The 57,671-nt window shown below is 52.7% G+C and carries 56 protein-coding genes and 1 tRNA gene (2 of these 57 cut by a window edge); 21 read left to right on the plus strand and 36 right to left on the minus strand.

The annotated features are described in order from the left end of the window. From MWU63_RS10175 to mbfA, 6 genes are all read right to left on the minus strand, one after another. Positions 1-479 carry the start of a DMT family transporter gene (locus MWU63_RS10175; protein ID WP_281414268.1) on the minus strand. The gene continues 490 nt to the left of window position 1, outside the view, so only the first 479 of its 969 coding nucleotides appear in the window; it begins with the start codon at positions 477-479; its stop codon lies beyond the left edge, outside the window. Positions 480-565: 86 nt separating this feature from the next. After that, on the minus strand, positions 566-1,018 hold the full coding sequence (locus MWU63_RS10180; protein ID WP_213887075.1) for a YaiI/YqxD family protein: 453 nt from the start codon (positions 1,016-1,018) through the stop codon (positions 566-568). Continuing rightward, complete coding sequence (gene sthA, locus MWU63_RS10185; protein WP_213887074.1) at positions 1,015-2,448, minus strand: Si-specific NAD(P)(+) transhydrogenase; 1,434 nt, start codon at positions 2,446-2,448, stop codon at positions 1,015-1,017. The genes MWU63_RS10180 and sthA overlap by 4 nt, the downstream gene beginning before the upstream one ends. A gap of 3 nt (positions 2,449-2,451) precedes the next feature. Beyond that, entirely contained in the window at positions 2,452-3,285 is an 834-nt protein-coding gene (gene fghA, locus MWU63_RS10190) for an S-formylglutathione hydrolase (protein ID WP_213887073.1), read from the minus strand. Between the two features lie 158 nt (positions 3,286-3,443). Next, on the minus strand, positions 3,444-4,370 hold the full coding sequence (locus MWU63_RS10195) for an AEC family transporter (protein ID WP_213887072.1): 927 nt from the start codon (positions 4,368-4,370) through the stop codon (positions 3,444-3,446). A 58-nt stretch (positions 4,371-4,428) separates the two neighbouring features. After that, positions 4,429-5,406, minus strand: coding sequence for an iron exporter MbfA (gene mbfA, locus MWU63_RS10200; RefSeq protein WP_213887071.1), 978 nt, complete (start codon positions 5,404-5,406; stop codon positions 4,429-4,431). A gap of 146 nt (positions 5,407-5,552) precedes the next feature. Between mbfA and MWU63_RS10205 the strand changes: the two genes are divergently transcribed. Together MWU63_RS10205 and MWU63_RS10210 are read left to right on the plus strand one after the other, a co-directional pair. Next, positions 5,553-5,729 (plus strand): hypothetical protein, encoded by a 177-nt coding sequence (locus tag MWU63_RS10205; RefSeq protein WP_213887070.1) that lies wholly within the window; start codon positions 5,553-5,555, stop codon positions 5,727-5,729. Positions 5,730-5,839: 110 nt separating this feature from the next. Continuing rightward, entirely contained in the window at positions 5,840-6,469 is a 630-nt protein-coding gene (locus tag MWU63_RS10210) for a TetR/AcrR family transcriptional regulator (protein WP_213887069.1), read from the plus strand. 53 nt (positions 6,470-6,522) lie between these two features. Here MWU63_RS10210 and MWU63_RS10215 read toward each other — a convergent pair whose 3' ends face one another. Beyond that, a complete protein-coding gene (locus MWU63_RS10215; protein ID WP_213887068.1) occupies positions 6,523-7,635 on the minus strand; it encodes an S-(hydroxymethyl)glutathione dehydrogenase/class III alcohol dehydrogenase in 1,113 nt (370 codons plus the stop codon). Between the two features lie 456 nt (positions 7,636-8,091). Between MWU63_RS10215 and MWU63_RS10220 the strand changes: the two genes are divergently transcribed. Then, positions 8,092-8,439 carry a DUF2794 domain-containing protein gene (locus MWU63_RS10220; RefSeq protein ID WP_213887067.1) on the plus strand — a complete coding sequence of 116 codons (348 nt, stop codon included), beginning with the start codon at positions 8,092-8,094 and terminating at the stop codon, positions 8,437-8,439. Between the two features lies 1 nt (position 8,440). Here the strand turns inward: MWU63_RS10220 and MWU63_RS10225 are convergent, their stop codons facing one another. The 3 genes from MWU63_RS10225 to MWU63_RS10235 all read right to left on the minus strand — a co-directional run bounded on the left by MWU63_RS10225 (position 8,441) and on the right by MWU63_RS10235 (position 11,112). Next, positions 8,441-9,265, minus strand: a complete 825-nt coding sequence (locus MWU63_RS10225) for a C40 family peptidase (RefSeq protein WP_247077774.1) — start codon at positions 9,263-9,265, stop codon at positions 8,441-8,443. Continuing rightward, positions 9,266-10,651, minus strand: coding sequence for a leucyl aminopeptidase family protein (locus MWU63_RS10230; RefSeq protein ID WP_213887065.1), 1,386 nt, complete (start codon positions 10,649-10,651; stop codon positions 9,266-9,268). Between the two features lie 80 nt (positions 10,652-10,731). Beyond that, on the minus strand, positions 10,732-11,112 hold the full coding sequence (locus tag MWU63_RS10235) for a hypothetical protein (protein ID WP_247077776.1): 381 nt from the start codon (positions 11,110-11,112) through the stop codon (positions 10,732-10,734). Between the two features lie 148 nt (positions 11,113-11,260). Here MWU63_RS10235 and MWU63_RS10240 point away from each other — a divergent pair, with 148 nt between their 5' ends. Then, positions 11,261-11,911, plus strand: a complete 651-nt coding sequence (locus tag MWU63_RS10240) for a carbonic anhydrase (protein ID WP_213887063.1) — start codon at positions 11,261-11,263, stop codon at positions 11,909-11,911. Positions 11,912-11,931: 20 nt separating this feature from the next. Further along, entirely contained in the window at positions 11,932-13,227 is a 1,296-nt protein-coding gene (locus MWU63_RS10245) for an FAD-binding oxidoreductase (protein ID WP_247077778.1), read from the plus strand. Positions 13,228-13,298: 71 nt separating this feature from the next. Here the strand turns inward: MWU63_RS10245 and MWU63_RS10250 are convergent, their stop codons facing one another. The 3 genes from MWU63_RS10250 to MWU63_RS10260 all read right to left on the minus strand — a co-directional run bounded on the left by MWU63_RS10250 (position 13,299) and on the right by MWU63_RS10260 (position 17,007). Further along, the gene (locus MWU63_RS10250; RefSeq protein ID WP_247077780.1) at positions 13,299-14,474 is read right to left on the minus strand and encodes an acyl-CoA dehydrogenase family protein; all 1,176 of its coding nucleotides are present in this window, start codon (positions 14,472-14,474) and stop codon (positions 13,299-13,301) included. 126 nt (positions 14,475-14,600) lie between these two features. Next, entirely contained in the window at positions 14,601-15,125 is a 525-nt protein-coding gene (locus tag MWU63_RS10255) for a hypothetical protein (RefSeq protein ID WP_247077783.1), read from the minus strand. Positions 15,126-15,984: 859 nt separating this feature from the next. Next, on the minus strand, positions 15,985-17,007 hold the full coding sequence (locus tag MWU63_RS10260) for an aspartate-semialdehyde dehydrogenase (protein WP_213887059.1): 1,023 nt from the start codon (positions 17,005-17,007) through the stop codon (positions 15,985-15,987). 479 nt (positions 17,008-17,486) lie between these two features. Between MWU63_RS10260 and MWU63_RS10265 the strand changes: the two genes are divergently transcribed. Continuing rightward, positions 17,487-18,800 (plus strand): DEAD/DEAH box helicase, encoded by a 1,314-nt coding sequence (locus tag MWU63_RS10265; RefSeq protein WP_213887058.1) that lies wholly within the window; start codon positions 17,487-17,489, stop codon positions 18,798-18,800. A 217-nt stretch (positions 18,801-19,017) separates the two neighbouring features. On the opposite strand, the gene MWU63_RS10270 is transcribed toward MWU63_RS10265, so the two are convergent. Further along, positions 19,018-19,866: a universal stress protein gene (locus MWU63_RS10270; protein WP_348646229.1), complete on the minus strand. Its 849-nt coding sequence runs from the start codon at positions 19,864-19,866 to the stop codon at positions 19,018-19,020. A gap of 11 nt (positions 19,867-19,877) precedes the next feature. Further along, positions 19,878-21,353, minus strand: a complete 1,476-nt coding sequence (locus tag MWU63_RS10275) for a SulP family inorganic anion transporter (protein WP_247077827.1) — start codon at positions 21,351-21,353, stop codon at positions 19,878-19,880. Between the two features lie 265 nt (positions 21,354-21,618). On the opposite strand from MWU63_RS10275, the gene MWU63_RS10280 reads away from it, so the two are divergent. Continuing rightward, entirely contained in the window at positions 21,619-22,503 is an 885-nt protein-coding gene (locus tag MWU63_RS10280) for an SDR family oxidoreductase (protein ID WP_213887055.1), read from the plus strand. Between the two features lie 69 nt (positions 22,504-22,572). On the opposite strand, the gene dxs is transcribed toward MWU63_RS10280, so the two are convergent. From dxs to MWU63_RS10300, 4 genes are read right to left on the minus strand one after another with little or no spacing between them, the layout of a single operon-like run. After that, positions 22,573-24,501: a 1-deoxy-D-xylulose-5-phosphate synthase gene (dxs, locus tag MWU63_RS10285; RefSeq protein ID WP_247077793.1), complete on the minus strand. Its 1,929-nt coding sequence runs from the start codon at positions 24,499-24,501 to the stop codon at positions 22,573-22,575. Between the two features lie 37 nt (positions 24,502-24,538). Further along, entirely contained in the window at positions 24,539-25,405 is an 867-nt protein-coding gene (locus MWU63_RS10290) for a polyprenyl synthetase family protein (protein WP_213887053.1), read from the minus strand. Further along, the gene (locus MWU63_RS10295; protein ID WP_213887052.1) at positions 25,405-25,647 is read right to left on the minus strand and encodes an exodeoxyribonuclease VII small subunit; all 243 of its coding nucleotides are present in this window, start codon (positions 25,645-25,647) and stop codon (positions 25,405-25,407) included. Before MWU63_RS10295 ends, MWU63_RS10290 begins: the two co-directional genes overlap by 1 nt. Next, positions 25,644-26,579: a histone deacetylase family protein gene (locus MWU63_RS10300; RefSeq protein ID WP_213887051.1), complete on the minus strand. Its 936-nt coding sequence runs from the start codon at positions 26,577-26,579 to the stop codon at positions 25,644-25,646. Before MWU63_RS10300 ends, MWU63_RS10295 begins: the two co-directional genes overlap by 4 nt. Positions 26,580-26,639: 60 nt before the next feature. On the opposite strand from MWU63_RS10300, the gene MWU63_RS10305 reads away from it, so the two are divergent. Then, positions 26,640-27,242, plus strand: coding sequence for a hypothetical protein (locus MWU63_RS10305; protein WP_213887050.1), 603 nt, complete (start codon positions 26,640-26,642; stop codon positions 27,240-27,242). Here the strand turns inward: MWU63_RS10305 and MWU63_RS10310 are convergent. Continuing rightward, positions 27,239-27,943 (minus strand): response regulator, encoded by a 705-nt coding sequence (locus MWU63_RS10310; RefSeq protein WP_213887049.1) that lies wholly within the window; start codon positions 27,941-27,943, stop codon positions 27,239-27,241. The two genes, MWU63_RS10305 and MWU63_RS10310, sit on opposite strands and share 4 nt — an antisense overlap. Further along, positions 27,940-28,452, minus strand: a complete 513-nt coding sequence (locus tag MWU63_RS10315; RefSeq protein WP_246531550.1) for a MarR family transcriptional regulator — start codon at positions 28,450-28,452, stop codon at positions 27,940-27,942. The genes MWU63_RS10310 and MWU63_RS10315 overlap by 4 nt, the downstream gene beginning before the upstream one ends. A 185-nt stretch (positions 28,453-28,637) precedes the next feature. Here MWU63_RS10315 and MWU63_RS10320 point away from each other — a divergent pair, with 185 nt between their 5' ends. Beyond that, the gene (locus MWU63_RS10320; protein ID WP_247077795.1) at positions 28,638-29,507 is read left to right on the plus strand and encodes a branched-chain amino acid aminotransferase; all 870 of its coding nucleotides are present in this window, start codon (positions 28,638-28,640) and stop codon (positions 29,505-29,507) included. Positions 29,508-29,710: 203 nt separating this feature from the next. Continuing rightward, positions 29,711-30,145 carry a hypothetical protein gene (locus MWU63_RS10325; protein WP_213887047.1) on the plus strand — a complete coding sequence of 145 codons (435 nt, stop codon included), beginning with the start codon at positions 29,711-29,713 and terminating at the stop codon, positions 30,143-30,145. Position 30,146: 1 nt separating this feature from the next. On the opposite strand, the gene MWU63_RS10330 is transcribed toward MWU63_RS10325, so the two are convergent. The 6 genes from MWU63_RS10330 to MWU63_RS10355 form a co-directional block, all read right to left on the minus strand. Beyond that, complete coding sequence (locus MWU63_RS10330; RefSeq protein WP_213887046.1) at positions 30,147-30,347, minus strand: hypothetical protein; 201 nt, start codon at positions 30,345-30,347, stop codon at positions 30,147-30,149. A 58-nt stretch (positions 30,348-30,405) separates the two neighbouring features. Then, complete coding sequence (locus tag MWU63_RS10335; protein WP_213887045.1) at positions 30,406-31,329, minus strand: DMT family transporter; 924 nt, start codon at positions 31,327-31,329, stop codon at positions 30,406-30,408. After that, on the minus strand, positions 31,326-32,378 hold the full coding sequence (gene queG / locus MWU63_RS10340; protein WP_213887044.1) for a tRNA epoxyqueuosine(34) reductase QueG: 1,053 nt from the start codon (positions 32,376-32,378) through the stop codon (positions 31,326-31,328). Before queG ends, MWU63_RS10335 begins: the two co-directional genes overlap by 4 nt. Beyond that, entirely contained in the window at positions 32,375-33,040 is a 666-nt protein-coding gene (locus MWU63_RS10345; protein WP_213887737.1) for a glutathione S-transferase family protein, read from the minus strand. Before MWU63_RS10345 ends, queG begins: the two co-directional genes overlap by 4 nt. A gap of 52 nt (positions 33,041-33,092) precedes the next feature. Then, positions 33,093-33,725, minus strand: coding sequence for a monofunctional biosynthetic peptidoglycan transglycosylase (gene mtgA / locus MWU63_RS10350; protein WP_213887043.1), 633 nt, complete (start codon positions 33,723-33,725; stop codon positions 33,093-33,095). A gap of 229 nt (positions 33,726-33,954) precedes the next feature. Beyond that, entirely contained in the window at positions 33,955-34,575 is a 621-nt protein-coding gene (locus MWU63_RS10355) for an arylesterase (protein ID WP_246531583.1), read from the minus strand. Between the two features lie 79 nt (positions 34,576-34,654). Here MWU63_RS10355 and MWU63_RS10360 point away from each other — a divergent pair, with 79 nt between their 5' ends. From MWU63_RS10360 to MWU63_RS10370, 3 genes are all read left to right on the plus strand, one after another. Further along, positions 34,655-35,350 (plus strand): ABC transporter ATP-binding protein, encoded by a 696-nt coding sequence (locus tag MWU63_RS10360; RefSeq protein WP_247077797.1) that lies wholly within the window; start codon positions 34,655-34,657, stop codon positions 35,348-35,350. Continuing rightward, positions 35,347-37,881, plus strand: coding sequence for an FtsX-like permease family protein (locus tag MWU63_RS10365; protein ID WP_247077799.1), 2,535 nt, complete (start codon positions 35,347-35,349; stop codon positions 37,879-37,881). Before MWU63_RS10360 ends, MWU63_RS10365 begins: the two co-directional genes overlap by 4 nt. A 107-nt stretch (positions 37,882-37,988) precedes the next feature. Next, entirely contained in the window at positions 37,989-39,602 is a 1,614-nt protein-coding gene (locus MWU63_RS10370) for an AMP-binding protein (RefSeq protein WP_247077801.1), read from the plus strand. Here the strand turns inward: MWU63_RS10370 and speB are convergent, their stop codons facing one another. Next, the gene (gene speB / locus MWU63_RS10375; protein WP_213887039.1) at positions 39,603-40,547 is read right to left on the minus strand and encodes an agmatinase; all 945 of its coding nucleotides are present in this window, start codon (positions 40,545-40,547) and stop codon (positions 39,603-39,605) included. Positions 40,548-40,707: 160 nt separating this feature from the next. Here speB and MWU63_RS10380 point away from each other — a divergent pair, with 160 nt between their 5' ends. Next, positions 40,708-41,169 (plus strand): GNAT family N-acetyltransferase, encoded by a 462-nt coding sequence (locus MWU63_RS10380; protein WP_213887038.1) that lies wholly within the window; start codon positions 40,708-40,710, stop codon positions 41,167-41,169. A gap of 115 nt (positions 41,170-41,284) precedes the next feature. Here MWU63_RS10380 and MWU63_RS10385 read toward each other — a convergent pair whose 3' ends face one another. The 4 genes from MWU63_RS10385 to MWU63_RS10400 all read right to left on the minus strand — a co-directional run bounded on the left by MWU63_RS10385 (position 41,285) and on the right by MWU63_RS10400 (position 48,539). Then, a complete protein-coding gene (locus tag MWU63_RS10385) occupies positions 41,285-41,884 on the minus strand; it encodes a nitroreductase family protein (protein WP_247077803.1) in 600 nt (199 codons plus the stop codon). A 256-nt stretch (positions 41,885-42,140) separates the two neighbouring features. Beyond that, positions 42,141-46,676 (minus strand): glutamate synthase large subunit, encoded by a 4,536-nt coding sequence (gltB, locus tag MWU63_RS10390; protein WP_213887036.1) that lies wholly within the window; start codon positions 46,674-46,676, stop codon positions 42,141-42,143. Further along, complete coding sequence (locus tag MWU63_RS10395; RefSeq protein ID WP_213887035.1) at positions 46,673-47,098, minus strand: GFA family protein; 426 nt, start codon at positions 47,096-47,098, stop codon at positions 46,673-46,675. The genes gltB and MWU63_RS10395 overlap by 4 nt, the downstream gene beginning before the upstream one ends. A gap of 7 nt (positions 47,099-47,105) precedes the next feature. Continuing rightward, a complete protein-coding gene (locus MWU63_RS10400) occupies positions 47,106-48,539 on the minus strand; it encodes an NAD(P)-dependent oxidoreductase (protein ID WP_247077805.1) in 1,434 nt (477 codons plus the stop codon). 245 nt (positions 48,540-48,784) lie between these two features. Between MWU63_RS10400 and MWU63_RS10405 the strand changes: the two genes are divergently transcribed. After that, positions 48,785-49,588 carry an undecaprenyl-diphosphate phosphatase gene (locus tag MWU63_RS10405; RefSeq protein WP_213887033.1) on the plus strand — a complete coding sequence of 268 codons (804 nt, stop codon included), beginning with the start codon at positions 48,785-48,787 and terminating at the stop codon, positions 49,586-49,588. Here MWU63_RS10405 and MWU63_RS10410 read toward each other — a convergent pair. Continuing rightward, a complete protein-coding gene (locus tag MWU63_RS10410; protein WP_213887032.1) occupies positions 49,585-50,568 on the minus strand; it encodes a complex I NDUFA9 subunit family protein in 984 nt (327 codons plus the stop codon). The two genes, MWU63_RS10405 and MWU63_RS10410, sit on opposite strands and share 4 nt — an antisense overlap. Positions 50,569-50,710: 142 nt before the next feature. Between MWU63_RS10410 and MWU63_RS10415 the strand changes: the two genes are divergently transcribed. Then, positions 50,711-50,796: transfer RNA gene (locus MWU63_RS10415), tRNA-Leu, on the plus strand. A gap of 91 nt (positions 50,797-50,887) precedes the next feature. Here MWU63_RS10415 and MWU63_RS10420 read toward each other — a convergent pair. After that, on the minus strand, positions 50,888-51,442 hold the full coding sequence (locus MWU63_RS10420) for a PIN domain-containing protein (protein ID WP_213889474.1): 555 nt from the start codon (positions 51,440-51,442) through the stop codon (positions 50,888-50,890). Continuing rightward, on the minus strand, positions 51,439-51,909 hold the full coding sequence (locus tag MWU63_RS10425; RefSeq protein WP_246531716.1) for a helix-turn-helix domain-containing protein: 471 nt from the start codon (positions 51,907-51,909) through the stop codon (positions 51,439-51,441). The genes MWU63_RS10420 and MWU63_RS10425 overlap by 4 nt, the downstream gene beginning before the upstream one ends. Before the next feature lie 458 nt (positions 51,910-52,367). On the opposite strand from MWU63_RS10425, the gene MWU63_RS10430 reads away from it, so the two are divergent. After that, a complete protein-coding gene (locus MWU63_RS10430; protein ID WP_246531717.1) occupies positions 52,368-53,405 on the plus strand; it encodes an acetamidase/formamidase family protein in 1,038 nt (345 codons plus the stop codon). Here MWU63_RS10430 and MWU63_RS10435 read toward each other — a convergent pair whose 3' ends face one another. Next, entirely contained in the window at positions 53,406-53,594 is a 189-nt protein-coding gene (locus MWU63_RS10435) for a hypothetical protein (RefSeq protein ID WP_213889475.1), read from the minus strand. A gap of 338 nt (positions 53,595-53,932) precedes the next feature. Here MWU63_RS10435 and MWU63_RS10440 point away from each other — a divergent pair, with 338 nt between their 5' ends. The 4 genes from MWU63_RS10440 to MWU63_RS10455 form a co-directional block, all read left to right on the plus strand. Next, the gene (locus tag MWU63_RS10440) at positions 53,933-55,528 is read left to right on the plus strand and encodes an ABC transporter substrate-binding protein (RefSeq protein ID WP_213889480.1); all 1,596 of its coding nucleotides are present in this window, start codon (positions 53,933-53,935) and stop codon (positions 55,526-55,528) included. 81 nt (positions 55,529-55,609) lie between these two features. After that, the gene (locus MWU63_RS10445; protein ID WP_213889485.1) at positions 55,610-56,596 is read left to right on the plus strand and encodes an ABC transporter permease; all 987 of its coding nucleotides are present in this window, start codon (positions 55,610-55,612) and stop codon (positions 56,594-56,596) included. A 3-nt stretch (positions 56,597-56,599) separates the two neighbouring features. Further along, the gene (locus MWU63_RS10450) at positions 56,600-57,430 is read left to right on the plus strand and encodes an ABC transporter permease (protein ID WP_213889486.1); all 831 of its coding nucleotides are present in this window, start codon (positions 56,600-56,602) and stop codon (positions 57,428-57,430) included. Then, positions 57,427-57,671: the start of an ABC transporter ATP-binding protein gene (locus MWU63_RS10455; RefSeq protein WP_213889487.1), read on the plus strand. 1,393 nt of this gene lie beyond the right edge of the window; the window shows 245 of its 1,638 coding nt (coding positions 1-245); it begins with the start codon at positions 57,427-57,429; its stop codon lies off the right edge, out of view. Before MWU63_RS10450 ends, MWU63_RS10455 begins: the two co-directional genes overlap by 4 nt.

Here is a 57,671-nt window from a genome sequence, read left to right on the forward strand (position 1 = left end):
AACGGCAATAAAAGCGCCAACCTGAAGCTTTCGCCACCCGGGCGAAACATCACCAGCACACCGAGCATACCGACAATAACCGCTCCCCAGCGAAACAGCCCGACCTTTTCCTTCAAAACCAACACCGACAAGGTTGTGATGATCATCGGGCTAATAAAAAAGACAGCGACTGCATCGGCCAACGGCAATACTGAAAGGCCCAGGAAGAAGGTCATATTCGCAAAAACAACGCAGAGTCCGCGGATAATGTGCAGCCCCAACCGCCGTGTCTTAATAAGGTGATACCCACCTTCCAGCGGCATAATTACAGCCAGCAAAACAGCCATACCGACAAAAGAGCGGATCAGTACAATCTGGTGCAGGGCATAATCACCACTCAGAAACTTGATCGTCACGTCATTGACTGAAAAACACATCACAGCGAAGAGCGCCCAAATAGCACCCAAAGATGTTTTTTGCTGAGTTGTTGCGAAAGTCAAAACGGCTCCTATACAACTTGATTGACCCAAAACCCGCCAGGCTGCTGTTCCGTCCGCGACATAGCTGTCGCTAAATCGCGGGTGGGCTATGCCTGAAGTGCTACCCGGACTTCACGCTCCAACGCATCCAGAAACCGCGACCTGTCAGCCTTCGAAAAAGGTCGACCGCCTCCTTGGCGAAACGGGTCCGCCGCGCGCAGATCTGTCATCAAGTCACGCGTTGCTAGCTGATTGCCGATATTCGCCTCGGTCAGCGCTTCACCATTGTGACGCAAGACGCGCGCGCCAGATGCAACGCATTTCGCCGCCAGGGGAATATCGCCTGTCACGACCACATCACCGCGCCCAGCGCGCTCTGCGATCCACATATCGGCTACATCAGGACCATCCGGTACGATCACCGTTTCAACTAACGGATTTGGAGACGGCCGGATACCGCCATTTGAAACGACATACATCGTAAGCTTGTGACGGGTAGCGACACGTTCTGCCTCGGCCTTCACAGGGCAGGCGTCTGCATCAACGTAAATCGCGCTCACTCTGCTGCTTTCTGTGGCTTGGGTTTTACCCGGTACTCTTCGGGTATCGGCATTCTGTTAAACGCATCAAGCCCGGCGATTTTGTAAGCTTCTGCCAATGTCGGGTAGTTGAATGTATTCTGCACGAAATAATCCACGGTGCCTTTCAGGTTCAAAACTGCTTGGGCGATGTGAATAAGTTCCGTCGCACCTTCCCCCATAATCTGAACACCAAGCAGACGGCGCGTTTTAAGCGACACCAGCATTTTCAGCATTCCATGATCAAGCCCCATGATTTGACCGCGCGATGTTTCGCGAAAGCGTGCGGTGCCAACCTCGTAAGGAATGCCACGTTGCTGCGCCTCTTCCTCGGACATGCCGCAGGTGGAAATTTCAGGAACGGAATAGATGCCGTAGGGGAACCACGGGCTTTCCTTGAGCGTTGGCGTATCAAGGGCGTGACATGCGGCAACGCGGCCTTGTTGTAATGCCGTCGACGCAAGACTTGGGTGACCAATCACATCACCGGCTGCGTAGATATGTGGCACCTTTGTCTGATAGCTTTTCCGATCCACTTCCAAGCGACCTCGATGATCAGTCTCTAACCCGGCGGCTTTCAGATTGAGTTCACCCGTAGCCCCGAGACGCCCGGCGGCAAATAGCAACATTTCAGCGCGGACATGCCGACCGTTGTCGAGCGAGATTTCAACGAACTCACCCTTATCCTCGACCTTCTCGATCTCAGAGCCAAGGCGCAGATCCAAACCGTTTTCGCGCACCTGGTGGGTAAACTCGCCAATCAGAGTTTTATCGATGAAATCGAGGAATGTTTCACGCGGCTCAACCAATGTGACCCGCACATCAAGGGCTGCGAACATCGTGGCGTATTCCACCCCAATAACACCGGCCCCAACAACAATCAGGCTTCGGGGAATTTGTGACAGTTCAAGAAACTCATCACTGTCCAGAATATTGGTGCCGTTAAACGGCACATACTCGGGTCGATAGGGGCGCGTCCCTGTCGAAATCAGAAATCTGTCAGCAGTAAGCCGGCTAACTTCGCCAGTTTCGTTCGTAATCTCGATGTCATGTTCGCCGACAAAACGTGCCACACCTTCGACCGTTGTTACATGATTACGGGCAAACTGATGTTCCAGAACATCGACTTCATGGTCCAAAGTCATGTGCATACGGGCCTTCAGGTCGCCCGCATTGATCTGGTCTTTCACCCGGTAGGAACGGCCATAAAAACTGCGTTCGCGCCAGCCTGACAGGTTCAACACCGTTTCGCGGAGCGTTTTTGATGGAATCGTCCCTGTATGAACAGATACGCCGCCCATTCGCCCGCTGCGTTCAACCACCAAAACGTTGCGCTTAAGCTTTCCAGCCTGAATAGCGGCGGCGCGACCCGCAGGGCCGCTTCCGATAACGATCAGATCATAATGGCTCATGATTTACCCCGCATAGAGAGCTTCTGCATGGAAATTCACGTGGTCTTCCATGAAGGTGGAAATGAAGAAATAGCTGTGGTCATACCCTTTTTGCATCCGAACAATTGCTTCTTGCCGACGTGTCGCGATTGCGTCTGCCAAAGCCTCCGGCTTTAACAGGTCAAGAAACTGATCCTCTGTTCCCTGATCAATCAGAACCGGACCGGGAAAACCTTTTTCGCGCATCAGCAGGCTTGCATCATTGGCTGCCCATTTGCCTTCGTCCGAGCCAAGATACGCCGTTAACTGGTTGCGGCCCCAATCAGATTTGGTCGGATTGGCAATTGGTGAAAAGGCTGAAACAGAACGAAAACGTTCTGGTAAATTCATCGCAATCGTCAATGCACCATGGCCACCCATCGAGTGGCCAGTGATGCTTTGGCGCGCTTCATCGATCGCAAAGTTTTCAAACAAGAGTGCGGGAAGCTCTTCTGTCACATAATCCCACATCTGAAAATGTGGTGCCCATGGTGCCTCTGTCGCGTTCACATAGAAACCCGCGCCTTGGCCCAGATCAAAGGCATCGTCATCAGCAACACCGTCACCACGAGGGGATGTGTCTGGAAAAACCAAAGCAATGCCCTGCTCAGCCGCCCAGGCTTGCGCTCCTGCTTTGACCATCGCATTTTCGTGGGTGCAGGTTAGCCCGGACAAATACCAAAGAACCGGAACCGGGCCAAATTCCACCTCTTCCGGCAGGAACAACCCGTACGTCATTTCACAACCGCACACTGCTGATGTGTGGCTATAGACACCCTGTGTGCCACCAAAGCATTTGTTTTCAGAGATGGTTTCCATTGGATCGCCCCTTTTTATCGCGTTGCCCTCTACTAACAGGACGTGCGTATGAGACAAACCTAAACTGTATTTACATTCTTTGGGACCGATACAATCGACAGATCACTTACGCCAACCGACAAATCGAACTTCGATCTTTTATGAAACCTTCGGCGTGTTTATCCTTGCAAGACCGCAATGACCAAGCTCACAGTTAACACGCTGATCGCTGTAGAGATCAGGATCGAGGCTGATACCCGTTGCGGTGCAACACCATAGTGTTGTGCCAGAATGTAGACGTTTCCAGCCACAGGTAACGCGGCCGCCGAAATCATAACGTATGCAGAGAACTGATCGACGTCAAAAACCATCAACGCAAAGAACGCGACGGCAATGGGGTGAAGCACCAATTTTCCAAAACTCAACCAACTGGCAACCGACAGGCGTTCTGCAGATTTACCAGCAAGCGACGCGCCAATCGCAAACAAAGCGCCAGGCGTTGCAGCAGCGCCCAAAATTGACAAGAATTCGTCTACAGGCGCAGGGATTGGTAATGATAATCCCGAACAAATCAAACCAAGGCTTATCGACACAATCATTGGGTTCTTGAGCAGCCCAAGGCCCACAGTTCGCAGCATTCCAAACGACATGCGCCCATCGCGGCCGCCTGTTATGAGGATGACAATAAGGCTGGAAAAGACGATCAGATCAATCGCAAGTATCAGTAAGACTGACCCTGCCGCAGCTTCACCCAATAAAACAACCAGCATCGGCACGCCCAGAAAACCTACGTTCCCGATCACTGAACATTGGGCCTCTATCGCGGCTTCCTCGATGCCAATTCCGCGAAACAAGGCAACTGCGGTGAACAAAAAATAGACCGTGAAACATCCTGCCAAATACGCGTATGCAAATTGCGTATCAAAAACTTCGGAGATTGGCAGACTGGCCGCAAAGCGAAAAAGCATGGCCGACAGAGCAAAATAAAACACAAATTTAGTTAGATAAGCGGCTGCTTCTTCCGTGAAGAACCGCGTTCTGCACGCCCAGTACCCAAGACCGATCAGCGCAAAAAATGGAAGTGTCTTAAAGAAAATCTGGATCATGGTTCGCGCCGCCTTGTCCGAGGCCTATCGCGTACGCGTATCTGTGGCAATGGTCGGTTTAACCACCCCCAATTAACGCCCCCGCTGCAAAGACCAAAGCACCCCCGAGAACCACCTGAAATGTCGCGCGCAAAAACGGTGTTTCCATGAATTTGTTCTGGATCCAGGCGATCGCCCACAACTCAATAAACACCACGATCAAAGCAATAATCGTTGCGGTCCAAAAATCCGGTATCAGATAAGGTAGCGCATGTCCCAGACCGCCAATCGTGGTCATGACCCCGGCTGCTATTCCACGTTTTAACGGTGATCCACGCCCTGACAGTTCTCCATCATCCGAGGCTGCTTCGGTGAAGCCCATCGAAATACCGGCACCAACTGACGCGGCAAGGCCAACCAGAAATGTTGTGTGTGTATCATGGGTCGCAAAGGCCACGGCGAAAATCGGCGCCAGGGTCGAAACGGACCCGTCCATCAAACCGGCAAGCCCGGGCTGAACCCAGGTCAGTATGAATTGGCGGTGCGCTGCGCGATCTTCGTCAGATTTTGCATCCTCTGTCAGATGCTCGTCTTGCAACGATTGGGCAGAGTGTTCGTGGCTTGCTTCTGCCGCCGCCAGATCACTCAGCAACTTGCGCGTTGTTGCGTCTGTCATCCTGCCCGCAGCCTTCGTGTAGAATTCTGCGGCGTCGTGTTCCATACGGGCAGCTTCGTCCCGCATTCTTTCAAGGCCAAGGTTCTCGACAAGCCAGACAGGTCTGCGCGCATAAAAGCCAGAAACATGTTCGCGGCGGATCAGCGGTATGACGTCACCAAATCGTTCCTGATGAAGTTCTATGAGCCTTCGGTGATGTTCCTGCTCTTCAACAGCCATGCCGTCAAATACTGCAGACGAAGCAGGGTAATCCGCCCTTAGGCGCTCTGCATACGTTCGATAAATCCGAGCGTCATCTTCTTCTGATGAAATGGCAAGAGCGATAATTTCCTGCTCGGTCAAATCTGAAAAGCGACGGCGCTGGCTAAATCCGGGGATCATAACTTTTTCCTTTTAGAATTGTTCTAAAGTATCAATCCACCCGCCAAATTCAAGGCAAATCACCGCGAATTTTCGAAGTATGCACTTGAATTCTAAACTAATCAGTTTAGATAAAGTGAACTAATCGGTTTAGAAAGTGATCAGCAATGTCCATACTCAAAACGTCCGCCTTTATCCTTGCAGTTACAATCGCTGCCATACCTGCCAGCGCAGGAAACTTGAGCGTAGAATTCCCTACTCTGACCTACCCAGAATCTGATGGTGCGGATCAGGGTACTTTTCAACCAACCGAAGTCACAAAGCCCGACACCAAAGACAAATAACCAAAGATATGCCTGCTTCAGTAGCGATATGGTTTGATTGGGTGTTTTTGTCACCTTGTTGGAATTGAACTGATCAGTTTATACTTGTCCGTGATCCTAGGGGAAAACATATGAACGCGGACGTTGGCACCATTCGAAAAGGTCGAAAATTCGATCAGGTGATTGAAGGCGCGCGCAATGTTTTTTTAAGAGACGGCTTTGAAGGCGCAAGCGTTGACGACATTGCACGCGAAGCTGGCGTTTCAAAGGCTACGCTCTACAGTTACTTTCCTGACAAGCGCATCCTGTTTCTGGAAATTTGCAAAGAACAATGCTTGAAGCAGGCAGATGCCGCGTTTGATCTGGAAAAATGCGACAAACCCATTGATGAGCTGCTGACGGTTGCCGCATCTATTCTTGTTAATTTTCTCATCAGCCCATTCTCTCAAAGCATTCACAGGTTGGCTGTCGGTGAATCTGACCGCTTTCCTGAACTCGCTCGGGCATTCTATAAATCCGGTCCGGAACTTGGGCGCGAAAGGCTGAAAATTCTGTTCGCCGCCGGTGTTCGCCGCGGCGAATTGAATATAGATGACCTTGATCTCGCCGCAGATCAGTTTGCGGCTCTCTGCAAAACTGATATCTGGGTACGCGTCAGTTTCCACGTAACCTCTGTACCAACCCAAGCCGAAATCGACAAAATCATCGCCGGCACCGTGGACATGTTCATGGCGCGATATGGTTCTCAAAACGCTCGATAACGAACCGCGCGCTCCAAAACAGGAACACGCTGCTCGTTAAAATCTTTGGGTCCCTAGAACTCCACCACAGCCCTGATCGATTTGCCTTCGTGCATCAAGTCGAAGCCTTTGTTGATGTCCTCCAGTGGCAGCACATGGGTAATCATCGGGTCGATCTCGATCTTTCCGGCCATATACCAATCAACAATTTTTGGCACATCGGTACGACCGCGCGCGCCGCCAAAGGCTGTACCGCGCCAACTCCGGCCGGTGACAAGCTGGAAAGGTCGGGTCGAAATCTCTGCTCCGGCGGGTGCAACGCCAATGATTATGCTTTCACCCCAGCCCTTGTGCGCAGATTCAAGCGCCGCCCGCATCACACCAACGTTTCCTGTTGCGTCAAACGTATAGTCCGCGCCACCGCCAGTCAGTTCAACCAGATGCGCGACCAGATCGCCCTCAACCTCAGTTGGGTTCACGAAGTCCGTCATGCCGAAACGTGTTGCCATTTCAACTTTGGTTGGGTTCAGGTCAACGCCAACAATCTGATCAGCGCCTGCCAACCGCAGCCCCTGAATCACGTTGAGACCGATACCCCCCAGGCCAAAAACGATCCCCCTGGACCCAATTTCTACTTTTGCTGTATTGATCACCGCACCAATGCCCGTGGTGACCCCGCAACCAATGTAGCAAATCTTGTCAAATGGCGCGTCTTTGCGGACTTTTGCCAATGCGATTTCCGGCAGAACCGTATGATTTGAGAAGGTTGAACACCCCATGTAGTGCAAGATCGGCGTCCCATCGAGCATTGAAAACCGGCTTGTTCCATCCGGCATCAGGCCTTGACCCTGTGTGCTGCGGATCGACTGGCACAGGTTGGTTTTCGGGTTAAGGCAATATTCGCATTCGCGACATTCCGGGGTATAGAGCGGGATCACGTGATCGCCGGGTTTCAGGCTGCTCACACCAGCCCCAACTTCCAGAACCACACCTGCACCCTCGTGCCCCAAAATCGCCGGGAAAAGCCCCTCCGGATCAGCCCCTGAAAGGGTAAACTCGTCGGTATGGCAAATTCCGGTTGCCTTGATTTCAACCAAAACCTCGCCCGCCTTCGGGCCTTCAAGGTTCACTTCCATAATCTCAAGCGGTTTTCCCGCCTCTAAGGCAACGGCTGCACGGGTGCGCATGGTCACTCCTCCCTTTTTAAAACTCGGAGTCACTTTGATCGAATCCATGAAACTTATCAACTCAAAGACGACGCCAATCTGGGCTGTCACGACCCATCGTTAAAAGTGACCAACAATCCAATGCCACGAATCGCAGTACGGCCCTATGATTTAACCATTGCCAACAATGCGCTCCGCCATAACTGCGTTGTCGTTTTCGGACCAGGTTTTAAGGAAGACTGCAAAAGACAAAGCCCCCACCACAGAGGTGAGGGCTTTGGTTGATCTTGCCCCGGTGCCACAGGCTGGGTGGGGGCTGTTAATCCATGACACCGAGGCTAGCGTTGGTCGCTACAAGGCAAATTGAACAGGTAATCAGGGCTGTATAATAGCTGTGGCAAGGCTCTTTCCTGATCTTTTTTAGGCAAACTCGGGGCAGCGCTTGATTTTGTCCGAAACACAGGCCAGTCTTACAATATGACAATTCAGTCACCGACGCCTTTTCCGCAAAGCAACGGGATTCCGGATCAGATCAGTTTTGACCGGAAAGAGCTCGGGGATATTCTGGCGCTTTATGGGCGTATGGTCGCTGCCGGTGAGTGGCGCGATTATGGCATTTCCTGTCTGCGGGATGTCGCTGTTTTTTCTGTCTTCCGCCGCACCGCAGAGCATCCGCTTTACCGAATAGAAAAGCGCCCTAAAATGCGCCTGCGACAAGGGCAATATTCCGTTATCGCAATGGACGGGCAAATCCTAAAGCGTGGGGCTGATCTGAAAAAGGTGTTGCGCATTCTGGAGCGCAAACTCATCCGGCCAATCGATTAAATCACAATCGCTTGAAAGCCGTAACATCACCAAATTCTTTAGCTGAAATACGACTGATCGCTTCGGTCAGAGGCTCAACCGCCACAACCATGTGATGCGCGTTTGCGTGAAGCAAAATCTCGCCGTCCAGCATCAATCCAACATGTCCTTTCCAGAACACCAGATCACCTCGTTCAAGGGGTGTTTCTTTGGGCAATTCTTTTCCAAGCTGCGCCTCTTGCTGGTCACTGTCGCGTGGGCAGGGAATACCACAGGCAAGGCAAGCCGCCTGCAGCAGCCCTGAACAGTCTATTCCGGTGCCGCTGTTGCCCCCCCAGAGATAAGGCGTTCCAAGGAACATTTCGGCAACGGACACCATATCTTGCAATCCTTCGCCGATTTCCAGCAAATGCTGCAACGGCAGAAATTGCCCGTCTCCGATTTCGACAAAATTTTCCGCCTGTGATCTGGCACAGACTTCGCAGCCAAACGACAGTGTTCCTGTTTCCGGGCTCTTGAAATTGGCAGTTGAATAAATATGCGTTGACCGGCTCGCGATCCAATGAGTCATACTTTGCGCCGGGCCAATTGCCAGGCTATCGACATACCCGACGTACCCGTCGCGTGCTGCCTGAACAAACGCATATCCGGCACGGTCCTCATAGGCGGTGACCCTTTCCCCCATCAGCAACTGGCGATCCCGTTTACCACCCGGCGCGCGCAAAAGGTTTGCTTCGGACGCCGTCACCTGACGCGCCGCCCCTTTCAGATATTGCTCTGCCTCAACTTTCCCCTTCAGATGCAAAGCGGCAACGCGTTCGTTCGCTGGTATCAAACGTCGGTCCATCTAAATCTCCAAAATCGATGGCAGCGCCTCTAGAATAGCGCGAGTTGCTTGTCCTACACCACCCTTGGGCCGGGCAGGGGCAGCGGTCGGTTGCCATCCATAAATATCAAAATGTGCGTATTTTGGCGAGTTTTCGACAAAACGACGCAAAAACAGGGCCGCAGTGATCGCCCCCGCAAATCCACCTTTTGGGGCGTTATCAAGGTCGGCTATGCCCGGTTCGATCAGGTTTTCGTAAGGCGACCAGAAGGGCATTCGCCAGACCGGGTCACAAACTTGCGCAGCCGCTGCTTCGAGCGCTCCGACGAACCCAGAATCATCTGCGAAATACGGGGCCAAATCTGGTCCAACGGCGACACGGGCCGCACCCGTTAATGTCGCCATCGAAATCAGACAATCGGGCTTCTCTTCATCTGCCAGAGCCAAAGCATCCGCCAAAACCAGCCGACCTTCGGCGTCGGTGTTGTTTATTTCAACGGTTAATCCTTTGCGCGATGTCAAAATATCTTGCGGGCGAAATGCATTGCCTGAAACACTGTTTTCGACAGCAGGCACCAAGACACGCAATCGCAAACGCAGGCCCAGTGACATAATCATATGGGCCAGCCCAAGGGCGGCGGCGGCCCCACCCATGTCCTTTTTCATAAGCCCGATTGATGAACTCGGCTTCAAATTTAATCCGCCTGTATCAAAACAGACACCTTTACCCACCAACGTGAGCATCGGCCCCGCCGTACCCCAACGCATGTCAAGCAACCGCGGTGTCCGATCTGACGCGCGTCCAACCGCATGAATCATTGGGAAATTATGTTTGAGTAAATCATCACCACTTATTATCGCAGCCGATGCGCTGTGCTGGTCCGCCAACGCCAAAAAGACGGACTCAAGCTCGTCCGGCCCCATGTCAGATGCTGGTGTATTGATTAAGTCACGCGTCAGCGCCTCTCCTTCAGCGATAACTTCCAAGCGTGCCGCATCAACACCTTTGGGTGCTTTGAGGCGTGCTTTTTGCGGTTTTTGCTTTCGGTACCGGTCAAACCGGTAACTGGCCAATAACCAGCCAAGGGCTGCTTCTTCGAGGGCGGGCCCTATAAGTCCGCTTGCAATATGATACGTTCCCTTTGGCAACGCTCTGGCTGCACGCGCAATATGAAACCGGCCACGCGCACGGCTTTTAGCAGTACCATAGCCAACAACGGCCATCTGAGGATTTCCACTTGCGCCCGGGACAAGTTGCGATTCACCAGCTTCCGCCTCGAATCCGGTCCGGCCCAGCCATGAGGCAACCTCTTCAGGCTGGCTTGCCAACCAACCCTTAAAAGCGTCTTTTTTAACGACGTGCACCGGGATCGACGAGGTATCCCCATTTGCAAATTTCAGCGGCATCCCGTGACCTTTTCACTGCTTTGTCTGCCCGTCACCCTATCGGTTTGCTTGGAACCAGCAAAGGGGCAATAAGCGGCGCATCAAACAGATAAATCTCGTTCGTCCCAAACCTTCAAAAGAGACATCTCTCCGATGCGGATAAGCCGCGCAACAGTGGCTGACAATGCTGTATCCGTTTCAATTTTCAGGCAATAGTCCACATCCAGTGCGACACGCGCCAAACTCGTTAGGCCAACCCGCGTCGCTATCTCCGCCACCTGTTCTGAACTAAGTTGTAATAGATCGTACTGTTTATTTGAGGCCGCGCGTTTAATCTCTGAAATTTTAATTGCAAGGTCCTCGACAGCCCAGCAAATAAATTCCTCTGCCGCTGTCTCACCCAAATTTAGGAAAAGCTCCGTCAGTCGATCAGGATTGATCCTGACTGTTTCTTCATGTCTGAGTACGGTTACAATCTCCATAAGCTCACCCCGCTTCTGAACGCCCCCACAGCATGGCGATATTCTACTCTCGACCCTTCGAAAAGGTTGAGGCCAAACACAGAATTCGCTCGAATTTCGTACAAATTTCGCATAGATACGCTGGAGGTATATAAGAGGGGCACACGCAATGGATCATGCAAAACCGCTGCCAGCCTATCTGGTGCAACGTTACCAGGGCTGGAAGGCGACCAGCTATGCGGAAAACAAAGTCTGGTACAGGCGGCTTGCGACAGAGGGCCAGCGACCTCGGGCCATGGTTGTCTCATGCTGCGATTCCCGCGTTCACGTGACCTCGATTTTCGGGGCAGAACAGGGTGAATTTTTCATCCATCGCAACATTGCAAATCTCGTCCCACCCTATGCACCGGATGGCGATCATCACGGCACATCCGCAGCGGTTGAATACGCCGTAACAGTGTTGAAAGTTGCCCATATTATCGTATTGGGTCACTCTAATTGTGGCGGAGTTCACGGATGCCATGAAATGTGCTCTGGTAAGGCACCCGATCTTGATGAAGAATCCAGCTTCATTGGGCGTTGGATGGATATTTTGCGCCCCGGCTTCGAACGTGTTCGCCATATAGAAAGCGAACCAGATCGTGAACGTGCACTGGAAAAAGAAGCCGTATTAATCTCGTTAGAGAACCTCATAACTTTTCCGTTCGTTCGCGATGCCGTGAAAGAAGAAGAATTAAGCATTCATGGCCTTTGGAATGACATTGCGGAAGGTGGTCTTGAAGCCTACGATCCGAAACAGGCAAAATTTGTTCCTGTCTGATCGACCGGAGGAGTCACGCGTTGGCAAACTATCTGACCCGACCCTATTGGTGGGATGCTGCTGAACCGCATTTATCTGTCGCGGCAAGCTCGCCTGATAACCTGCCCAAGCATGTAGAAACCCTGATCGTTGGCGCTGGCTACAGCGGCCTTTCTGCGGCCCTGACATTGGCGCGCTCTGGCCGCGAAGTTTTGGTCGTTGACGCCGGAATGCCCGCTTACGGCTGTTCGTCGCGCAACGGTGGGCTGATTGGCCCGTCCTTTCACAAATTGGGTCTGTCCGGTTTGAAATCTGCTTTCGGGCAAGAAAAAGCCACCGCGATTCTGCGAGAATCGATGGATTGCCTGAACTACCTGAAAAACTTCCTTGTCGAAGAAAAGATCGACTGCGGCTTGCATTTGACTGGACGTTTCCGGGGCGTCGTTAAACCGGAAGGCTATGAAAGCGTGGCCCGCGAGTCGGAAGACCTGGCTAGTGCGACAGGCATGCAGTTTGAAATGATACCACGCGCGGCCCAACACGCAGAAATTGGCAGTGATCATTATCATGGTGGCGTTGTTTATCTAGATGACGGTCATCTGCACCCCGGTCTTTATGCGAGAGCACTGGTCGAAAGGGTTCTTGTAGCTGGCGCACAAATCATTGCGCCCGCCCGTGTAACCGGGGTGACAAGGAATGGCGCCAAACTGACCGTACGTATTGGCGAAACGGAAGTTACAGCCGGGCAGGTTCTGGTCGCAACAAACGGATATTCCGGGCCAGAAATGCCCTTTTTCCACCACCGCGTCATTCCCATCCGTTCTGCCATCATCGCGACGGAACAATTGCCAGCCGGATTGATGTCAGAACTTTCGCCGAAGAACCGCGGGTTTGGGGAAAGCTCGCGCCTTGTACTTTACTACCGACCGTCGCCCGATGGTACGCGGATGATCTTTGGCGGTCGGGCCTTTGATCTTGCGGATCGACCTGATCGCTATGTACCTGACCTCAGACGAATGATGCACCGTATTTTTCCGCAGTTATCTGACACTCAGGTCACCCATGCATGGTCAGGTACTGTGGCCTATACTTTTGATCACGCACCGCACCTTGGGGTGCATGATGGCGTACACTATGTCATGGGCTACTGCGGTTCCGGCGTCGGCCGCGCTAGCTATTTTGGCCGGAAAGTTGCATTACAAATGCTGGGAGATCCGGAAGGACGCACCGAACTCGACGATCTGTCCTTTGAGTCAAAGCCCTTTTACAATGGAACACCGTGGTTCCTGCCCGCTTTTCTGCGCTGGAATTCAATGATGGACCGGTTTGGGCTTTAATTAGGTGATGCGCAAAGAAATGGCCCCTGACCGTTAGAATGGGTCAGAGGCCATCTCGTTTTAAATTGTGTTTAGCTTTCGCCAAAACCTTTCGGGATGACAGGTGTTTTTAACTGGGCCGCACGTTTTTTCAGGCTTCGCCCGATCACAACGCGGCTGATTTCGGTTGTTCCGTCGACAATACGAAGCATTTGGGAAAGCCGGGATAGTCTGTCCATCCCGTAGGGCTTCAGCAACCCCATACCACCCAGCACCTGGGTACATGTGTTCGCAGCTTTCACCGCTGCATCTGGCACGAACCGTTTGGCGTGGGCCGCCATAAGCGGACCTTCTGGTGTTCCAAGCGCATTGGCTGCAGCGCGGTACAAAAGCCGGGACGCTTCAAGCTCTGTTGCGACATCGCCAAGCATCCACTGTATGCCATCCAGATCGATGTTCTTACCGCCGAACATCTTCCTGTTCGCAGAATAGGCCAATGAAGTGTCGAGAGCAGATTGCATCAGTCCGCAGCATCCGGACGCGATTGAAACACGCGCAATATCAATTGCCATAAGTGACCCTTGCAGGCCCTGACCCACCGGCAAGATAATGTTGCCTTCGCTGACGACGACATCTTTCAGGTACATCTCTGCCATTGGCAAAAAGTTGTATGAGGGCGTTTCGTATAAGGGTCCAAAACTCACGCCTTCGGCATCCGCTGGAATTGCGATCATGGCCATGTCCTGATGGCCGGGCTTGTCAGTTGTTTTGACGACGGTAAAGTAAATATCCGCCTCACCCGCCAAACTAACCCAGGCCTTTGCACCGCTGATTGTCCACGTGCCGTCGCCATTTATGAAAGCTCGAGAGTACATATTGGTTGCGTCCGAACCAGACTGCGGCTCGGTCAGCGAAAAGTTTGCGAGTTTGCGGCCCGAGGTTAAATCTCTGGCCCAGGCGTTTTTGAAAACCTCTGTACCGTAACCACAAGCAGCGAATGTACAAATATTATGCATCGAGAGCGCAAAGGCATAGGCACCGTCGCCACGCCCCAACTCTTCGTAAATACGAATACCTTCACCAAGCGGCAGTCCCTGACCTCCGAATTCTTCGGGTGCATAGAGCCCTGTTAAACCGAGGTCTCCAGCCTTGTCTGACGAAGACCGGGGCCACAAGCCAACCTCGTTCCATTTGTCCACATTTGGAAGTACTTCTTCGTCGCAATGCGTGCGAGCAGCTTCGAGTAAACTGTCAATCCTATTTGTCATTCCGCTGATCCAATGCTGTCTTCAATTGTCAGCCAATCAAATGTCTTACATTTCGGTCAGGTGCAATATCCAGTTTCCGGAAAGCGACTTGTTTGGGAAAATTTAGCCAAGGGAATGGTTGCCTTTTCAGTAGCCCCAAGCGCGCATTTGCCTGAAAACAAGCATCAGAATCAGAACAAGGAAAAACAATCCAGACACGTCACCAACCAGATATCCCAAAAAATCAATGGTAAGCGTCCCAAGCACAAGGTTGGCCAGAAGAGCGTTAAGCAAAGACGCGAAAATACCCACAACCATCACACATTGCCAGCAAGGTGGATTTTCTTCCCGTGCGCTTGCATCAAATTTTGCGAACTTCAACAGGCTGAACGCCAAAGGCGCAACGACTATGCCGATGAAAAATACCCCAAAAAAATTAAAATCCCAGATCGGTTGTTCAAATAGCAAATTTTGTGAAACGAAAGCTCCGGGTGCAATCGCAACTACGGAACGCCACCCAAGAAGCCATGCCGCCAATACTCGGACGCCATGAGGCAAATACAAAAGGTTTGCGAGACTATCAAACTCTGGAATGATCTTTAACTGAAGCGGGTAAAAGAGATAGTGCGTCAGAAAAAAAGCCAATATATAAGCGATTGATACCGCTAACATTTCCAAAAACCAAAGATTGTTTTTCAGACATTTAAAATGCGGCAAATCGCTTCCTTATTCTGATGGCAGATCTACAACATACTTGCCCGTCTTCGTCCCCGCAGCATGATGCAAGTACCCAAGTTTAACGAGCGTTTTTAGCGCCCTGAAATACGTTGGTTTCGCGACACCGTTAATCAAAGGGTGCTCCTGTAAGTCATCACTGCGAACGATTCTGTCTTGTTCTGAAAGCTCACTAGCGGCGTAATAAACATCTCGCTCAGTAGACGACAGTTCTACCAGGCCTAATGATTCTTCCATGCTGTGTAACAACCGCCGAAGCTGCGCAATCTTACTTGTTTCAATCACTATGATATTCTTCTCAGTTTCAAATCGTTTGGTTAGTCGCGTTTCATACCCAGTTTAGGAGCAAATACCTAAAAGTACATTTGTACTTATGAGTTATAAGTTAACAATTAGTTTACACTTCTAGGCAAAGACGAATTCTTGCAGATTCCTTCAATTTATGAGCGAGTTTACGAAAGGTTAATAATATCATATTGACATTATTTGAGAACTTGCGACAATCGTTCTGTTAGTCCGGGTGATTGCTGTGAGTGGCAACATCCGAAAATAAATTTTTGGCGGGTGCATCAAGTTTGTATCGATGTGCCCGCTTTTACGAACAAATCAGTTCGCTTATCTGCTTCGTTGCTCCCAGTTAAAACTCAGCGTTAGGCGCAGCACAAACGGCCCGATTCTGACCGATTGCTCGAGATCGCGTCACGCCGACAACAACTCACCAACAAAACTTTTAGCACTAACGTCACGAAAAAAGGGCGGCCAATGCCGCCCTCAAAGATCTCTTCACGATCTGGAACTAGCCTTTTTTCAAAATTTCCCGGCCATACAGTTCTGCAATCTGCACGGCGTTCAGCGCCGCGCCCTTGCGCAAATTATCACTGACACACCACAGGTTGATCCCGTTGTCGATCGTGCTGTCCTGCCGAATACGACTGATAAACGTTGCGTAGTCACCCACACACTCAACCGGGGTCACGTAACCACCGCTTTCTCGTTTATCGATCACCATAACGCCGGGTGCTTCACGCAAAATATCACGCGCTTCGTCTTCATCCAGATGCTCTTCAAACTCGATGTTGATCGCTTCGGAATGGCCGACAAAAACGGGCACCCGCACGCAGGTTGCAGTTACTTTGATTGACTTATCGACAATCTTCTTGGTTTCGGCGACCATTTTCCATTCTTCCTTGGTAGAGCCATCCTCAAGGAAAACATCGATATGCGGAATAACGTTGAACGCGATCTGTTTTGGATAGACGCTTGGCGCAACTTCCTGGCCCGGAACATACATACCTTTGGTCTGGTTCCAAAGTTCATCAATAGCGTCTTTCCCAGACCCGGAAACAGACTGATATGTTGATACAACAACCCGCTTGATCCGCGCACGATCATGCAGCGGTTTCAAAGCCACAACCATCTGCGCAGTTGAACAGTTGGGATTAGCGATGATCATCTTTTTGGCATAACCTTTGATCGCTTCGGGGTTAACCTCGGGTACAATCAACGGCACAGCGGGATCATAGCGATAAAGCGACGAGTTATCGATTACCAAGCATCCCGCACGAGCAGCAAGTGGCGCGTATTTTTTTGTAGCCTCAGAGCCCACGGCAAATAGTGCGATGTCCCAACCGGAAAAATCAAACGTATCAAGGTCCTTGGTCGTGAGAGTTTTATCGCCAAAGCTGACTTGGGTGCCCAGAGATCTACGGCTTGCAACCGCAACAATCTGATCCACAGGAAACTGGCGTTCAGCCAGAATATTCAGCATTTCGCGGCCCACATTACCTGTGGCACCTACGACAGCGACTTTGTAACCCATCACGGGCCTCCTTTACGTTTTGTCCATCAGCGGACGCGGGTTCTTAGCCTAAGGCGCACGCGGGGGAAAGAGGCGATCGCCCGAGATGTTCAGTTGGTGCTTTCCTGGCGCAAAAACCATGCAAACGATACACTTTGCGAATGACACACTGTCACGCAGCATGCTTCGGTTTATCTTAAACAGTTGACATCTGAGCAGAAAGGGCAAATACGCACCCTGTCTAGTCCCGCTGCCGCGTGAGCAGCCCACCCATTGGTGAGATAAGAACAGACATGCGGGTTCCGCTTCGGCGACCCCTCAAATTCCCAAGTTCCCAATTCACGCGGGGTTCTGACGCCTTGATCTGCTTTTTGGACATCCGGTCCGGGGCACGCTTCAGGGCGCAACCGCAGATAAGTGGCCGCATTAGTGTTGGCCCTACTCCGCTGTTTCATACATGCGGCGCATTCTCGTGCTGCATGACCATATAAGGGGTCAATATGACCAATTTTACTGATCTGGGCCTTTCGCCCAAACTTCTGACCGCAATCACAGCCGCTGGTTATGATAAACCAACTCCGATTCAGGCGCGTGCCATTCCATTAATTATAGAAGGGCGTGACCTGATGGGCCTTGCCCAAACCGGAACCGGAAAAACTGCGGCCTTTGGCTTGCCATTGATCAATCGCCTCATGTCTCAGACCGAAGCGCGTAAATCAAAATCCGTCAAGGCGCTGATTCTTGCCCCAACGCGTGAACTGGTAAACCAAATCGCAGCAAACCTTTCGACCTACGTTTCTGGTAGCCATCTGAAAGTTGTAACCGTCGTTGGCGGAACATCAATCAATACCCAAATCAAGCGTTTGGCTGGAGGTACAGATATTCTTGTCGCAACTCCAGGCCGCCTGATCGATCTGGTGGATCGTCGTGCGCTTTTCCTGAATTCCGCGACGTACCTCGTGCTCGATGAAGCTGACCAAATGCTCGACCTTGGCTTCATTCACGCCCTCCGCAAAATCGCTCCCCTTCTTGGAACGCCTCGTCAAACCCTGCTGTTTTCAGCAACGATGCCCAAGCAGATGAACGAGCTTTCCGCCGCATACCTGACAAACCCAGTGCGCATTCAAGTCGCCCCTCCTGGCAAAGCTGCCGATAAAGTGACGCAATCTCTACATTTCGCTTCACAAGGTGAAAAGACGGATCTGCTCATGAGTTACCTGAACAAATCGCCCGAAGGTCTCGCTCTCGTTTTTGGCCGCACAAAACATGGCTCTGAAAAACTTAAAAACACTTTGGTTGCTCGCGGATTTGACGCTGTCTCGATCCATGGCAACAAATCCCAGGGCCAACGCGAACGAGCATTGAAAGCCTTCAAATCAGGCGAGGCGCGTATTCTGGTTGCAACCGACGTTGCAGCCCGCGGAATCGATATCCCTGACGTCAGCCATGTCTATAACTACGATCTGCCAGAAGTGCCGGAAAACTATATTCACCGCATTGGCCGGACCGCGCGCGCAGGAAAAGACGGCGAAGCCATTGCTTTTTGCGCCGCAACGGAAATCGGATATCTTCGGCAAATCGAAAAAATCATGAAAACCGAAATCAAGGTGATCGGTGGCATTCGCCCGGCTGAAGAGAAGCCTGAGCCACGAGGCGGCAACCGGGGCGGGCGTAAAAGCGCACCACACGGTGGTGGCAAAGCCAGATCGCACGCCGGAGGAAGCGGCCGAAGAAACGCAGCCACCGCAAAGCCGTCTGGCGACAAACCAAATCAACAGCGTCGCCGCCGCTCTGTGCGTAAGCCTGCCGCTTAGAAATCGAGGCGCGCAAGCGCGCCAAACATTTACGCACCCCTAGCGGGGTGCATGATGCCTCCGGCGGGGATATTTTGGGGAAAAAGAATGGCGGTTTTACCTTTTCTACATCCTTTAAATATCCCCGCGCGGAGCGCAAAATCGCACGACGTGCCAGAAGAATTGGCGCACTTGTGCGCCTCAAATTTTTAATGTTTCAAGCAGTATCTGGTCGTCTTCACCGGAACAGCAGCACCGGAATCTGGCAAAGCCGAACCATTTCTGTTGTTGTTGATCCGATGATAAGACTGCGAATCCGCGAATGGCCGTAAGCACCCATAACAAGCATATCGAATCTTCCCGATTTGCAACGTTCAGAAATTACTGCTTCTGGATCACCTTTAACAACCGTGCTCTCAACAACATAACCCGCATTCTTCAGCGTGGCGGCTGCACCTTCCAACGCGCGATTTTTCACTGTTGTTGGCTCATCAACCGTCAGCAATTGCGCATTGAGGCCCGCAAAAACTTTGCTCTTCGCAACATGCTCCACCGCTTTCATCGCGCTTTTTCCACCATCAAAAGCGAGCAGAAAACTGCACGGTTCGGAAAAAGCACGTGATGTTACGAGCACAGGAATTCTGGATGCTCTCACAACTCTTTCAAGGTTTGACCCAAGGTGAAGGGTCGCAAAATCTGCTGCCTCGCCGCGTTTCCCGATGACGACCAGATCTGCATCTTTTTCCGCCAGAAGAAGCTCTTCGATCAGATCACCATGGCGTAATCTTGTGGTGACATGTTCCACACCATCACTTCGCAGACGTGCTTCCGCATCCTCAAGAATTGCACGGCCGCGTTGCTGGTCAAACTTTGCTTTCTGTGCGTCAAGATCCGCAAGCTCATCCATAAGTTTTGTACGCGCTCCAAGGCCGATATTGCCAGACAGGTTTGATTTTGCTTCGTCCCTGCGCCCCAGGACGTGCATCACTTCAACCGAGGCATCTTTTCGCAGTGCGACCCACGCCGCGTAGTCGCAGACACTTTCCGAATAAACCGAACCGTCAACCAGCGCGATAATTTTTGCCATATCAGCCATCCTCAATGTCCCATCAGCCGTTCTAACGCGCCCGGTTTGTCGTGCTCGGCAAGCCGTCCCATCAGGGTTTCGCTTGCTTCATTCATACCAACAATCTCAACCTCCGCACCCTCGCGGCGAAATTTGAGAACAACCATATCCAATGCGCTGACCGACGAAATATCCCAGATATGCGCGCGACTTACGTCAATCGTGACATGTTCCAGCACCTCGTTAAAGTCAAACGCATCTGAAAGGTCTGGCGCTGTCGCAAAAAACAATTGACCTTCAACGAGATAGTGGCGTTCACGCCCGCCGTTTGTCGGCGTTGATGTCACGCGAAACACTGCCGCAATTTTCCAGGCAAAGAAAATTCCTGACAACAAAACTCCGGTCAAAACACCTATTGCAAGGTTGTGGCTGAACACCGTCGTAACAACGGTTGCCACCATCACAACGGACGAGGCTGTCGGATGTTCTTTCAAATTCTTGAGCGAAGACCAGCTAAATGTACCAACAGATACCATGATCATGATCGCCACCAGTGCTGGCATCGGGATTTGTTTAACCCAATCCCCGAGCACGACAATCAGAAACAACAGGAATACCCCTGCAGCGAAACACGACAGGCGTCCACGACCGCCCGATTTCACGTTGATCATCGATTGGCCAATCATCGCGCATCCTGCCATGCCACCAATGAAGCCCGTGGCAGTATTTGCCAAACCCTGGCCAATACATTCCCGGTTCTTGTCAGATTTCGTGTCAGTCAAATCATCCACGAGGGTCGCAGTCATCAAGCTTTCAAGCAAACCCACAACCGCAATCGCGATTGAAACCGGAAAAATGATGCGCAGGGTTTCGAGTGTCAGCGGTATATCCGGCAAAAGAAATACCGGAAGCGTATCGGGCAGGTCTCCCATATCGCCAACAACCCGCACATCCAGCCCAAAATACATCGCAAGGCCCGTCAGAACGACGATCGTCACCAGCGGCGATGGAATAGACTTTGTCAAAAGCGGAAACAGGTAGATGATCGCCAAACCGCCAGCGACCATCGCATAAGTAATCCAGGTCACCCCGATCAGCTCAGGTAGTTGCGCCATGAAAATCAGAATCGCCAGCGCATTCACGAACCCGGTCATCACTGACTTAGAGACAAAGCGCATTACACTGCCAAGGCGCAACATCCCAGCACCAATCTGAAGCAGACCAGCCAGAACTGTCGTCGCCAAAAGATACTCCAGACCATGGTCTCGTACGAGAGTCACCATCAATACTGCCGTTGCAGCAGTTGCTGCTGAAATCATCCCCGGCCGGCCACCTGCAATCGCAGTAATCACTGCAATTGAAAATGACGCAAATAGCCCCACTTTTGGATCCACCCCAGCGATTATCGAGAATGCAATTGCTTCGGGTATTAGCGCCAGCGCAACAACAAGCCCGGCCAGAAGATCGGCACGAATGTTGCCAAGCCAGTCATTTTGCAGACTGGTCACAAAGTCAGCTTTCACAGAGAAATCTCCAGAATATGGGCAACGGCAGCGCCACCCTTTGTTCGCGAATTCGTGCTGCATCTAGCGGCCATGCAACAAAAGTGCCAGTGATTTTCAAACAACCCCGTCCCTTGAGGCGATTCCGTCACACTTACTTTGCAGGTGGCAAACAACCCGCCTGAGAGGTCCTGCCAAAAAGCGACAACTAAGAAATCCATAAATCATTTCAGGCGTTGCACTGCCCGGATGATTTCCCAATAGTCACACCATGGAACAGATATTACTCTCCTTTGGTCACGGTTACTCAGCCCAAGCGCTTGGTGCGCTCCTGCTATCTGAAGATTGGCAAGTCATCGGAACCACACGGTCCAAGGATAAGGCCGAAGCTCTGCGGACAACCGGAGTCACACCAATATTGTGGCCGGGGCAGGATATTTCGACTTATCTGGCCAAAGCGACCCATCTTTTGATTTCCGCTGGCCCGAATGAGGCGGGTGATCCTGTTTTGGCCGTTCTGCGCGACCAGATTTCCGCCCGCGCGTCTTCACTCAAATGGGTGGGGTATCTGTCTACAACAGGTGTTTACGGAGATCACCAAGGTGCTTGGGTCGATGAGAATACACCGCTCACGCCATCAACACGACGCGGCGAAATGCGGGTTGCTGCCGAAGCTGCCTGGCAAACACTCGCTTCTGAAACCGGGTTGCCGCTGCACATCTTTCGCCTTGCGGGAATATACGGCCCCGGTCGTGGCCCCTTTGCAAAGGTACGGGCGGGTACTGCACGTCGCATCATCAAACCCGGTCAGGTATTTTCACGCATTCACGTTGCCGATATTGCGCAGGTTCTGGCAGCATCCATTGCCCGGCCCAACCCCGGCGCCATATACAATGTTTGTGACGATGATCCCGCCCCGCCAGAAACAGTGATCGCCCATGCCGCTGAATTGCTCGGCCTCCCTCTGCCGCCAGCGGTCGACTACGCAACAGCCGAAATGACACCAATGGCGCGCAGCTTTTATGCTGAAAGCAAGCGAGTCAGAAATGATAAGATTAAAACAGAGCTGGGCGTCAGATTGAAATTTCCGGCATATAATGAAGGTCTGGCCGCTTTGTTGGCTGAAGAACAACAGAAAACTTCGGCAGATAAATAATCGCAAACCGTAAGCTTCGTAACCGCTTTCTTTATCCCGGAAATATCCCCGCCGGAGGCATGAAAACTCTTAAGCCCGCATTTCTCCGATACGCGCGACGCCAAGAACTTCGAGCACTTTCGCCTCTATATCTGCCGCCGACAATCCCGCAACACGGTACATATCTTCGGGACTCGCCTGATCAATGAAAATATCCGGCAACACCATCGAGCGGAACTTCAACCCTTCGTCAAAAACCCCCTCATCGGAAAGAAGCTGTGCGACATGGCTACCAAAGCCACCAACAGCGCCCTCTTCGATCGTTAGCAGGGCCTCATGTTCAGCGGCGAGGTTCAGGATCATCTCTTTATCCAGAGGTTTGGCAAACCGCGCATCCGCAATTGTCGGATTGATCCCCTTCGCGCTCAACGCTTCAGCGGCCTTCTGAACCTCTGACAATCGCGTGCCAAATGACAGAATTGCAACCCGCGCACCTTTTGCAATCAATTGGCCTTTGCCAATCTCCAAGGGCTGGCCACGTTCGGGCAGTTCAACCCCAACGCCTTCGCCTCGTGGAAATCGAAAGGCGGACGGGCCTTCATCATAGGCCGCAGCAGTCGCCACCATATGCACAAGCTCAGCCTCATCAGCTGCCGCCATGACAATGAACCCGGGAAGGTTTGCAAGATAGGCGATGTCGTATGCCCCGGCATGGGTGGCCCCATCGGCCCCGACCAGCCCCGCCCGATCAATCGCAAACCGAACTGGCAAACGCTGGATTGCCACATCATGCACAACCTGATCGTAACCGCGTTGTAGAAAAGTTGAATATATCGCGCAGAATGGCTTCATTCCACCGGCTGCCAAAGCTGCGGAGAATGTAACGCCATGCTGTTCGGCGATACCAACATCAAAGCACCGGCTTGGGTAGCGTTCCGCAAACAAATTCAGCCCGGTCCCATCCGGCATCGCAGCGGTGACGGCGCAAATCTTACTGTCTTCTGCGGCCTCAGCTAAAAGAGCATCGGCGAAAACTTTTGTGTAACTTGGCGCGTTTGAGGGTGCTTTCTTCTGCTCCCCGGTCAGCACATCAAATTTTGCCGTGGCATGACCCTTGTCGCGTGCGCGTTCAGCAGGGCCGTACCCCTTGCCCTTCTTAGTGATCACGTGAATCAACATCGGCCCGGTCGCGCGCTCTTTCACGGTGCGCAGCAATGGTAAAAGCTGATCAAGATCATGCCCGTCGATAGGGCCAACATAGGAAAACCCAAGTTCTTCGAACAAAGTGCCGCCAACTGTCATGCTTTTCAGCATTTCCTTGGCCCGGCGTGCGCCTTCCTGAAAAGGTTCGGGCAGCAGGCTTACTGCACCCTTGGCTGCCGCCTTAAACTCCTGAAACGGGGCACCTGCATATAGGCTGGAAAGGTAAGATGACATCGCCCCGACAGGTGGTGCAATAGACATTTCATTGTCGTTCAAAACGACAATCAGACGCTTTTTCAAATGGCCTGCGTTGTTCATTGCCTCATAGGCCATACCGGCTGACATGGCGCCATCACCAATCACGGCGATGCAATCACCGATCCCGTGCTCTGTTACACCACCCAGATCACGCGCGACGGCAAACCCCAATGCCGCCGAAATCGAGGTCGATGAATGCGCGGCGCCAAAGGGGTCATAAGGGCTTTCGCTGCGTTTGGTAAAACCACTAAGCCCATCTTTCATGCGCAGGGTACGGATACGATCACGCCGACCGGTCAGAATTTTATGTGGATAACACTGGTGGCTCACGTCCCAGATCAACCGGTCTTTTGGCGTGTCAAACACAGCGTGCAACGCTACCGTAAGCTCAACCACCCCAAGCCCGGCACCCAGATGCCCGCCTGTAACTGAAACTGCGCTTACCGTTTCTGTGCGCAATTCATCTGCTAAGAGCTTCAATTCTGCGTCTGACAAACCCTTCATATCTGCTGGCAGGTGAACCTGATCCAGCAGAGGGGTGTTAGGTTTATCACTCATATCATCGCTCATCGCGCATTGCCCTTTCGGGGCTTAACTAACTCTCGCGGGCAATAACGAAACGCGCCGCTTCCCGCAAGTTATTCGCCGCGTCACCAAATGGATCAAGTGCTGCTTCTGCCTGTGCGACCAACTCTTTGGCCCGTGTTCTTGCGCCGTCGAGCCCCAAATGCGAAACAAAGGTGGCTTTGCCTGCATCCGCGTCTTTTTGCAGGCGCTTGCCTGTCTTAGCTGCATCACCTTCTACGTCCAAGATGTCATCAGCAATTTGAAAGGCAAGGCCGAGTGCGCGCGCATAATGCCGCATTGGTTCGGGGTCTTTGGCTGCGATCAATGCGCCAGCCTCTGCCGACCAGCGGATCAAAGCGCCTGTCTTGTTACGCTGCAATTCTGTAATCTCGGAAAGCGAAAGCGGCTGTTTCGCTGTTTCGGCTGCAATGTCCTGTGCCTGCCCCAACACCATGCCACGCGCACCTGCTGCATGGGCTAGCGTCATGATAAGCGACAATCGTCTGTCTGCTGGTCCAATTTCGGCATAGGTCAAAAGCTCAAACGCCAAGGTCTGTAACGCGTCCCCAGCCAATACGGCGGTCGCCTCGTCCCACTTGACATGCACCGTAGGCGAACCCCGGCGCAAATCATCGTCATCCATGCAGGGTAAATCATCATGGACCAGCGAATAGGTATGCAGCGCCTCTACAGCCGCAGCCGGATAGACAGACTGTTCCGGAGAGATGCCGTGTATCCGTGCGCTCTCCAGCACCAGAAATCCACGTAACCCCTTTCCGCCCCGCACCGCATATAGCATTGCGGCATTCACAGAATGCCCGTGCAATCCCCGAAGTGTGGCTGACAAGACACTTTGAACAAGCGCATTGTCTTCTTTCAATTGCGTTTCAAACATCAGAGCCCTTCGACCGGTGTCGTTCCTGTCGGCTCTCCACCTTCGCCAAGCGTGATCGCTGCAACTTTTTCCTCAGCTTCTTTCAACTTTGCTTCGCAGCGTTTCTTTAACGCAGCACCGCGTTCATAAAGCGTTATGGATTGATCAAGAGGCACATCGCCACGTTCAAGCTGGCCAACAACTGCTTCCAACGCGCTCATCGCTTCTTCAAAGCTCATTTCTTCGACTAGCTTGTCGCTCATCCTGCCCGCTCCATCAAAACACCTACATGCGCAGCAACAGATGCTGCCAGCGCGTCCAGATCATAACCGCCTTCCAGAGTAGAGACCACCCGCCCCTGACAAACAGCGTCTGCAACATCGCAAATTCGCTCTGTCACCCATCGAAAATCATCTCTTTCCCAGTTCAGGTTCGCAAGTGGGTCGCGCCTGTGCGCATCAAACCCGGCAGAGATAAGAATCAACTCTGGTGCAAACTCTTCTACCGCTGGAAGAACAACGTTGTCATAAGCCGCGCGCATCGCCGCAGAGCCGCTGTTCGGCGCCAGGGGAACGTTCAGCACATTCCCAAATGCACCTCGCTCGCTCTCATATCCTGAACCGGGATAGAGCGGCATCTGATGTGTTGACGCGAACATTGCGCGCCGTTCATTCCACAGCAAATCCTGCGTTCCATTGCCATGATGCACATCAAAATCAATGATCGCAACGCGCGCCAATTTGTGGTGGTCCAGCGCATGTTTCGCAGCAATAGAGACGTTTCCGAACAGGCAAAACCCCATCGCAGTCTCAGTTTCTGCATGGTGTCCAGGTGGGCGACACGCAACGAAAGCATTTTGTGCCGCTCCCGAAACAACAGAGTCCACCGCATCAACATTTGCCCCGACACCGCGATATGCTGCGTTTAGTGACCCGGGTGACATCGAGGTGTCGCCGTCCAGCGATACCCAACCTGCCGTTGGTACAGCATCGGTTATTCTGTCTATGTGGTGCTGAGGATGGCACCGCAAAACATCTGCTTCCTGACCGAGTGGTGCCTCTCTTCGTATCAGCGAGCTAAACTTTGGATCCTTCAATGCAGCCTTTATATATTCTAACCTTGCGACCTGTTCGGGGTGACCCGTAGGGTTTACATGCGCGTCGCAGTCGGGATGTGTATAGAGGAGTGTTGTCATGAAACCGAGCTAAGGCAATACTCGGACTCAGGCAAGACCCAACACAGGCGGAGGTTTACAATGCGCATTTTTGCGATCCTGGCGGTGCTTTTACCAGCGGTTGCCGCAGCGCAGACTCCAGAGATTAATGCGGATGAAATCATTCACGAGATTTCAGCCGATCTGGACGCGGATGGCCGCACAGACAAGGCTCTTTTGCTTAGCGACATAGACGGCTTTGCGTCTTTGGTAATTTTATCTAACAGTGAATTAGAAACCCCGGAAATCACCTATGCACCTCAAATTGCCTGGCGCGGGTTGGCCGCCGGAACGATTCCAGAATTGAAGTTGAATGAACGCGGATCGCTGCAAGTTCATTCAATGAACGAAAGTATCGGCCGTCACCGCTGGCACCGCATTGCCACCATCGCCTTTCGCAAGAATGATTTCATCCTCGCGGGCTTCACCTACAATTGGTACGACACGCTTGAACTAAGCGAGTATGGTACTTGCGATGTGAATTTCCTGACGGGAAATGGTGTACTTCAGCGCGGCGAGAACGCCGAGACATCTGCATTCACAGTTTTTGCCGGGGCAATCCCTATCGAAGATTTTGACGACACAATCCCCGAACCTTGTCTGCCCGAAGATCACCTATTGCCGCTTCCAAACGCGACGGATTAGTCCGGCGCCAACATATAGCCGGCACCACGCACGGTTTGCAGATAGCGTGGTTGTTTCGGGTCGGTTTCTATCTTGCGGCGCAATCGGGTAATCTGCACATCAACAGCGCGTTCCTGCGCCTGACCGTCGTCGCGACCAAGTTCTTCCACCAAATCCGCGCGGCTGACCGGCTCTCCCGGACAGGCCGAGAATATCTTCATCAGCTGGCTTTCGGTCGCTGTCAGACGCACGAGCTTGTCACCCTGCCACATTTCACCCCGTTCGATGTCATAGCGAACCGGGCCAAGATGCAGCACTTTCAACCCCGCTTCGTTCAGCTGCGCCTGTGGCACCCGGCGTAGGATTGCGTTGATCCGCAGCAGCAGCTCTTTCGGTTCAAACGGCTTTGACAGGTAGTCATCAGCGCCCGCCTCAAAGCCGACAATCCGGTCTTCGGTCTCGCCTTTGGCCGTCAGCAACAGGATCGGGGTTGTCACTGTTTCACGCAGGCTGCGCGTCAAGCTGATCCCGTCTTCTCCCGGCATCATGACATCAAGGACAATCAGGTCGAACTCTAGGCCACTCAAAATTCTGCGTGCATGTTCTGCATTTCGCGCGGCAGTTACCCAGAACCCATGCCGGATCAGAAATTTCTGCAACAAACCCCGAATACGTTCATCATCGTCAACTATCAGCAAATGCGCTTCGTTCGGACCGTTCATGATGAACTCTCTTTCAGTGTATTGAACTTTCTGTTCAACTCCGGATCCATCATCGCCTCTAGCACCTGACGAAAGCCCTGTACTGCCTCGGGCCCTGCGGCACGATAAGCTGCACGCATTCTTTCGCGCTGTGCATCTGACAGTTCTCGCTCCAGAGCTTCGCCTTTCTCGGTAAGAAACAAATGCCGCTCCCTTTTGTCTTGGGTGCCTACGCGGCTTTCAACAAGTCCATCTTCGATTAATGTGCGCAAAACGCGGTTAAGTGACTGTTTAGTGACGCCAAGAATCGCCAATAGGTTGTTTACGGTTGTGCCAGGTGCGCGGTTCACGAAATGCACAGCACGGTGATGCGCCCGCCCGTAAGAATAGTTTGACAAAATCCGATCAGGATCCGCGGTAAACCCACGGTAGGCAAAGAACATCGCCTCGATACCTTTTCGAAGCTGTTCGTCCGTTAAAAACAACAGCCCTTCACCACCCAACGATCCTTTCATTGCACCATCCACCATACGCTTCCCCCGTTTTACAGACCATCTTTGCACACTTAATTTTATGTCAGCCTTGTTGACTTTCCAAGAATCAATTCGTAATAACCGTCAGTTTTTACGCAACATTATGTCCGATCCGGACTTAGTTTGCGCAACTTTTGCAAACCTGACCGGTATTTCCGGCAGTTTATAGAAGGACAGAGCCTATGGCCGGAGCATATGACGACCGCGACGGAAAAATCTGGATGGATGGCAAGCTGATCGAGTGGCGTGATGCAAATGTGCATATTCTAACCCATGCAATGCACTATGCGTCGTCCGTGTTTGAGGGTGAGCGCGCCTATAACGGAAAGATTTTCCTGAGCCGCAAGCATTCAGAACGACTGATCCGCTCTGGCCAGTTGATTGATTTCCAAGTTCCTTATTCCGTCGATGAAATCGAAAAAGCGAAAGAAGAGGTTCTTGCCGCCTCTGGCCTGCAGGACGCCTATGTTCGTGCTGTCGCCTGGCGCGGCGCGGGTGAAGACATGGGTGTCGCCTCTGCGCGCAACCCCGTTCGCATGGCAATTGCTGCATGGGAATGGGGTGCCTACTACGGTGACGCCAAGATGAAAGGGGCCAAGCTCGATATTTCCAAATGGAAACGGCCAAGCCCTGAAACGATCCCGTCTTCTGCAAAGGCTGCTGGTCTTTACATGATCTGCACCATGTCCAAACACGCGGCCGAGGCGAAAGGCTGCTCGGACGCGATGATGTTTGACTATCGCGGCTATGTTGCCGAGGCGACCGGCGCAAATATCTTCTTCGTCAAAGATGGTGAAGTGCACACACCAGACCCTGATTGCTTCCTCAACGGCCTGACCCGCCAGACCGTGATTGGTATGTTGAAAGACCGCCAGATCAAGGTTCATGAACGCCACATCATGCCCGAAGAGCTTGAGGGTTTCGAACAATGCTGGCTAACCGGCACAGCCGCCGAAGTTACGCCTGTAGGACAAATTGGTGACTATAACTTCGAAGTCGGCGCGCTAACGCGCGACATCGCAGAAGGTTATGAAAAGCTGGTTCGTTCATAAACTGAAAAGAAATCTCGCGCCAAGGCCTGCATCCGCTATTTGACGGGCCTTGGCACGTTTCTTTGACGTATCAGGTGCATTCGCAATAAAAATCACGAATCACTTCCTACGCACACAAATTGTACCAGAGTCACGGCGCCTCTTTTACCTTTCGTAAACAAATTATTTATACAGTCCTCCCTATTAATTGGGGGACGCCGCTTATGCGAAAGAAACGCGGTAACAATATTCTTTATATTGCCACGATAATAACTGCCCTTGCAGCGCCGGCCAGCCTGTCATCACTTTACTTTCTGATTACCCGGGACCCCACGGTTCGCCCACTTGCGCTGACACGCGAAGGTGAAATGCAGGCAGGGCGCAGCGGCGAGGCGAACGAACTTATTACTGCGCATATTCATTGGGGAACCACCAAGGTTCAGAACATCAGCGTGCAAGGTCTTTCACAAGACATTCTGAACGCTTTCTATGGCCATGGGGTCAAGGCCCGCGTTCTGATTCACGAAACGCCGGGAAGCAATCAGGTTGCAGTCACATACACTGTGGGCGCAAGCATGATCGGCCCGTTTTCAGCCTATCGTGCGGCCGAGGGCATTTCTGCCGCGATTGCGGCCTACCGGCTAACCTCTGATAATTAAATTACTCTTTTTGGCCGCGCTCAATGCGTGCATACGCCTGCACACGTGCACTTTCGGAACTCTTTTCACGTTTGCGCTGCTGAAGTGTTTTTGTTGCAGGGTGTGGACCCTTCACACCTTTCTTCCGCTCTTCTTCAGTGAAACGAGGAAGAGCAGCCCCATCTTCGCCGGAGCTTGCGTGGTCTAAAACATGTCGGCCCATTTTTGCCTCCTTACGTGTTATGGAATCATCCTAGCACGATTGTACAACGACCCCAAATTCAGCCTTGCGGAGTAGTGGATTTTCGCTGTTGCGCCCTTTCAAGCCCCAGCTTGTGTTCGCGCAAGATGATGATAACTCCTGCAGTAACTATAAGCGCGGCACCCGCCAGCATGCTATGCGTTGGAACTTCATCAAAGATGAAATAGCCAATCGCGAGTGCAAAAATCATTGAGACATAGTCAAACGGTGCAACAACTGATGCATCGGCAAACCGATAGGCAGAAGTCAGGAAAATCTGTCCCACTCCTCCCAATAGTCCGGCAGTAATCAGAAGCGTAGCCTCTTGCCCAGTTGGCACGACCCAGCCAAAGGGAATTGTGAGCAGTGAAAGAACCGTCGACGTTATGGAAAAGTAAAATACAATTGCAGAGGTTTGCTCGCTCTGAACAAGTTTTCGCACGTATATCTGTGCCAGAGCAGCGCAAACTGCACCCATCAATACAAGCAACGCGCCCGCGGCAGCGCCTGCATCGCCTGCTGGATCATTCAGCAACGTCAGCCTTGGACCCAATATGATCAGCACACCCACGAGGCCTAAAGCGACCGCTGACAGACGAAAGGCGCGCACCTCTTCGCCCAGAAACATCGCCGCAAACACAACCGTCAGCAAAGGGGCGGCGTAGGCCAGAGCCGTTACCTCTGGCAATGGTAAAAGGGCAAGCCCGGCAAAACCACTACCCATTGCGATGGTTCCGGCAAATCCACGCCAGAAATGACCAAGCGGACTTTTCACGCGCAGCCCCGTTCGCAGATCACGCCGCACTGCCAACCAAATGATAATGATTGGCAATGCGCAGAACGACCGAAAAAAAACCACTTCACCCGCAGGCACACGACCCGAAGCCGCCTTTATCAGTGACGACATGGTGATGAACAGCAACACCGCACAGATTTTCAGAAGGATGCCTTTGATCGGGTTCATCGCTGACTTCCTGTATTGTCCAACTGTGCAACCGCCCAGCGCGCCGCATCTGAAACCGTCGGATCAGGATCATCCAACATGTCCATCGCTGATTGCTGCAATCTCCGGTCGTTGGAATTGCCGATTGCATAGAGCACATTTCGAACAAATCTGTTCCGTCCGATCCGCTTGATCGGTGAGCCTGAAAACAACGCCCTGAATGCCGCGTCGTCCAGCTTGACAAGTTCTTCCAGCTTTGCTGACACCAGTTCAGGTCGCGCGGCGTAGCGTGTTTCTGTCGCCTTTTGCGCAAACTTGTTCCACGGGCAAATCGCGAGGCAATCATCACAGCCATAGATCCGATTGCCCATAAGTGGGCGTAGTTCTTCATCCACCGGGCCATGATGTTCGATTGTAAGATAAGAAATGCAGCGCCGCGCATCCAATTGATTTGGCGCCGGGAAGGCCCCTGTCGGGCAAATATCAAGACAGGCACGGCATGAACCGCAGTTTTCCTGTTCTCTTTCATCGGTTGGCAGCTCTACTGTCGTGAAAATTGCCCCCAAAAAAAACCAACTGCCCAAGTCACGCGACAGCAGGTTTGTGTGCTTTCCTTGCCAGCCTAAACCCGCCGCCTCTGCCAAAGGCTTTTCCATCACAGGTGCCGTATCAACAAACACCTTGATCGCTGCATCCGGTGTTTGTTCCAAAAGCCAGCGCCCTACCCGCTTTAGCCGCTTTTTGACAATGTCGTGGTAGTCCCGGTTTTGTGCGTAAACAGAAATCGCGGCCCGATCTGGCTGGTCAAGAATGTCCAGTGGGTCATGCGCTGGCGTATAAGGTTCTGCCAGCATGATCACGGAACGTGCCTCGGGCCAAAGCGCGGCGGGATTTCCGCGCCAATGCATCCGTTCGGCCATCCATCCCATCTGCCCGTGTCGGCCCGACGCCACAAAGGTTTCCAGCCGTGACGCTATTTCAGGCACATCCCCCGGCCTGCAAATCCCAATTTTCGCAAACCCTTCTTCAAGGGCTGTCCGGGTAAGCGCTGCTTTCAGCGCAACGTTCAAAAATCCAGATCCGCATAATGGGGCGGCGGCAGAAAGCCCGGAATCTGATCTGCGAGCACTGACCTGAACGCTGGCCGCGATTTGATTTTGGCGTACCAGTCCTTCACAACGTCACTGCGATTCCAATCAACATCGCTGATATAATCAAGCGCAGAAAGATGCGCGGCGGCTGCAAAATCAGCAAGTGTCATTTCGTTGCCAGCAAGCCAGCGCCGCTGATCCAGCAACCAGGCCATGTAGTCGAGGTGATACTTGATTGCTTTTGCACCGGCTTTGACATTTTTGCTATCCGGGTACCCCTCTCCGGTGACCTTCTTGTTCACCCTTTCGTAAAGCAGTTTCGAGGTTACCTCGCTATGAAACTTGTCATCAAACCACGAAACAAGTCGGCGGGTTTCGAATCTTTCGGTTGCTGATTTGGGCAACAAAGGTGGTGTTGGGTGTTTCTCTTCGATGTATTCACAGATGGGCGTGCTTTCGCTCATCATCAAACCGTCCATTTTCAGGACAGGCACTTTCCCAGCCGGGTTGCGGCGCAAGAAATCTGCATCTTGTTCCCAATACCGTTCCTCAACCAGATCGACCTCGATCTTCTTCTCGGCAAGAACCAGACGGACCTTGCGACAGAAAGGCGATAACGGAACATGGTACAATCGATTCATCTTCAAATCACTCATTTGGTTTCACTCTAATTGCCGTTAACCGTCAAACAATTCAACCATCGAAACATGCTGACCGCCCATCTGCGCGGATGGTTGCGGCCCCGTCCATAATTGCTGCGGCACGCCGTCGGGTTGAAGACGACGGATTTGAGGCAGACCTTGTCTTCGGACTTGGCAGAACTGCGGCAAGCCGTGCGGCCTGCACCGTTGTCAGATCTTTTGCACCAACCCGGAAATAGTGCTGCGCCGCTGCCTCGACACCAAACACCCCTTCACCGAATTCAGCAATGTTCAGATATACCTCAAGAATCCGCTGCTTTGACCAGACCGCTTCGACCATTGGGGTTAGCATCGCTTCCATCGCTTTTCTGAGCCAGCTGCGCCCGTGCCAAAGATACGCATTTTTGACAGTCTGCTGCGAAATCGTTGATGCGCCCCGACGGCTGCCCTCTGCCAGTGCGGCGCGGATCGCTCGCATATCAAAACCCCAGTGTTGGCAGAAATTGGCGTCTTCCGCCGCTACAACAGACCTGACAACATGTGAAGGAATATCCTCGTAAGAGACCCATTCCTGTTTCACACTGTCCAGCCTGCGCCCCTCGGACCACATGAAATACGTCGTGGGCGGGTTCACGAGTGCATATAGAACAACCATTAGGAAAGCGATTCCAACCATTGCCAGCATAGCCCGAGACCCCCACTTCAATATCAAGCGGTACGAGCGAAACCATTTTCGTTTCGCCGCCTTTTTTTGCCCCGACGGCGTCTTTCTTGCGGGTTTGGTTTTTGCTCTCTTTGCCACGCCCCACCTTAGCCACGCTAATCAGCTTGGGGTCAAGACCGAGAATGTCGCAATTCACAGACTACTTTGAATTTTGTCGATTTGACTTGAGTCAGCGCTGCATTTCATGCGTTTAGTTCATTGATGCTGACTTCTCTTTTGTCCGATCCACAAGCTGTAAAACTGCAGGTCCCAGTGCCTCCACGATAAGCGATACACCCTCAGCATTTGGGTGGATCGCATCGGCTTGCATATAAATTTGGCGCGTCGCGTCCGGATCGTCCAAAACGCGCAAACCCGCTAAGAAATCTTCCTGCAACACCGCGTCGTATTTTTCTGCGAGCTCCGGATAGATCGCATCAAAGGATTTCTGATAATCTGGTCCATAATTCCCCGGTGCCTTCAGGCCGACTAACATCGCGGGTAAATCGCGCGCCGTAATCTGGGCTAGAATCTCGTCAAGATTACTTTTGGTCAATGCAGGATCCAGACCGCGCAGCAGATCGTTGGCACCAAGCGCAACAATCACCGCATCAACGTCATCCGTCAGCGTCCAGCCGATACGCGCCAGACCACCCGCCGTTGTATCGCCTGACACGCCGGCATTCAACACCTCAACATCCGCACCATTCTGACGAAGCCAGATTTCAAGCTGTGGGACAAAGCCTTGTTCCTGCTTCAACCCGTAGCCTTGTGTTAGGCTATCTCCCAGTGCTGCTATGGTTATCGGCTCGGCAAATCCTGCTGTTGGCAGAATCAATAGCAGTCCAAGGTTGCGGGCGGCACTTCGCAGCCCATATACCAGAGAGGCCCAAAGCAAGAGGACACCAGAAATGACCGAGACAATCCTGTCCTTGGCCGATGTGTATCTGTCTTTAGACAGTAACGCCGGGCGGGTCGATATTCTGAACGGTATTACACTTGATGTTGCGCGGGGCGACTCGATCGGGCTTATCGGACCATCGGGTTCGGGCAAATCTTCGCTCCTCATGATTATGGGCGGTCTGGAACGCGCCACAAGTGGTAAGGTTAACGTGTTTGGCCACGACTTCACAGCACTGGGTGAAGATGCGCTTGCCCGCTTTCGTCGACAACATATGGGGGTTGTTTTTCAATCCTTCCACCTCATTGCAACAATGACAGCCCTTGAAAACGTTGCAACACCCTTGGAACTAGCTGGAAAAAAGGATGCCTTTCAACTAGCGGAGGCAGAATTAGCTGCCGTTGGTCTGGCTGATCGTGCCGGGCATTACCCTTCACAAATGTCCGGTGGCGAACAGCAGCGCGTTGCGCTTGCGCGCGCGGCCGCCTCGCACCCTGACATACTGTTAGCGGACGAGCCGACTGGCAATCTTGACGAAACAACCGGCAACACAATCATGGACCTTTTGTTTGACCTGCGGAAACGTCACGGAACCACGTTGATTCTTGTGACCCATTCACGCTCTCTTGCTGCCAGATGTAACCGGGTTGTTCGTTTGCGTGACGGCGTCATCGACACCTCTGATACAGCGAAGGCCGCAGAATGAGCCTTTCTGTGGCAGCGCGTATCGCCCGGCGTGAACTACGCGGCGGGATCAAAGGGTTTCGGGTTTTTCTGGCCTGCCTTGCGCTTGGCGTTGGGGCAATTGCCGCGATCGGAACAGTGCGCGATAGTATAGAGGCGGGCCTGGAACGCGAGGGTGCGGCGATGCTGGGCGGCGATGTATCACTTGAATTCACTTACCGGTTTGCAAACCCTGCGGAACGTGACTGGATGCAAAGCGCTGCCGAGGACGTCTCAGAGATCGTTGATTTCCGCTCTATGGCTGTGGTTGAACGAAATGGAACAACCGAACGCGGGCTGACGCAGGTCAAGGGTGTTGACGATCTTTATCCGATTTACGGCGCAGTGGAACTGTCGCCCGAAATGCCGCTTGAACAGGCCTTCGCCGGGAAGAATGGCATCCCTGGCGCCGTCATGGACCCGGTTCTGATGGACCGCCTTACCGTTCGTCCTGGCGACGTGTTTCGCCTTGGACTGCAGGACTATATTCTGATGGCAGAGCTTACGCGCGAACCTGACAGTACCACGGCAGGTTTCACGCTTGGACCGCGCACATTGGTTCTGGCAGAGTCCCTGTCTCAATCTGGGCTTTTACAACCGGGTACGTTGTTTGAATCGGAATATCGACTCAGGCTTGATCCCGAAACCAACCTTACGACGCTGAACACGGAAGCGGCCCGTGCGCTTGAAGGGTCAGGGTTTCGGTGGCACGACAGACGTAATGGAGCCCCGGGGATCAGCCGTTTTGTTGAACGTCTCTCAGCCTTTCTGGTGCTTGTCGGCCTGTCCGGTCTGGCGGTCGGGGGTGTTGGTGTTTCCGCCGCCGTTCGGGCGTATCTTGATCAGAAAACAGCCGTGATCGCCACGCTAAAGACGCTGGGAGCAGAAAGCCGAACGGTCTTTCAGGTGTACTTCATTCAGATTGGTGTACTGACACTGCTGGGTGTTCTGATTGGCCTTGCGATTGGGGTCATCGCCCCGCTGGTTTTTGCTCCGATCATTTCCGCACGCCTGCCAATCCCAACCGCCTTTGGCGTATACCCAATGCCTTTAGTAGAGGCCGCACTTTATGGGTTTTTGACAGCCGCGCTCTTCACACTCTGGCCATTGGCACGGGTTGAAAAGCTGCGCGCTGCAGCCCTGTTTCGCGAAGCATCAGGCCGGTTGACGGGCTGGCCTCGTCCGCTCTGGCTTTTTGTAACGGCCGGGTTCTTTGCCCTGCTCGTTGGATCAGCGGTTGCGTTTTCGGGCCAGTTCAAGCTGACCCTGTGGGCGTTAGGTGGCATTCTTGCGGCCTTTGTGGCGCTCGTCATAATGGCTGCCCTGACGCGACAAATTGCACGAAGGCTGGCGCGTATGCGGGCGCTTCGTGGACGCACGACTCTTCGAATGGCGCTTGGTGCTGTTGGTGGGCCCGGAGGGGAGACAACTTCTGTCGTGCTGTCGCTGGGGCTTGGACTGTCGGTGCTCGCTGCTGTCGGGCAGATCGACTGGAACCTGCGCAGTGCCATCGCCCGCGATTTACCAGATGTTGCGCCTTCCTATTTCGTTGTCGATATTCAGAACGACCAGCTTGCCGAACTCCGTCATGGCTTGCTCGAGAACCCCGCTGTCTCGAACTTTGAAAGCGCACCAATGCTGCGCGGCGTCATTACAGAGATTAATGGGCTGCCAGCACGCGAGGTTGGGGGCGATCACTGGGTTTTAAACGGAGACCGTGGTTTAACTTATTCTGCAGAACCACCCGAAAAGGCAACTGTTACCGCAGGTGAATGGTGGCCAGCGGATTACAACGGCACGCCCCAAATCAGCTTTGCGGCGGAAGAGGCTGACGAACTTGGTCTGAGGCTTGGTGATACACTGACCATCAACGTCTTGGGCCGCGATATCACTGCGGACATTACCAGTCTCCGGGAAGTTGACTTTTCCACCGCTGGGATTGGCTTTGTTTTGTCGATGAACCCGGCTGCATTACAAGGCGCTCCGCATACACATATTGCAACAATCTATGCTGATCAGGCGTCAGAGGGCGTAATTTTGCGCGACCTCGCAAACACTTATCCGAATGTTACTGCCATTCGGGTACGGGACGCGGTTCAACGGGTCAGCGACGTTTTAGAGGGCATCGCGGCTGCAGTTACTTATGGCGCGCTCGCCACGCTGATCACTGGGGGCATAGTTCTGATTGGAGCCGCGACTGCGGGCGAACGTGCACGGACTTACGAGGCTGCGATCCTCAAGACTTTGGGGGCTTCACGCCGGTCCATTCTTGCAAATTTCGCACTTCGCTCGGCGCTTCTTGGGTTCGCTGCGGGCGGCGTTGCGGTTGGTGCCGGGGCACTTGCCGGGTGGGGTGTCACGCGCTTTGTGATGGAAACAGATTACAGCTTTGAACCAGTCTCTGCTCTAGCAGTTATTCTTGGCGGAATTCTGGCGACCCTTGTGGCCGGGCTTATCTTCTCGTGGCGACCACTTGCCGCGCGGCCTGCGCAGGTTCTTCGGGCTCAGGAATGATCTTGTCTAACGTGCAAAATGAATTGATCTTGAGGGTGAACACCAAATAAATTCACTGTAAGATATCGCTCAGGGGTGAAAACTCCGCACCCTGTCAGAAGAAAATCATGACCCAAAAAACCGATGAAACGATTGGCCGCTATTTCCGGGAAATGGTTAAACGACACGGTGATAATCCGTTTTTAGCGGTGCCTCGTGATCCGGAGCGCGCCTACCACTCTGGTGGGTACGAGGTGACTTACACACAGGCAGGGCGGCATGTAGAAGCCTATGTAACCGGTTTACGCATGGCGGGCTACGGCCACGGGCACAGGGTCGCCGTACTTCTGGAAAACCGACCGGAAATGTTGTTGCTGAAACTGGCGCTTAATACGCTTGGTATTTCATGGGTGCCAATCAATCCGGATTACCGCGCCTCTGAAACCGCATATCTTTTGCAAGATTCCAATGCGGATCTTATCGTGACGGCACCGGAGCTTGCTGGCCAGATAAAAGAAGCGATCACAGAAAGTGGCAGAGAAATTGAGATAAGCCTGCTTGGTCAGGGTTTTACCAAGGCGCCCCGCCCAGCACCTTATGAGTCAGAACCTCACCCCCAGACCGAAGCCAGTTTGATCTACACTTCAGGAACCACCGGTCGACCCAAAGGTTGCATTATGGGTCATGAGTACGAGTTGATGATGGGTCACGAGTACGCAAACTGTGGCGGTAGAATTGCGTTTGAACCCGGAACAGAGCGTGTTTACTGCCCGCTCCCGTTGTTTCATGTGAATGCCGCAATCCTGTTGTTCTTCGCGGTGATGTCCACCGGCAGTTGCCAGATTATTCCGGAAAGGTTTCGTCGAACCGCCTGGTGGCGTGAAATAACCAAAATGCACGCCACCGTTGCCCATTATCTTGGCATTATTATTCCCGTTCTGATGAATGAACCAGAAGGCGAATGGGACAAGACCCATTCAGTAAAATGGGCGGTTGGTGCCGGGGTGGAACCCACCCTGCATGGCGCGTTTGAAGACCGCTTTGGGTTCCCGCTGATAGAGGTTTGGGGAATGACAGAAATGTGCCGCATTCTCGCCAATTGCCATGAGCCACGTCAGATAGATACCCGCGCCATCGGGCGACCGAGACCGGGGTTGGACGTGAAAGTCGTTGACAGCAATGATGCTGAAGTTCCAAGAGGCCAGCCCGGCGAAATGGTGTTGCGCCACTCCAAAGAAACGCCGCGGCGTGGCGCGTTCTCTGGCTACTTAAACCACCCCGATGCAACCGAAGACGCATGGCGTGGCGGTTGGTTTCATACCGGTGACACGGTCACACAGGACGAGAGCGGCATGGTCTACTTCGTTGACCGGCAGAAAAACATAATCCGCCGCTCTGGTGAAAACATCGCCGCCGCCGAAGTTGAAGCCTGCCTCCAGGATCACGCGAATGTCGCGCAAGTTGCCGTGATTGCGGTCGAAGATGATCTGCGTGACGAAGAAGTCATGGCCTGCATCGTTCTGAACGACCGCGCCAAATCCGAAAAACAGGCCCGACATATCTTTGACTACGCCTTTGAACGGCTTACCTACTACAAATCACCCGGTTGGATCGTGTTTGTCGATGAACTGCCTGTGACAGGGACCCAAAAAATTCAAAAACACAAAATATTTGGCGATGGGCAGGACCCGACAAAATTTGAAACCGCCTTTGATTTTCGCACGCTGAAAAAACGCGGATGACTAGCGCAGCATGATGCGCCCGATTGCATTCAACAGAACCTGCGCTGCGAGTATCGCTGTCGTCCCGGTGTGGTCATAATCGGGCGCAACTTCGACCAGATCAATGCCGACGATACGACCACGTTTGGTTAACCCGTCGATGAACTCCAGCATTTCATAGTAAAGGAACCCGCCATGGCTGGGTGTGCCCGTACCCGGCGCGATAGAGGGGTCAAACCCGTCGATATCAATTGTCAGGTAGTAGTCGACACCTTCGGGCACACGTGCAAGCGTGGCCTCGACACCCATCTTGCGAAACTGGCGCACAGACAAAATGTCTGATCCCATCTTACGGGCGTCTTCGTATCCTTCTTTCGCTGTTGATGACACGTTGCGAATACCGACCTGCGACAACCCTGTCACATAATCCTTTTCCGCAGCACGGCGCATGGGGTTACCGTGCCCAAACCGCACGCCGTGACGTTCATCGACAAAATCAAGATGCGCATCAATCTGAACAATGTGGATCGGCCCATGATTGGAAAAGGCGTTCACACATGGAATGTTAATCGAATGATCACCGCCCATCACAACAGGCAGTGCGCCCGCCGCCAGAATTTTACGCACACCGTATTCGATATTCGCGTGACTTTTTTCTGTATTGGTATGGATGATATCTGCATCGCCCAGATCCACCATGCGCACACCATCAAGGTATGTCTCATCATCCTCAAAGTCATAGGCACCCGCATGACCAAAGGAAAACAGGGTCGATGCCTCGCGGATTGCGCGTGGGCCAAACCGCGCGCCGGGTCGCCACTGTGTCCCGAAATCATACGGTGCACCTAGAATTGCGATGTCAGCGTCAATCGCATCCCAATCCGGCTGATACGGGCTTTTCCCAAAAGTTGAGATGCCAACAAAGGGCAGGTTCAAACGACCGCTTTCATATCCGTGGCTCATCAACGTCTCCCGTTTGGTAAGGTTTCACTCTGCGAGCTTAGCGGCATTATCGAAAAACACGCAATCGTCAAAAGAAGCTACCAACCAGATCGGCGTCTAACGAGAATACATTGAAATACGTATAGGCATCGCGTAACCCGTTTTTTTGAAAGGCAGATATGAAATGCTAAGCTTTAAAATCGTTCGCGCTGCTGAACATGACGCAATCTATCAACTCATGGAAAGCGCTTTCACCACATATGTTCAAAAATTACGAAACAGCGCGACAGCCGGACCCTACCCTTGGCTCAAAGAGGCCATCGCGAATGAGACGGTATTTGTTGGCATTCAAAAAAACGAAATTGTCGCTGCTGTTACGGCAACCCGCAAAGATGACCTGCTCTCGATCAACCAAATTGCGGTACGTCCGGAGCGGCAAGGTAAAGGCATCGGAAAATGGATGCTGAAAGAAATCGAAACCTTGGCAAGGAACGAAGGCGCAACCCGACTAACACTTCACACCGGGGAAATTATGCTGGACCTGTTGCGCCTCTACAAACATTTCGGATTCCGAGAAACCCACAAAGCGCTGCCTGATCACGGCGAAGATGCGCATCTTCGCGTGCATATGGAAAAGTTGCTTTGAAGGGTATCATTTTTTTACTACCCGTTTTTTCAGTTTGCCCCTTGAACGTGCCGCATCAAGCGTTCGCGAAAAACCGTTTTAAAATGTAGAAGGTTCTGATCAAAAAGAGCTATGATCACGCCTCTCCTTTTAGGAACGATCCGGCAAACGCTATTTCATCCAAAGAAAACCGTTGGCTGGGTTGCTCACGTTCTTGCAATTCAATCGGCAAGTTTGACCGGTCCGCGCGGGTTCCAACCGCTACGGCAATTTCGACTTTGTATTGTTTGGGTGCTGAGAGCGCCTTTCTGACCGCTTCAAAATTAATTCCTGCCATAGCGTGCGCCTGATAACCCAGCAAAGTTGTCTGGAGCGCGAGCTGTGCCCAAGCAGCACCCGCATCAAAACTGTTTGTCCGGGAAACTTTTGCCACGCGGTCCCCGTCTCCGGGCATAACAGTATCAGACAAAACAAATACCAAAGCAGAGGCATGTTGGGCCCAACTCCTGTTGAAGTCGTCAAGCAAGCTCAGAAAACGCTGCCAGTGTGCATCGCCTCGGTGTGCGTAAACAAATCGCCAAGGTTGTACATTGAACGCAGACGGCGCCCATCGCGCGGCTTCTAGTATCGTTAATAAATCGTGTTCAGGCATCGGGGTTGCGTCATACGCTCTTGGTGACCACCGCTCCAGAAAGATCGTGTTTACGGGATTTTCTGATATGCGTTCCATTTTCATTTCATTCTCCTTCGTATGTGCTACAGCTTTGCGCCGCATTTCAAGTGTCTTCTTGCAAAGTATCTTTATATCAAGTTATTAGATGTCGAGGTAATTAGCCTGTTTTAAAAATAAATCAAGATCAAATTTGCATTGTCAGGAAAAAATTTGGCACCTGCAGGCTTGATTTCGGTGCCAATCTGCAAGCTCACAAAAAACTCCCGGCAATAAATTCATTGCCGGGAGTTATGTCTCACTAACCTTAAACGAGCTTAGTTCACGCGCGTGCGGCACCCACTTCGACACCTAGTGGGGCTGGCAGATGCACTAGCATCTCCTTCGGGCAAACCTGCAGGAAATTGTCACGCTCCAGATCCCAGTGTTGCAGAATGTCTTCGGCCTTTCGGCTACCTGTTTCTTCGTAGTGGCGTTCTATCAAGCCTTTCAGTTCTGCCTCCCAATGGGCAACTGTCACGGGACACGTCACAAGCGTTTCCACGTTCATCAGCGCATCGACGCTTCCATCAGGATCATAAAGATAGGCCATCCCGCCGGTCATGCCCGCACCAAAGTTAGCGCCAATTGACCCGAGGATCACAGCAACCCCGCCTGTCATGTATTCGCAGCCGTTTGATCCGCAGCCTTCGATCACAACTTTTGCGCCAGAGTTCCGCACAGCAAACCGTTCACCCGCACGACCTGCGGCAAACAGATACCCGTCTGTTGCACCATAAAGCACCGTGTTGCCGATGATCGTGTTCTCCGATGCAACCAATGGTGACGCCATCGGTGGACGGACGACAATCATACCACCTGAAAGCCCCTTGCCAACGTAGTCGTTGGCGTCGCCCGACACTTCGATCTTAAGGCCCGGAGCTGCAAATGCGCCCAGTGCCTGACCTGCAGAACCGGTTAATTTGACTGTAAGGTGGTCGGGTTGCAAACTGTTACGCATCCCGAACTTCGAAACGATATGGCTGCTGACACGCGTTCCAACGGAACGCAGCGTGTTTTGCACCGCATAGGATAGTTGCATCTTTTCGCCGTCGTTCAGGAACCGCGCCGCGTCTTTCACGATTTCGGAATCGAGCGTGTCCGGCACCTCGTTGCGAGGCTTGTCCCGGTCATAGGTGATCTGATCCGCCCCATCGACGGTAATTAGCAACGGGTTCAGGTCAAGATCATCAAGGTGGGCAGAGCCACGTGAAACCTGCGTTAGCAAATCCGCCCGACCGATCACATCATCGATAGACCGTGCACCAATGCTCGCCAATAGCTCCCGAACCTCGGTTGCGTAGAAGGTGATCAGGTTCACAACTTTATCGGCACTGCCGGTAAATTTTGCCCGCAGGTTTTCGTCTTGGGTGCAAACCCCAACGGGGCAGGTGTTGCTTTGACACTGGCGCACCATAATACAGCCCATCGCAATCAGCGCGGCGGTGCCGATACCGTATTCTTCGGCCCCAAGCATTGCTGCCATTACAATGTCGCGTCCTGTGCGAAGCCCACCATCGGTACGCAATGTCACCCGCTCGCGCAGGTTGTTCATGCTGAGCACCTGATGCGCCTCGGTCAGACCCATTTCCCATGGTAGGCCTGCATATTTAATAGATGTCGCTGGTGACGCCCCTGTACCACCATTGTGGCCGGAGATCAGGATGATATCGGCCTTCGCCTTAGCCACCCCGGCCGCAATGGTACCTACGCCCGAAGACGCCACCAGTTTTACCGTCACTTTGCAGCGCGGATTAATTTGCTTCAGATCATAAATGAGCTGAGCAAGATCTTCGATTGAATAGATGTCATGATGCGGCGGAGGGGAGATCAGCGTCACCCCCTTGGTCGAATGCCGCAACCGCGCTATCAGGTCAGTCACCTTCATGCCGGGCAACTGACCGCCTTCGCCGGGTTTAGCGCCCTGTGCGACCTTGATTTCCAACTCTTCGCATTGGTTCAGATATTCCGCCGTCACACCAAACCTGCCCGATGCGACCTGTTTAATTTTCGCGGACGGGTTGTCACCATTTGGTTCCGGCACAAAATGCGCCGGGTCTTCACCACCCTCACCGCTATCTGACTTGGCTCCGATCCGGTTCATTGCCACGTTCAGTGTCTTATGTGCCTCTGGGCTCAGGGCGCCCAGCGACATGCCCGGTGTCACAAACCGTTTGCGGATCGAGGTGATGCTTTCCACCTCTTCAATCGGCACAGGTTTGCCCAAAGGTTTAATATCCAGAAGGTCACGCAGGTGAATTGGCGGGTTGCTCCGCATCCTGGCAGAATACTGCTTCCACATCTCGTAAGACGCGCGCGTACAGGCCGCCTGCAGCATATGCATTGACTGCGCTTCCCACGCGTGTGTTTCGCCGGAATGACGCGCCTTGTAAAAGCCACCAATCGGCAGAACATCACTGCCCCCAAGCCAACCAAGCTGATGCACATCTGTCAGTTTTTTCTGGATCCCGCTGACACCAATGCCTGAAATTCGGCTAATCATGCCCGGGAAATACTCGGCACACATTGCGCGCGACAGACCGACTGCCTCAAAATTAAGACCGCCACGATAGCTGGAAATCACCGAAATCCCCATCTTTGCCATGATCTTTAGAAGCCCCTGATCAATCGCGGCGCGGTAGCGTGCCACAGCTTCTGTCAGGGTTCCTTCCAAAAGGCCGCGCTCTATACGGTCAGCCAGCGAATCCTCGGCCAGATAAGCGTTTACCGTTGTCGCACCACAACCAATCAGAACCGCGAAATAATGCGCGTCAATACATTCGGCTGAGCGCACATTGATGGACGTAAACGTGCGCAAACCTTTGCGTGTCAGCCAGCTATGCACAGCACTTGTTGCCAGGATCATTGGCATGGCAACGCGGTCTTCACTCTGATGCTGATCTGTCAGCACGATGTGCCCGGCACCCGAACGTACGGCATCTTCAGCCTCTGCGCGTATGTTTTCCAGCGCTCGCCGCAAAGCGTCGGAATCCTGCCCGGCCGGGAAGGTGCAATCAATTTCGGTCATTGCAGCGTTGAATTCGCCCTTCATGAGCTCGAACTGCGCGTTCCCAACAAATGGGCTTTCCAAAACCAAAATTTCCGTCTGACTGCTGTCTTCGTCCAGCACGTTCTTGAGGTTGCCAAACCTTGTCTTAAGGCTCATCACCCGGAATTCGCGCAAACTGTCAATCGGCGGGTTCGTGACCTGACTAAAGTTCTGGCGAAAGAAGTGGCTCAAAGGGCGATACTTCTTGCTCAGAACAGCCGAGGGTGTGTCATCCCCCATGCTCGCCAGCGCTTCTTTGCCATCCTCAGCCATTGGTGCCAGAATTTGTTCCAGCTCTTCAATGCTGTAGCCCGCTGCAATCTGGCGTTTACGCAACTCTGGACCACTGAAAACCGATGTTTCGGTGATCTGAGAGAGCGTTTCTTCCATATCGACGATCTTGCCAACCCATTCACCAAACGGCTGGTTCGAGGCAAGCTTGTCCTTCAGTTCTTTGTCGCGATACAGGCGTCCTTCGGCCATATCGACAGCGATCATTTGTCCAGGTCCCAGCGCGCCTTTGTGTACAACGGTCGCTTCGTCAATCGGCACCATTCCGGCCTCAGATCCGGCAATCAGCAGCCCATCACCCGTTACGACGTATCGCATTGGCCGCAGGCCATTCCGGTCAAGCCCGGCGCATACCCAGCGCCCGTCTGTCATGGCAAGAGCAGCTGGGCCATCCCAGGGCTCCATCACAGAGTTGCAATAGGAATACATATCGCGCCATGGCTGCGGTAACTCCACCGCCTGCTTGGACCAGCTTTCCGGGATCAGCATTGTTTTTGCCATTGGCGCAGATCGTCCAGCGCGCACCAAAACCTCGAATACACCGTCAAGTGCTGCAGAATCCGATGCCCCTTGCGCAACGATTGGCTTGATATCTTCTGCACGATCACCAAAAGACGCACTCGCCATCCTTATTTCATGGCTTTTCATCCAATTCATATTGCCCTTCAGCGTGTTGATCTCGCCGTTGTGTGCAAGCATCCGGAACGGTTGAGCCAACCACCACTGCGGGAAGGTATTTGTCGAATAACGCTGGTGATAGATTGCAAAGGCGGATTTGAACCTTGGATCCATAAGATCAGGGTAAAAAACCGCAACCTGCTCTGCCAGCATCATACCTTTGTAAATGATCGACCGGCAGCTTAGAGATGCTATGTATAGGCCAGAGACCTGAGCAGCGATTGCCGCCTTTTCAATCCGGCGGCGAATTACGTAGAGTTCACGTTCGTAGGTGTCTTCGTCGACACCCTTTGAATTGGAAATCAGGATTTGTTCAATTTCTGGTCGGGTCGCGTTTGCTTTTTCACCAAGGCAGGTCACATCGACCGGAACGTGCCGCCAGCCGTAGATAGAATAGCCCAAACGCAAAACTTCGGTCTCAACAATTGTGCGGCATTTTTCCTGTGCGCCAAAATCTGTGCGCGGCAAAAAAACCTGCCCGACAGCAACCAGTTCTTCCTGACGCGGCTCGTGCCCCGTGCGTTTGATCTGGTCATAGAAAAACGGAACCGGAATTTGAACATGGATGCCAGCGCCGTCGCCGGTTTTTCCGTCAGCGTCGACAGCACCCCGGTGCCAGATTGCACGAAGGGCGGCAATACCTGCGTCAACCACACCGCGACTGGGTTTACCGTCAACAGAAACCACCAGACCTACACCGCAGGATGAATGCTCCTCGGTTGGGTTATAGAGCCCGTTTTCCGCTAGATAGGCTCTTTTCTCTTCTTCGGCAGCGACCCAGCTTGCATCATATTTGGTCATTCTTTGGCTCCTTCCGGGAAGGAGGCGAACATTGCCTCTACTTCCGCCTTGGTTTTCAGTTCGTGTTCCCCGGCAAAGGAATAGCCAGCCGGTTTTACGTCGATGTAAATCTCTTTCGTCAGCTCCAAGCCACCAGCGTCATCAACCAAACCAGCTGCGATGGAATAGTGGTCGTGTCCAGGTAGCGTCAGACGGTACCAAAGCGTTGAGCCGCAGGTGTCACACCACGCACGTTCTGCCCAATCAGAAGAAGCAAAAGATTTGACCGGCCCCTCATACGTCAGGCTTCCAGGTTTGGCATCAATCTCAACAAACGCCGATCCGGTCCAACGCCGGCACATTTCACAGTGACAGGCGTGTAACTCTGGTTGTTTGGGCTCAAAGGAAAGGCGAACCGCACCACAAAGACAATGACCCTGCATATCGACCCTATTCCGCCGCTACTTGCGCTGGCTGTGCCAGAAAATTCAAAATACTGTCTGCGGCTTCGCATCCATCGCGAATTGCCCAGACGACAAGACTCGCGCCACGTACGATATCGCCCACTGCGTAGACACCGGGCAGCTCCGTTGAGTGAGTGCGAAAATCAGCCCGGATGGTACCCCAACGGGTAACCGTCAGCGCCTCTTCGTTCCAGAGTTTAGGCAGGTCTTCTGGTTCAAACCCCAGTGCCTTGATCACAAGATCAGCTTTCTCGATATAATCTTCACCCTCGATCAACTCGGGGCTTTGCCGTCCGGTTGCATCGGGCGCGCCAAGGCGCATTTTCTGTATCATCACGCCGTCCACCGGATCGCCAGTGAATCCTTTGGGTGCTGATAGCCAGACGAATTCAACGCCTTCTTCTTCTGCATTCTTAACTTCGCGTTGTGATCCCGGCATATTCGCGCGGTCGCGACGGTACAGACATTTAACACTGGTCGCGCCTTGGCGAACTGCGGTGCGTACGCAATCCATCGCAGTGTCTCCGCCACCGATAACAACAACCCGCTTACCGGCTGCATTCAACTCGCCGCTTTCAAATTCTGGGACATCATCGCCAAAACTGACTTTGTTGCTTGCCGTCAAGTAATCGATCGCATTTACGAGGCCTTCAGCACCGCTCCCCGGGGCTTGCAAATCTCTTGTTTTATAGACGCCTGTCGCGATCAGAACCGCGTCATGTTTGCCCCGGATCGCGTCGAATGAGATGTCTTCGCCAACTGTGGTATTCAGTACAAATTCAACGCCCGCTTGTTCCAGTTGCTCAATGCGTTGCATGACAACGGGTTTTTCCAGTTTGAAGCTTGGGATTCCATAGGTCAGCAGCCCGCCTGCGCGATCATAGCGGTCATAAACCGTGACCTGCACACCTTGGCGGCGCAGATGATCCGCCGCAGCAAGACCACCGGGACCCGCGCCGATGATACCAACGCTTTGATCGTATTCCTGCGCGGGAACGATCGGCTTTACCCAACCCTTTTCCCACGCCGTATCTGTAATATATTTTTCAACGGCACCAATCGTTACAGTCCCGTGGCCGGATTGCTCAATAACGCAATTTCCCTCACAAAGCCGGTCTTGTGGGCAGATGCGACCACAGATTTCCGGGAAGGTATTCGTTGCCTGGCTAATTTCATACGCTTCCTGCAACCGGCCTTCGGCGGTCAACCGCAGCCAATCGGGTATATTGTTGTGTAGCGGACAATGACTTTGGCAATAAGGCACACCGCACTGGCTGCACCGGCTTGCTTGTTCCTGTGCTTTTGCATCTGCAAATTCTGCGTAAATCTCGTGAAAATCTTTGTTCCTGAGACCAGCGTCACGTTTAGCAGGCATATCCCGCTCCACATCGACAAATTTAAGCATCTGATTTTTGGTCATCACAATCCCCGCGAAACGCTGACTCGGCCCTTTTAGCGGCTGAGTAAAATAAATAAAAGTCATTATTACTGACCTATATAAATGTTTTCTTGCTCATATTTTGGAAATTTTCGCTCTCATGGCTGATTCTTGCGCAAATCAGCACTGTATCTTTTGTATTTAGGGAATAGTAGCTGACATAAAAACACCCTTCCTATTCAAGAACCTTTGGTTAGGTTGAGGCTCGAATCAATTGAGGCGCACGCATGTCTTTGTTCCATCTCTTTTTGGTGGCTGTTATTCAGGGAATTACCGAGTTTTTACCTGTTTCTTCCTCCGGCCATCTTATTTTGCTACCTAAACTGACTGGATTGCAGGATCAGGGACAAACAATCGATGTCGCGGTACATGTTGGAACGCTTGCAGCCGTCGTGATTTATTTTTGGCGCGACGTAGTGATGGGGTTTTCGGGAATTCCCGGACTGATGCGCGGCAAAGTGGATACGCCCGGCGCTCAACTAGCCTTCTTGCTAGTTATCGCAACATTACCTGTAATTCTGTTTGGCTTGATATTGAAGCTAACCGGGCTTTCGGATGCCATGCGCTCTGTCACGGTCATAGGTTGGACAATGTTGGGTTTCGGCCTAGTTCTTTACTGGGTCGATCAACGTAGCCCATCCGGGAAAACATCTCAGGAATGGTCCCTCAAAGACGCCATCATAATGGGGTTATGGCAGGCTATTGCACTTATCCCGGGTACGTCACGATCTGGCGCGACAATCACAGGTGCCCGTGCTTTGGGATACGGGCGCGAACACGCCGCGAAACTAGCGATGCTTATGTCTATACCGACGATTATCGCATCTGGCGTGCTTTTGGGTGCCGAAGTTGTAGCGAACGCCGACGCTGCAATGGCACGCGATGGTGCCATTGCAGCTGTCTTCGCGTTTATCTCTGCGCTTTTCGCGCTATCCCTGATGATGCGATTGTTGCGCAGCGTCAGCTTTACGCCCTACGTGATTTACCGCGTTGCGCTAGGTCTGATCTTGCTGGGAATCGCTTACAGCTAGGTCCGCAAATTCTTTGCTGACTCCTTGATCGCTTCATACTGGCCAGACGGGCGGAACCGCCACAAGTAATCTGGTAGCACAGCCTCTAACGCTGTTGGCTGGATGCCGAGATCGGAAAAGCCTTTGGACCCTTCAGAGACAACATTGTCCCTGCGAAGATTCTTCAATTGGTCGCGGGTAAGGATACCGTTTGATATCAAGCCAAGCGTAACGCCCTGAATTGCGTCAAACACAGTTGCTATGATTGTCCCGACGAAGAAGGGTTTGTTGATCACAAGGCGACGACGGTGAATAACCCCCAGCATTTGATCAATCAGCGCATGCAGCGTATTCACATCGGGACCACCAAGTTCGTAAACGCCCGGTTCCACCTCGCCCAGAACACCTTTGACGGCCGCCTGTGCAACATCGTCAACATAAACCGGCTGAAACTTTGTATTTCCACCGATAAGCGGCAGAACAGGCCCAAAGCGTGTCATTGCGGCGAAACGGTTAAAGAACTGATCCTCTTGACCAAAAATGACGGACGGACGCAAGATCATTGCGTTAGGGAAGTATTGCAAAACACCCTCTTCGCCCAGCGCCTTGGATTTACTGTAGTCACTGTCGCTTTCTTTGTCCGCGCCAATGGCTGACAGATGCACCAGCGCCTCAACACCTTCTTCGGCAGCGATACGGGCGATACGCTCTGCACCTTCGTGCTGAACTGCGTCAAATTTGTTGCGGCCAAGTTCATTCAGAATGCCAACACAATTTACAACTGCATCTGCGCCCTTCATCACAAGCCGAACAGAAGCGTCATCACGAATATTGCAGAACACCGGTTCGACCTGCCCGACGACTCCATAGGGTTTCACGTGCATCGCTTCATTTGGACGCCGTACTGCCACACGCACACGCCACCCTTCCTTTGCCATACGTCTGGCAATGTAGCGCCCGACGAAACCTGAACCGCCGTATATAGTGACTAGTTTTGACATGGGTCTTCTCCGCGTCTGAATCTCTTGTCTTCAATATCTTTCCGGACCGATATGGACAACCCGCTATCGCGTCGCAGGAATTAGAGACGAATCCCGTTGACAGTTTAAACGCCTGCCTTTACATCGCGACGTCACGACACCTGCCCAGGTGGCGGAATGGTAGACGCGCTAGCTTCAGGTGCTAGTGTCCGTATGGACGTGGAGGTTCGAGTCCTCTTCTGGGCACCAATTCTCCATAATTTATTATTTAATATCAAATAGTTACGCGAATTTGAACATTTCATGTCCACCTTCACACCCACCTCTACGATTTTTAAGTCTAAAGCCTGTCGGAATATTTCGATAGGTAATCCCCCGCCTCGTTTAGGCCACGAGATTTCATCAGTTCTAGAAACTCAGAGCCATCCGACACGCTTGTCATTGAGCGTCTCATTTGCGCAAGAGCCTCAAGGGATTGGACGGTAGCGAGATCAATGGTGTTCGTTATGAACTCATCGGACGTGAAAACGTCTACGGTACTGAGTCCGAAATCGCGCTTGTTGTCAGAACAGATCGCGTCAGCACTTTCCTGCAATGCAACAGCAACTACGTGACGGTCATTTTCGTCTACTAGCTGAATTTTTCTCACTAAATGGATGTATCCACTTTCTGCCATAGCACTTGGAAATGCGCGCTCAAGTTGACCACGTCGTTTCGACCCATCACCGCCAAGCTTTGCTATCGCTGTTTCAGTTTCAGTTTCAGTTTCCGTTAAAATTGTGTCGGACCAAATTGGTTTAAAACACTCTGCAGCAGCTAGATTTAGCAGAATGTTTCTATGCAGTCCTTTCGCTAGTACGTCCGCATCTAGAACGACGGAGTAAGGGTTGCTCAAATCTGATCTTCCTGTTCGTCATCAGCGAGCATCTGGCAAAGAATTTCATTTCGAGAGGAATCTTGTTTCTGTTTGTATTCAAATAGGTCAGCAGCTTTTACTCGCCTGTGCCGCCCAACCAGACGGTAAGCAATTTCCTGAGCTTCCAAGAGCTTGATCAAGAATGGTCTACTGACATTAAGTATTGCCGCAGCCTGCTTAGTCGAAAGCTCCGCTTCAATAGGCACTATTTGCACTGACTGCCCCCTTGACACAATTTCGAGAAAAGCTCGAAGTGCGTCACCTAGGGCAACATCAATATGAACTTCTTGTGGCTCTTTGGTATCTAGAGCAGAAAAACAAAATCTGTACCCACCGCCACGCCCACGCGTTATGTCCATAATGCGCTTTAGTCGCGTTGCGTCGTCTTGCTCAACCTGAGTGGGTAAGCGATCTCCAAATATTGATGCTTGAAGCAATGCCATCATTAATTCCCCATATTCTTACATGTAATATATGCAATAAACGCAATAAATGCAATAAATATAGGGCTGAATTTTGTCTAGAATCAGTAACTTATTGAAAACGATTCGAATTTTTCTCACAACACAGTAATAATTGATGTGACATCCACAAATGTGATCGGACTATTTGTGGTGGGGTAGCAGCGGTTTGCACCCTGTCGCCACACCACCCATTCGTGATTTTTTGTATTCGTAAAGTGAGAATTAGTCTCTCACCGACAATAGTTCGGGAGCTTATAAACTCTTGCCAACCTCCATGCCCTGCTCAACCAAGTTTCTTCTGACAGTAGCTCGCGAGTTCTCCCGGGGTTGGGTGGCCTGGGGCCGATTGGTCAAGCGGGTGCCGGAATATGTTAAATCTTTGGTTCGTCGCGGTGCCTGTGCTAAGCCTTTCTTGCCGGAAAGGTCAGCGCTTCACATGAATGGCTGAACCACTCAAAGTGATTGGACATGTTTACGATGTGGAGGGGCCTCAAAATGCTGAGCAAAGAACGACTTGCAGATCAAAGACTGACAACGCGATGAGTGTGGTTCTAAAAGCATCGACCGAGACCTGCCACTGGGGCTTTTTCGACGCAGCACTTCCGCCAACACTCACAATCGAAAGTGGCGACAAGATCACAATCGATAGCATCTCTGGCGGGCCTCAAAACCTGCCAGGCGCTGGATTTCATGTGCCCCCTGAACTACTGGAAATGCATGCAGCAGGTGTGCCTACCATTCCAGGGCATCTTCTGACCGGACCGGTTGCCATTGCGGGTGCGATGCCCGGCGACGTACTGCAGGTCGATATTCTGGACGTTGCGTTACGTCAGGACTGGGGCTTCAACCTTATCCGACCTCTTGCGGGCACCCTACCCCAGGATTTTCCTGAACCGCATCACACCATCATTCCGCTTGATGCAGACCGCGGGGTTGGCACGCTGCCTTGGGGGCTTGAGCTGGACTTGAACCCATTCTTTGGTGTCATGGGCGTTGCCCCGCCGCCCGCTTGGGGGCGGATTTCGACGATTGAGCCACGGGTAAATGGCGGCAACATCGACAATAAGGAACTGGTGGCGGGCACGACGCTTTATCTGCCCGTGTTTGCCGAAGGCGCGCTGTTTTCTTGCGGCGACGGCCACGGCGTCCAAGGCGATGGCGAGGTTTGCGTCACGGCCATTGAAACCGCACTTCAGGGACGCTTTCGTCTAACGGTCTTGAAAGATTGCGACCTGACTTACCCTCAGGCTGAAACCCCGACGCATTACATCACGATGGGCATGGCCCCTGACCTTGATCGCTGCGTTGAGATGGCACTGCGCGACATGATCAAACTGGTATCTCAGCAGGCGGGTATAAGCCGCGAGGACGCTTATATGCTGTGCAGCCTCGCTGGGGATTTGCGCATCACCCAGACGGTCAATCACGAAAAGGGAGTCCATATGATGATGGCGAAGAACCTGATTGACACCGCCTGATCAGGCATCCGCTTCACGCACGTCCGGCGCATACCTGAGCCCGCCACCGACAAAATTAATCGCCAGAACCACAAGCATGATTGCAAGGCCCAGAAAGACCCCAAGCCACCATGCCTGAGAGTTAAAGCTGCGCCTATCTTCCAGAATAAGCTCCGTTGCGGAATTGCGCAGGCTCTCCGCTGTCAGCAAAGAGCGCTACGCGGGTTTTTGATGGAGGAGGTAAAGTGCAAAAGCCGGCCGTCGCATGAAGCGCGACGAACATTGTCTTTCTGTATCACGCTAATAAGACCCAATTGCGCTGGCTTCAGACTCGTGGAAGGGCGCTTTTACCTACAGACATCGCGATTTTGGCTAAAAAAGTGGCAATTAGCCAAACATTGCTGCAATATTATCCGAGTGTTAACCTTTCGGTTGATTCTAAACCGTCGAAAAAGGTCAATGACGTCGGGACCATACCAGACTCGTTTGACGGTAGAAAAGCAATTCGATACCGACTCAAGGACGAATGCAAACAGGGAGTAAAATGAATGAATTTTAAGGCTCTACTCATGGGCGCGACCTGGGCGATTGGGCTCGCCCTCTCGCCCATTACCGCAATTGCCCAGAACTCTGGCGGAAATCTCGTTTATCTGGTACAGCCAGAACCGCCTTCACTGGCGTCATTTCTGTCAACCTCAGGGCCCATCGGTCTCGTTGCTCCAAAGATATATGATGGTCTGTTTGACTACGACACCGATCTGCAGATCGTGCCATCCCTCGCCGAAAGCTATGAGGTCAGCGAAGACGGCAAGACCGTCACATTCAAGCTGCGTCAAGGTGTCGTTTGGCACGATGGCGCACCTTTCACGTCGGCTGACGTTGCCTTTACCGTCATGGATGTTCTAAAGCAGGTGCACCCACGTGGGCCAAATTCATTCCGCGAAGTGACATCAATCGATACTCCGGACGATTATACCGCCGTATTCAATCTTGAAAATCCGGCTCCTTACATGCTGCGGGCGCTGTCGGTCTATGAAAGCCCAATGGTGCCAAAGCATCTTTTGGAAGGACAGGATCCGCGCAATTCTGATCTGGCCACAAATCCAGTTGGAACCGGACCTTTCAGATTCGTAGAATGGAGAAAGGGCCAGTACATCCGTCTTGATAAGAACGAAAACTACTGGAAGCCTGGGCTGCCGCTGCTTGATCGCATCGTCGGACGTTTCATACCGGATGCCTCGACACGTACTGCTGCCATGGAAAACGGCGAAGTGATGTACGGTGCCTACGGTGCTATCCCCAACATTGACGCAGTCCGTTTGCGCGAAATGGACGGCTTTTCGGTCACGACTGATGGTTATGCGATGATCAACCCGATGGCGTTGATCGAGTTCAACACCACCAAACCACCCTTTGACAATCCAGCCATGCGTCGGGCGGTGTCACTGGTCATGGACCGTCAGTTCCTGATCGACAACATCTGGTTTGGTTACGGGAAACCCGCCACTTCGGCACTGTCTTCGAACTTTGACAAGGTCGGTCTCTATAGGTCCGGATTGCCGAACTATCCTGCGACAGGTGACTTGGAAGCGGCGATCAAAGAACTCGACGATGCCGGGATCATGCCAGATGCTGACGGCGTTCGCGCAAGTATCACGCTTGACCTGATCCCTTACGGCGAAGACTGGCGCCGGGCTGGTGAGTACATGAAGCAGGCGATGAAACCGCTAGGGATCGAAGTTGAGCTACGTTACGAAGACGTGCCCACTTGGCTGAACCGTATCTACGCTGAATACGACTTCGAGATGAACGTGAACTACTTCTACCAGCTGCCCGATCCGGTGCTGGGAGTTCACCGTCACTATGGCACGGACCAGATCCGTCAGGGCACACACTTTGTGAACTCATCGCGGTATTCCAACCCAGAGCTTGACGCACTGCTGGCTGCTGGTGCGCAAGAACCCGACGCTACAAAAAGGGCAGAAATCTATGGCGAGATCCAAGAGATCTTGGCAACCGACATGCCAGTGGCAAACCTGTTCGAGATGGAATTCCTGACTGTCTACAACGACAAGCTGGCAGACCATGCGACATCTGCGATGGGGGCTTACGGCCCGTTCGAGAACGCCTCGATCACCGAGTGACACTGTCACTTCAAAACGCAGTCTGAAAAAGGCACCGGTCAGAAACTGGCCGGTGCCAACTATTAAAGGGGTCAACACGTCATGGAGGGTTCAAAGCGTCGCGCAAGATATGTGCTGAAGCGTCTCATTCAGGCTGTTCCAATTGTTCTTGCCATCGTTGTGCTCAACTTTTTCCTGTTACAACTGGCCGAAGGCGACGCGGTTGATGTGCTCGCCGGCGAGGCGGGTTCTGCAACGCCAGAGTATATGGCTGAGTTGCGCGAAAAGTTCGGTCTGGATAAGCCGTTGATCGTGCAGCTGGGCGTCTACCTCAAGAATGTTGTGACCCTCGATCTCGGTTATTCCTTCCGCCACGATATGCCGGTCAGCCAACTTGTGTTTGACCGCTTCATTCCGACTTTACTTTTGATGACGTCAACAATCTTTCTGGCCGTCGGGTTGGGTATCGTTCTTGGCCTCGTTGCGGCCTCTGGCCTGAACACCTGGCGGGACACTGCGATCTCGATCTTCGCGCTGATCACCTACGCGACCCCCCTGTTCTGGGTCGGGTTAATGCTGATCGTCGTGTTCTCGTTGAACCTTGGGTGGTTCCCAACGTCAGGCATGGAGGATTTCGCAATGTTCTATGAAGGCTGGGACAGGGTCGTGGACATCGCCCATCACCTCGTCCTGCCGACCATTACGCTGTCGCTGTTTTATCTTGCCCTATACACGCGGTTGATGCGTGCTTCGATGCTGGAACAGGCGGGACAAGACTATGTCACCACAGCCCGCGCTAAAGGCCTGACAGAGCGGCGCATCGTCTTTGTTCACGTCTTGCGCAACGCGCTGTTGCCGGTCGTCACCATGGCGGGCGTGCAGGTGGGCGCACTGATCGGAGGCTCGGTGATCGTGGAATCGGTCTTTGCATGGCCCGGTCTTGGGATGCTCGCGTTTGAGGCGCTTTTCGCCCGTGATCTGAACCTGCTTTTGGGTATTTTCCTGCTGTCCGCCGTACTCGTCGTGGCAGTCAATCTGGTCGTGGACATTATCTATTCCACCCTCGACCCCCGCATTGAGATGGCCTGACCCATGGCATTTTGGAGACTTTTCGCCCGCAACCGCTCGGCCGTCATGGGGATGATCATCTTGATCCTTATTTTCCTGATGGCGATCTCGGCGCCGCTCTTTTTTCCGGCCGATCCCTTTAGCTTGGCAGGTCAATCCATGTCACCGCCGGGCGAGAACGGATTCCTTTTGGGCAGCGACTCACTTGGCCGGGACGTTGCGGCTGGGATTGCGCACGGAGCTAAGACGTCTTTGCTGATCGGCTTGCTAGCCACGCTGGTGGCCGTGTTCATCGGTGTCATCATGGGCGCCCTTGCGGGCTATTACGGCGGCATCGTCGACAACCTGTTGATGCGCACGACCGAGATGTTCCAGACGATCCCTTCCTTCCTGTTCGCGATCTTGCTGGTCGCGATCATGAAGCCCTCAATCGAAAGTATCGTCATCGCGATTGCTGTCGTCTCATGGCCAGCCGTCGCACGTTTGGTGCGCGGAGAGTTTCTGAGCCTTAGAAACCGCGAATTTGTACTAGCCTGCCATACGCTTGGCATGGGCGACGTGCGCATCATGCTGGGGGAAATCCTGCCCAACTGCTTGTCTCCGATCATCGTGATCGGCTCTCTTATGGTTGCCACTGCGATCTTAATCGAAAGTGGGTTGGCTTTCCTTGGTCTGGGTGATCCAAACATCATGAGCTGGGGATTCCAGATCGGTGCCGGACGGACATTGCTACGCTCAGCCTGGTGGGTGTGCACCTTCCCGGGTATCGCCATCTTGCTGACGGTGTTGGCCATCAACCTTGTGGGAGAAGGCTTGAACGACGCCTTAAACCCCCGCCTGAGGGATAGATCATGACCCGCCTTCTTGACATCAAAGACTTGCACGTCGGCCTGCCCGCCGGGGGTCAGCGGCAATACGCGGTTGAGTCTGCGAACCTGCATCTGGACGCCAACGAAATCCTTTGCGTGGTAGGCGAGTCCGGATCAGGCAAATCCCTGACAGCCCGCGCCATCATGGGTCTGCTGCCAAAACCGCATGTGCACATCGCCAAGGGTCAGGTCAACTTTCAGGGCGAAGACCTTGCCGCCGCCAGCGA

The sequence above is a fragment of the Pseudohalocynthiibacter sp. F2068 genome (genome assembly GCF_023015645.1).
Lineage (GTDB): Bacteria > Pseudomonadota > Alphaproteobacteria > Rhodobacterales > Rhodobacteraceae > Pseudohalocynthiibacter > Pseudohalocynthiibacter aestuariivivens.

Excerpts from the sequence above, each read along its gene's own strand:
- MWU63_RS10250 (WP_247077780.1), bottom strand. The coding sequence starts at position 14,474 with ATGACAAATAGGATTGACAGTTTACTCGAAGCTGCTCGCACGCATTGC.
- MWU63_RS10450 (WP_213889486.1), top strand. The coding sequence starts at position 56,600 with ATGGCATTTTGGAGACTTTTCGCCCGCAACCGCTCGGCCGTCATGGGG.
- MWU63_RS10215 (WP_213887068.1), bottom strand. The coding sequence starts at position 7,635 with ATGCGCACCCGTGCAGCCGTTGCCTTAGAGGCGGGAAAACCGCTTGAG.
- mbfA (WP_213887071.1), bottom strand. The coding sequence starts at position 5,406 with ATGATCCCCGGATTTAGCCAGCGCCGTCGCTTTTCAGATTTGACCGAG.
- dxs (WP_247077793.1), bottom strand. The coding sequence starts at position 24,501 with ATGAGTGATAAACCTAACACCCCTCTGCTGGATCAGGTTCACCTGCCA.
- MWU63_RS10310 (WP_213887049.1), bottom strand. The coding sequence starts at position 27,943 with ATGAACGGTCCGAACGAAGCGCATTTGCTGATAGTTGACGATGATGAA.
- MWU63_RS10270 (WP_348646229.1), bottom strand. The coding sequence starts at position 19,866 with ATGGCAAAAATTATCGCGCTGGTTGACGGTTCGGTTTATTCGGAAAGT.
- MWU63_RS10445 (WP_213889485.1), top strand. The coding sequence starts at position 55,610 with ATGGAGGGTTCAAAGCGTCGCGCAAGATATGTGCTGAAGCGTCTCATT.
- MWU63_RS10240 (WP_213887063.1), top strand. The coding sequence starts at position 11,261 with ATGGATCATGCAAAACCGCTGCCAGCCTATCTGGTGCAACGTTACCAG.
- MWU63_RS10235 (WP_247077776.1), bottom strand. The coding sequence starts at position 11,112 with ATGGAGATTGTAACCGTACTCAGACATGAAGAAACAGTCAGGATCAAT.
- MWU63_RS10330 (WP_213887046.1), bottom strand. The coding sequence starts at position 30,347 with ATGGGCCGACATGTTTTAGACCACGCAAGCTCCGGCGAAGATGGGGCT.
- MWU63_RS10195 (WP_213887072.1), bottom strand. The coding sequence starts at position 4,370 with ATGATCCAGATTTTCTTTAAGACACTTCCATTTTTTGCGCTGATCGGT.
- MWU63_RS10360 (WP_247077797.1), top strand. The coding sequence starts at position 34,655 with ATGACCGAGACAATCCTGTCCTTGGCCGATGTGTATCTGTCTTTAGAC.
- MWU63_RS10380 (WP_213887038.1), top strand. The coding sequence starts at position 40,708 with ATGCTAAGCTTTAAAATCGTTCGCGCTGCTGAACATGACGCAATCTAT.
- MWU63_RS10405 (WP_213887033.1), top strand. The coding sequence starts at position 48,785 with ATGTCTTTGTTCCATCTCTTTTTGGTGGCTGTTATTCAGGGAATTACC.
- MWU63_RS10290 (WP_213887053.1), bottom strand. The coding sequence starts at position 25,405 with ATGTTTGAAACGCAATTGAAAGAAGACAATGCGCTTGTTCAAAGTGTC.
- MWU63_RS10295 (WP_213887052.1), bottom strand. The coding sequence starts at position 25,647 with ATGAGCGACAAGCTAGTCGAAGAAATGAGCTTTGAAGAAGCGATGAGC.
- MWU63_RS10300 (WP_213887051.1), bottom strand. The coding sequence starts at position 26,579 with ATGACAACACTCCTCTATACACATCCCGACTGCGACGCGCATGTAAAC.
- MWU63_RS10255 (WP_247077783.1), bottom strand. The coding sequence starts at position 15,125 with ATGTTAGCGGTATCAATCGCTTATATATTGGCTTTTTTTCTGACGCAC.
- MWU63_RS10345 (WP_213887737.1), bottom strand. The coding sequence starts at position 33,040 with ATGAATCGATTGTACCATGTTCCGTTATCGCCTTTCTGTCGCAAGGTC.
- MWU63_RS10220 (WP_213887067.1), top strand. The coding sequence starts at position 8,092 with ATGACAATTCAGTCACCGACGCCTTTTCCGCAAAGCAACGGGATTCCG.
- MWU63_RS10365 (WP_247077799.1), top strand. The coding sequence starts at position 35,347 with ATGAGCCTTTCTGTGGCAGCGCGTATCGCCCGGCGTGAACTACGCGGC.
- MWU63_RS10320 (WP_247077795.1), top strand. The coding sequence starts at position 28,638 with ATGGCCGGAGCATATGACGACCGCGACGGAAAAATCTGGATGGATGGC.
- MWU63_RS10265 (WP_213887058.1), top strand. The coding sequence starts at position 17,487 with ATGACCAATTTTACTGATCTGGGCCTTTCGCCCAAACTTCTGACCGCA.
- fghA (WP_213887073.1), bottom strand. The coding sequence starts at position 3,285 with ATGGAAACCATCTCTGAAAACAAATGCTTTGGTGGCACACAGGGTGTC.
- mtgA (WP_213887043.1), bottom strand. The coding sequence starts at position 33,725 with ATGCTGGCAATGGTTGGAATCGCTTTCCTAATGGTTGTTCTATATGCA.
- MWU63_RS10280 (WP_213887055.1), top strand. The coding sequence starts at position 21,619 with ATGGAACAGATATTACTCTCCTTTGGTCACGGTTACTCAGCCCAAGCG.
- MWU63_RS10210 (WP_213887069.1), top strand. The coding sequence starts at position 5,840 with ATGAACGCGGACGTTGGCACCATTCGAAAAGGTCGAAAATTCGATCAG.
- MWU63_RS10260 (WP_213887059.1), bottom strand. The coding sequence starts at position 17,007 with ATGGGTTACAAAGTCGCTGTCGTAGGTGCCACAGGTAATGTGGGCCGC.
- MWU63_RS10335 (WP_213887045.1), bottom strand. The coding sequence starts at position 31,329 with ATGAACCCGATCAAAGGCATCCTTCTGAAAATCTGTGCGGTGTTGCTG.
- MWU63_RS10325 (WP_213887047.1), top strand. The coding sequence starts at position 29,711 with ATGCGAAAGAAACGCGGTAACAATATTCTTTATATTGCCACGATAATA.
- MWU63_RS10230 (WP_213887065.1), bottom strand. The coding sequence starts at position 10,651 with ATGCCGCTGAAATTTGCAAATGGGGATACCTCGTCGATCCCGGTGCAC.
- MWU63_RS10305 (WP_213887050.1), top strand. The coding sequence starts at position 26,640 with ATGCGCATTTTTGCGATCCTGGCGGTGCTTTTACCAGCGGTTGCCGCA.
- MWU63_RS10430 (WP_246531717.1), top strand. The coding sequence starts at position 52,368 with ATGGCTGAACCACTCAAAGTGATTGGACATGTTTACGATGTGGAGGGG.
- gltB (WP_213887036.1), bottom strand. The coding sequence starts at position 46,676 with ATGACCAAATATGATGCAAGCTGGGTCGCTGCCGAAGAAGAGAAAAGA.
- MWU63_RS10315 (WP_246531550.1), bottom strand. The coding sequence starts at position 28,452 with ATGGTGGATGGTGCAATGAAAGGATCGTTGGGTGGTGAAGGGCTGTTG.
- sthA (WP_213887074.1), bottom strand. The coding sequence starts at position 2,448 with ATGAGCCATTATGATCTGATCGTTATCGGAAGCGGCCCTGCGGGTCGC.
- MWU63_RS10205 (WP_213887070.1), top strand. The coding sequence starts at position 5,553 with ATGTCCATACTCAAAACGTCCGCCTTTATCCTTGCAGTTACAATCGCT.
- MWU63_RS10225 (WP_247077774.1), bottom strand. The coding sequence starts at position 9,265 with ATGGACCGACGTTTGATACCAGCGAACGAACGCGTTGCCGCTTTGCAT.
- MWU63_RS10370 (WP_247077801.1), top strand. The coding sequence starts at position 37,989 with ATGACCCAAAAAACCGATGAAACGATTGGCCGCTATTTCCGGGAAATG.
- MWU63_RS10400 (WP_247077805.1), bottom strand. The coding sequence starts at position 48,539 with ATGACCAAAAATCAGATGCTTAAATTTGTCGATGTGGAGCGGGATATG.
- MWU63_RS10385 (WP_247077803.1), bottom strand. The coding sequence starts at position 41,884 with ATGAAAATGGAACGCATATCAGAAAATCCCGTAAACACGATCTTTCTG.
- MWU63_RS10395 (WP_213887035.1), bottom strand. The coding sequence starts at position 47,098 with ATGCAGGGTCATTGTCTTTGTGGTGCGGTTCGCCTTTCCTTTGAGCCC.
- MWU63_RS10425 (WP_246531716.1), bottom strand. The coding sequence starts at position 51,909 with ATGATGGCATTGCTTCAAGCATCAATATTTGGAGATCGCTTACCCACT.
- MWU63_RS10440 (WP_213889480.1), top strand. The coding sequence starts at position 53,933 with ATGAATTTTAAGGCTCTACTCATGGGCGCGACCTGGGCGATTGGGCTC.
- MWU63_RS10410 (WP_213887032.1), bottom strand. The coding sequence starts at position 50,568 with ATGTCAAAACTAGTCACTATATACGGCGGTTCAGGTTTCGTCGGGCGC.